This window comes from Gammaproteobacteria bacterium, from assembly GCA_029882975.1.
GTDB lineage: Bacteria > Pseudomonadota > Gammaproteobacteria > SZUA-152 > SZUA-152 > JAJDNG01.
Window position 1 is genome coordinate 1 of the sequence record JAOUJW010000025.1, and the last position, 57,671, is coordinate 57,671.

Here is a 57,671-nt window from a genome sequence, read left to right on the forward strand (position 1 = left end):
TGCTAAAGCAGGGAAAAACCAAAATGTCTGCTTTGTGTGCCGCCATGCGTAAGCTCGTTCAGATTTGCTTTGGTGTTTTAAAACACCAAGCTAACTATCAACCGCAAACCCTCTAGCGGGGGCTTGTGATTGAGTGAGGAAGACGGATACTCTGCTCGGCGGGTTACGCAAGCTAACCCGCCCTACGCCTGTGGTTGTGGTTGTGGTTGTGGTTGTGGTTATGGTTATGGGGGGGGGGAACTGGTGAGATGCGATTGGGTTTATTTGGAGATGACGCGCTTAAGTTCGTCCATGACCATCTGGAATTGTTTGTCCATTTTCAGGCCGGCTTCGTACAGTTCCAAAGCCTTGTCGGCGGCGGTTTGGGTCACGGAAAGTAAGGATTGTTCCTGCTCTTCGGTGAGTCCCAGTGTCATAAAGGAGTCTTCCAGCGAACTCATCATTTGATCCATATTGGAAACGCTTTGTTCTTTGTTTTGCTGTTGTTCGTAGCTGATGATCTCCAGCGTTTTCTGGGTTTTGTCCACCAAATCGATTATGGCGTTTTGTTGCCACCCCAAACGCTCTTCCACTTCGATGGCTCTGATTCTGGATTCTGCGCCTTCCACTAAAATAGCCATATTGTCTTTGATGCGACCGTATTTGTCCCGGTCTTCTCCTGGCATGTTTTTGATTAGCAAGCTGATATTGGGATAATTGATTACGGTACGTAAATCAAAATCAAAGATACGATCCTTACTGCGCACCATTTGCATCAGCTCCAACTCCAGCGTACTGGGGGGTTTTCCGTTGGAACACTTAGTGACTTCCCCGTTCTTGGTACTGATATACACTATGCAACTTAAACCGAAGCTGGACATGGAATCGAGCACCAAATCGGCGAGATCAATGATATTTTTGCAGGAAAAACTGGCTTCGAAAAAGTGCAGCACCACACCCAGCTCTCCGGCACTGGTCATGGCTGTCATTGCCGTGCCCATGGCTTCGGTAGCATTTTGTTTCAGTTGCTCTTTTTCCTGATTTTTATAGATTGCCACTTCTATTTTGCTGCGTAACTCCGCAGCAGAGTAAGGCTTGATTACATAGTCATCGCCGCCTACCTCATACCCTTTGAGGCGCTCCTCAACCGAATCTCTGGCAGAGACAAAAGTGACCGGGATATTCCGCGTAAGCTCGCTGTTTTTGATTAACTGACAGGTTTCATAGCCGTTCATACCCGGCATTTCCACATCGAGTAAAATAATATCGGGGATGTGAGCTGTGAGAAACTGAATACAGTCATCGCCGGAACCGGCGTAGTCGATTTGAAATTCCTCACCTAATACGGGTTTGATCAACTCGTAATTAAAGGGCTCATCATCTACCACAAGGACTTTCTGTTTTCCCATACGAAATGTCTCCTGCGCATCCTTTCCTTGTGCTCGGTACTTTAAGTCCTACATATTCTGGATAAACTGAGCAACCGTTTCCGCTTCATCCTGTAAGGGTGCACGCCAACGGTTAATTTCATCCATATTCTCCGCTTTCCCCGCTTTCTCCAACTCGATGCATATTTGCGCCAAGCGTTCCGCGCCAATGGACTTGGCCGGACCTTTGAGTTTGTGGGCCAGCGCCTTTATCTCCACCATGGATTTCGCATCGAAGGCAAGCCTCATGTCGCCGAGAATATCGTTCAGCGAAATCACAAATTTTTGTAACAGGGAGGCATGGATTGCGGGGTCGTTGCCAACCAATCCTTCCAGCACAGCAATATCCACGGGCAGTTCTGTATCCTTGCGTTTCACCGGATCCAAACCTGTACTGTACTGACCGGGATCGCCGGACAAGTATTTTTGTAACACACTGCGTAAGGTGTTCAAACTCACGGGTTTGGCGACAAACTCGCGTACACCGTTGTCGAAAAACACCTGTTTTTCATTTTCCGCCGGTATGGTTCCTGTCATCATCACCAGTGGCGTACGTTTTTCGGGCCTCTGTCGCTTATACAAGGCTTGAGCCAGCTCAAACCCATCCATGTGGGGCATTTGCAGATCGGTGATGATCAATCCGTAGTTGGTTTTTTGCAGGGCTGCCAAGGCTTCTTCACCGTTAGCCACACTGTCCGCTTCAAAATTTAAACTACTAATCATTTCCACGAACATGGTGCGGTTCATTTGTTCGTCTTCTACAACCAGAACGCGGTGCAATTGATCCACAGGTGTATGCTCAGTGTTATTGTCTGATGCCGCATCTATGCGGCCACTTTGCGGGGGTTTTGTCCCACTATCTTTTTCTAACCACTTATCCAGGGTATGCGCCAACTTAGTCAACTCCACCGGTTTCGCTAAAATGTCATCCATACCGCTATTCAAACAAGTTTGAACTTCCTCGGTCAAGGTGTTCGCCGTGAACGCGACGATAGGTGTATGCCCTTGGCTACCCCGTTCTTCCGCACGAATGGCTTCCGTTAATTGAAAACCATCCATTTCAGGCATGAAACAGTCCACTAGTAACAAATCATAGTCTGCGGACCGCCATTTTTCCAAAGCCTTTGTGCCGTTTTCCACGATATCAAAATAGCACCCGAACTTAAGCAGTTGTTGGTGGATCACATCCTGATTGACTTCCGTGTCTTCCGCCACCAATATGCGCGCCTGGGGGTATTGGTCATATTGGGTGTATTCCCGCTCGAATACCAACTCTTCAACCCCAAGGCACTTGGCCAGCGCGGATTTGAACGCGGATTGCAGCAAAGGATCACAAACCACCTCCACCACCTCATCGCCAAAATTGGCGTCAGAGCTGGATTTCAGCAGAATAACCCGGGTAGTTTCGCCAAGATTTTTCTGTTTTATACAAGACAAGTCCTGTTCTGTATAAACCGTGTCCAAAATAAGCACATCGAACTGCGACAATTCCTGCTGTGGTACCTCGGCCCCAAGGGCCGTCATGGAAACGCCCCAACTGACCAAATACTTATTGAGTTGGGATACCAATTCCGGGTCGCTGGAGAGTAAGGCAACTGTTTTACCTTTAGGCAATTCTTGTTCCACATCTTCGATTATCGTTGTCTTTACGGGTAATTTGACCGTAAACACAGAGCCTTTCCCTTCTTCGCTACACAGTTCCACTTGCCCCCCAAGCAGTTCACAGAGTTTGGCAGTGATAGACAAACCCAAACCCGTACCGCCATAGAGACGGTTGGTGTCGCTTCGGGCCTGTACGTAAGGATTAAACAGGGTTTCTTGCGCCTCCTTGGATATACCAATGCCGGTATCCTTTACCTTAAAGGCGATGTAATCAGAAGTACCGTTCTTGGCAGCGATCCATTCAGCGCTAATACTCACCCGGCCCTTACCATTCGCAGAATTGTGCGTAAATTTTATTGCGTTACCACTTAAGTTAAACAAGATTTGTCGCAAACGTACCGGATCCAATTCCACAAATGCCGGAATCTTGGGGTCTACGTAGATGAAAAACTCCAGTTGTTTCTTCAACACATTGGGGATAAGTGTTTCTGCTACACTTTCTACGACCTCTGTGACCGATAACGGCAAATATTCCACGTGCAGTTTGCCCGCTTCGATTTTGGAAAAATCCAATATATCATCAAGAATCTGCAACAAACTGAAGGCCGAAGCACGAATGGTATTCAACAAACGCCTTTGATCGGTTTGCAGTGGTGTATCATTCAATAAATCCACCATACCGACGACCCCATTCATAGGAGTACGTAACTCGTGGCTCATGACTGCTAAAAAGTTATTTTGTTTGGGGTGATCCGAACGGTTTGGCTCGTCAACCACGGTAATGTCGTGCACTAAGGATATAATGCCATAGACGCTGCTGTCCGTTTTTAGGGGATGATGAAACCATTGGCAGCGAACGGTCCGGCCAAATTCGTTTAGATGTTCGGTGATATCGCTAAATCCCACCCCACTTTGCAACTTGTCTAACCACTGTTGCTTGATGGCGGCAGATTTTTGTTTTGGCCATATCAGATCGATAAGATCCTCAGATAGGATTTGATTGTGTTCAAACCCGAAAATTCTTTCAACAGCGCTATTGCACTGCACGATGTTAAGATGCGTATTCCATTCCACGACTCCCATTGGAGAACTGTTCACAAAATCCTGCCACTTGTGGTTAAGAGATTGAACCGTTACCGATTCCTCGCTGAGGCTGCGAGTCTTTTGGCGTAGCCGTGATCGCAGCTCTGAGCTAAACACATCTTCACAAACGCAAATCAGCGGTTTGAGGCTGCGGACCATGGTTTCATTGTAACCCTGTTCACGATTAGCCAGACAGATCAGGCCCAGCACATGCCCATCCAGCAACAAGGGAATTCCCAAAAACGATTCCAGCGACGGCTGAAACACCGGTAGGACTTCCAAGCCATTGGCTATTGTCACTAATCCGGAATGTACGGTGGACATCAGCAGCGACCGCTTGTAAAAATCCAACTCGGCTCGCTGACCGGATTGCTGCCACGAAGAAGGGGGTTGATTGGGAACCAGCGCTCGTAAATTTAAATGCGGGTCTAAAGAAGCATTATTCACTTCGCTGATAAAACCGCAGTGACTGCCAGTTTCGTTGATAAGCAAAGACAAAATATCGCAAAACAATCGGGTAGCATCACCATTGCGAATATATTCTCTTTGCAAATCATAAGCGGATTCCAGCACTGACGGTTTTCCCGTCGGGGAATCCATTCTTGGTTCAAGCATTGCCATACTGTGTCCTATGCCAAGGTAATTGGCGCAGACGACCTCGCATTATTTCCGGCCACGATTCCATTCAACATATCGATCCCTTTTACACCATTCGATGCTGATCCCGCATCGACATTATCTATTCGCCAGATGTCACTGTTTTCTTTAGTGCTATGCCATAGATGTGACACACAATTAAAGTTTCATACACACAATATTTGTCCCACATTGGATTTCACATTGTTGTGAGCATCGAAACTGGTTACAATCCGGCTTTTATGCGGGAAATTCCACATGGATATCACAATTGAACACAATGTCTCACCGGCCAAACTGGATGCCATGGAAGTGGATGCCTGGCCCATCTGGACCAAAGAAATCTCTACATTTGACTGGACGTATGACCAAACTGAGGTTTGTTACATCCTTGAGGGAGAGGTTGTAGTGACTCCCGAACAAGGCGAACCGGTCACCATCCGTGAGGGCGATCTGGTCAACTTTCCGGCGGGCATGTCCTGTGTGTGGGAAGTAAAATCGCCAATACGCAAACACTATCTATTCAAATAGGTTGAACAAAAACCGCTGCCATGACGCCATCCGACCCCATACCGGTAGAAATCAAACTGCACCAAAAGCGCAAAACTCTGGAACTGGTATTTGATAACGGCGAACAGTTTGAATTGCCGTGCGAGTACTTGCGCGTATTTTCCACATCCGCTGAAGTGGAAGCCGCTCAGCAACGCGGACAAGTGATAACCGGAAAAGAGCAGGTCAATATCAACAAAATTGAACCCGTGGGAAACTATGCCGTCAATTTGCATTTTGATGATGGCCACAGCACCGGAATCTACGCTTGGACGACACTGTATTCCCTCGCCCGCAACTACGAAAGCAATTGGCAGGACTATCTCAAACGCCGTAGTCAAGCCGGGTTTGGCCTTTACAGCGTCCCCAAAGAACCGGCCTCGAACAGCAGTAACCATAAAAGCCTGACTTTGCTGTATTTTATTTCACTGGCCAAACGGGTGGGTCAGGATTCGGAGCAACTCGAGGTCCCTGCCACCATTGAGACGGTCGCACAGTTGTTGCAATGGTTACGACAACGAGGGACTATCTGGGAACAACATTTCAAAGAACAAAAGCTGAATATAACTGTTAACAAGCAGTTCGCTAAAGAGGATAGCCCCGTTGCAGACGGTGATGAAATTGCTTTTGTGCCTAAAGGGATTTGAAAAAGAAACCCTGGGGCGACATAAGGAACCACCTTACGGCCGAATGCTCAGTCAGCGCCGTCATCCAGGCCTTGTTCATGGGTTTTAATAATGAGATTCAGTAAATGCTTAAAAGGCAGCAGGCGTTCGTCAGTCTTTTTCACGATATGAGCGAAAGACAAAGGCTCACCTCCGAACTCATAGTCACCGGATTGCAAGGATTGGAGTAAACTTTTTACGCCCCGTTCCAATTCGCTCAAAAAGATTGAGGCATCACCCATGTATTCCTCATCGTACTCAATGGATGCTCTGAGATCGAAAATCTCGTCTAAGGCGGCGTTAACCAGTTCAATGTATTCTTGAATGGATCGGGCAGATTTAGGTACGTACATAGTAATTCCTGTTTTCCAAAAGGCTGTGTTTTATTTCATCGACTAAAATGTGTTCTAATCGGGTCCAGTTACGATTTCGCCGACTAGTCGTATTCTATTCTGGTGATGATGTATTCTCGATCCCCTTTGGGCGTAGCCACCATCACATCGGCATCCAGCGTTTTTCCCATTAAGGCCTTGCCCATCGGCGAATCCATACTGATCAAATTGTTCTTATAATCGAATTCGTCCGGTCCTACAAGGCGATAACGGGCTTCCTCACCCAAATCATCTTCCAGGGTAACCCAGGCACCGAAGAATACCCGGTTCAAGTCCGAAGGTTTTTGACTCACCACTGTCATGTTTTCCAACCGTTTTCGCAAAAACCGCACACGGGAATCAATTTCCCTTAGTTGCTTTTTGCGATAGATGTATTCGGCGTTTTCGGAGCGGTCGCCCTCCGCAGCCGCAGCACTCAAAGCCTGGGTTACCTCAGGGCGTTTTTTTTTCCATAAAAAGTCCAATTCATCCGAAAGACGTTTCATGCCTTCCGGGGTAATATACTTGGAACCGGGTTTTTGTGGTGGTCTATACCTACCCATGACTCTGTCTGTTTTTACGAACCCGTTTTTTGTGAACCGTTTTCTTTCCAGTAACGTTCACTCAATTTACAATCCATCAAAGCCATAGCGCACACAAGAACAATGGGGACCAATACCATTAAATGCGTAGCTTCCAAATCCCTGGCATTAAAATAAACAAAAGCGGAACACCCGGCTAACACGGCATAAATACCTAAACGCATAGGGACCAACCATTTTTCCGGTAAGGCCGGTCTTTTTGTATCGTTGCTATTGGATTGTTTCATGCATCGTTGCCTTCTGTACGCCGCCTTTTAACTCGGGTTTCTACCTTTCTGCGCTTCATGCACGATTCCCATTATTCACGGAAATATGCAGAGGCAGTATAACATTTTTTTCCTGACCCCCTTGGTTTGGCTGCATGGACGGTTTGAACCGTTTGATTGCCGCCAACAAGGCCTCGCTCTGCCAAGAGCCGGATTCTTCACTATAGATGGATTGATTCAACAAGCGAATTTGTTGCGCCACTTCACCACCTCCGCCATCGCTGCCATCACTCAATTTCGCCAGTTCACCCAGACTGGTGGGTGGATTATCCGGAAACAGGGATTTACCCAAAGATAACAAGGCATTCTTCGCTGCGAGCGCGTCATTGGCCCGACAGGCTTTGTCCAGTTCGCGCATAGCGGTATGGTTTACTTTGAAACCCGCGGCCGGAGGAATGCTCGCGCGAGTCTCGACTACCGGAGCCGGCTTTCGATACCACAATAACACTATTGTCATAATCCAACCCAGGGTACTCCCGATAGCCAACCAACGCCACCAGCCGGCATCAGCCGACGGTGCGGTAGTACTGGAAGTGGATTGAGGGGTAGGAGCCTGACCCAATTCAGCGATACCAGAGCCGGCAGCGGGTTCCATGGCGGGTGCTGGGCGCACCAAAACCGTGCGAGCCGGTACCACTGCCGTTTCCAAGCGATCTTCGCGGGTGTTCCACCAGGGAATTTCTATTGCTTCCAAACGAAACTCGCCTTCACGTGTGGGAATAAATGCGGTTTTTTCCTGACGAATACCAATGATACCCTCAGTGCTTTTATTATCTTGTAATGATGGTTTATCAGGATACAACTTCATGGTCTTTGGCATATCGGTTTGCAGCTGTGGAAGTTGCGCCGAGGTCAAACCTCCGGCCACGATGGTCAGGGTACGCGTAACCGGGGTTCCCACCGAAAACTGCGGCGGGTCGTCCGGCCACTCTTCCTTTATCTGAATTTTCTCTGCCGGAAGCCAGGGTTTGTTTTTCAAGGCCGGCAATGCGGGTTTGGGTTTGACGCTGATATTGATGGGATCAGTATTCAATACCTTAGTTCGCAACGCACGTCGATTGTCCACGTATTGTGCGGTAAATTGCGTGCCATCAATGACCAAAGTGCCGCTTTTTTGAGGAAAAATAGCATAGCGTTTTTCAAATATTTTATAACGTCTTCCTTTGATACGTTTTTCATAACTGGCGTCTGTGTCAAATTTTTCAATAATAGCTTCACCGGCGCTGATATTGGGCTCAGGCAAGGCCAGTTTCATTAGATTGATTGCTGAGTAAATGCGAACGGTATACAACAATTGTGACTGTACATAGAGATTTTTTGTATTGGTTTCTGCCTCAATATACAAAGCACTGGTTCCCTTTTCTCCATTGGATTTAACAGACTTTTTAATGGTAATACGTTTTTGGGGGCTCTTGTCACTGCCAAAACGTATACTGGGAATCACCAAGTTACCGGCGCGTTTTGCCATCAACATTAATGACCAGGTACTTTCCCGGCTGACTCGACCATTGATGATACGCATGCTGCTACTGTTGCTTTGATTGACGATGTGAAAATCTTTGTTCAAGGGGCTGAAGTCAGGATCATCATCCACATTGGAGTCGCTGGAAAATTCCAAATAAAAGGATTCATCCTGGGAAATCGTAGCGCGATCCACACTCACGGATATAGCGGCATAAGCTGTGCCGGTAACTGTAGCGGCAAAATACATTACAAAAATATAAAATACAGCCGGCCAAAGCCTCGCGAACAAACCCTGTATTGAACCTTGCATAGTTACCATGGTTTTGAGCCATCCCCCTGTGAACGACTGCGTTGGGATTGATATAAAAATTTACGACGCAATAATCCGCCCGGATCATCGGGTATCCGCCGCAACCACTGCTGTGTAGCCTGAGCGGTTTCCGTCATAGTTGCAGTAGCCGCTTGTTCTGACGTGTTCTCATTCTTGTTTTCATCGCCCTTGTCGCCCTGCTTCTCATCCGCTAACAGGGCCTGCTGATCGCCTTTTTCATCTTTCTGATGTTTGTCTTTGCCATCCCGGCTCGCCATGTTTTGTTGTTGCGATGGATCGCCGTCTTTAGCTGCGTCCCGCTGCGCCTGTTCGCGAATGTCTTGATCATCGGCGGGATTGTCCTTACTACCGGATTGAGCGTGGTCCTGCTGTTGTGAGCCCGAACCGCCTTTCTGCTCACTTTGTTGTTGCTCTCCTTGCTGCTGCCCCTGCTGCCCGTTTTGCTCGCCGGATTGCTGTTGTGATTGGTTTTGTTCTTGCTTTTGATTTTGGTTTTGTTGCTGCTTTTCTTGCTCCTGATTCTGCTGATTGGGATCTTTTTTCAGATATTGCTCCAATAACTGTTTATTGTAGTGCGCATCCTGGTGTGACGAGTTTTTCTTTAACACTTGATCGTAGGCCGCTACCGCTTCCTCATACTTCCCCAGCCTCGCCAGTGCATTACCTTTATTGTAAATCGCCTCCACGCTGTCCACACCGTCCAATAATTGTAAAGCTTTATTATAATTACCAGCCTTATAGTGAGCAGCGGCTCGCCATGGCATTGAATCAAACAACTTGGCAGCTTTTCCATATTCCTCCGCTTGATACAATTTCATGGCTTGTTGATCTTTGCTGATCCACAATTGTTGCCATTCAAACGCATGACCGGTATTCGGTAAAGGTGCAATCGCCAACACGAGTATCGCGATCCAACCGCGTCGAAATGCCAATGCCGCCAACGGCAGTAACAACAACGCAATCCACGGACCCTCTTCCTGCCAACGGTCTGCTTTGATCTGGTTTTTGTTTTGCTCTACCCTATTTGCACTGTGACGTGACTGCTCTAAGGGTTGCAATAGATAATCAATATCACGGTCGGTGGTCACAAAACGACTGTAACGCCCACCGGCTTTGACTGCCAAATCCTGCAGCGGTGCTTCATCCAGTTTTGCCACCACAATTTCTCCGTTGGCATCTTTGAGATAGGAACGACCCTTTTGGGCAATGGGGGCTCCTGTTTCTGTGCCAATGGCTAATACCGACAAACTGTGACCTTTAAAGCGAACTGCCGCTGCCATGTCGGATACATTCGCATCGCCCACACCATCCGTGATTAACAAAATCATCCCTTGTTGAGCCCCGGCCTGCTTGAGTAGTTCTATAGATTTCTCCACGGCCTTGGCAGGTTCACTGCCCTGAGTCGGCATGATTTCCGTGTTTAAACTTGTGACCAATGCGGCGATGGTTTTGCTGTCATCGGTTAAGGGACTAACCACAAAAGACTCTTGCGCATATACCACCAATGCAGTCTGGCCTTCACGGCTGCGCCCCAGCATATCCAAAATTTTAAGTTTGGCCCGCTCTATCCGACTGGGCTTGATATCGCTGGCGTCCATAGAGGCCGATAAATCCAGCGCAATGACCAAAGATGATTGAGTTCGATACAGAGGTTGTGGCAACTCCTTCCATACCGGGCCTGCCAAGGCAATGATCACCAACAAGCCGGTCAACGCCGCCAGATAAGCCGGAAATCGGGAGTGCCCGCTTGAGGCTCCTACCAAAATATACGGCAATAAACGCTGATCGCATACCGCGCTCCAACTGTGACTGAACAATTTATGTTTCCAACTGACCCAGGTCAGCAATCCCAAAGGCAATAAGGCCAATAACCACCAGGGTCTTAAAAAATGAAAGTTCTGCACCAGTTCCATCGTCAAACCTCACTGCCAACGCCGTAACACAACCAGCGTGGCTAAAGACAACGCCAAGCCCAACGGCCAGTGAAATAAGGCGGTCGTAGGCCGAAACGACTGGGTTTCCTGGATAATGGGCTCCAGTTTGTCCAAGGCATCGTATATCTGTGCCAGCTCGGTGGTATCGCGGGCTCGAAAATACCGTCCTCCCGTTTGCTGTGCAATTGTTTGCAGGGTGGTTTCATCCAGGTCCAAAGAAGGGTTAACCCGACGCCCCCCAAAGAAGGACGGTTGGATCATCTCATCCGCCCCGATGCCCACGGTGTAAATTTTCAGCCCTACCGTGGCAGCCAGCTCTGCCGCTTTTACCGGTTCAACTTCCCCGGCGGTGTTGGCGCCATCGGTAAGCAAGATCAGTACTTTATCATTGAGGTTCTGCTGCCCCAAAGTCTCACCACTGATTTTGGAAGCATCGTGCGAACTGCGCAATCGCTTCACGGCTAAACCGATAGCATCACCAATAGCGGTTTCCTTACCGGCCAATCCGATTACCGATTCATACAACAAGGTTTTTACCGTTTCCCGATCAAACGTCAGTGGTGCTTGTAAATAAGCATTGCGTCCAAACAAAATCAAGCCCAGGCGATCACCCACGCGTCGGTCGATAAACTCCCCCGCGACCGCTTTGGTAGCCACCAATCGGTTGACACTTTGGTTCTCCAGAAAAAAATCTTCGGTTTCCATGGACCCGGAAAGATCCACTGCCAGTAACAAATCACGACCACTAACGGGCAATTCCAGCGCATCACCCAACCACTGCGGTCGGGCGGCGGCACAAACAAACAGAATCCATGCCAGAGATATTAACCACAGGTTCAGACGTTGCGTTTCAAAGCCCAGGCCATGGGACTTTATCCCTTCAAACTCGTTAACAAAGGGCACTCGCAAAGCCGCCTCCTGTGAGTGCGCAGGAGATACGAACAGACGTACCAATATGGGCAATGGTAAAAAGGCTAACACCCAAAGCCACTCAAACTGAAACACGAACGCCCTCCTCGCTACTTACCTGGCTTTTTAACCGTTCCAAGTTTTTATCCAGGGCGTTAGGCATGGACAATGAGGCCACCCACTCTACTGCCAAACGATGCAGCCCATCCACGTCAATGGTTGCGTTGGTATTGGCGTTGGTAATGGTATTGGTGTTAGCGGCAGTGTGGGTAGTCACGTTATTATGTGGTGCATAAGGGACGGTAATCAGCAAGCGTCCCACGCCCTGGCTGAACTTCAGTCCGCTACGGTTATAGTGCGGCACCAGGCCTTGGTCCAAAAACGCCAGCCAGGAATCTCCGGTTAAGCCGGCCACTTTGGGGCCACCATAGCGGGAAACACTAATGCGACGCAATAATACAGACAACTCCCGCACAAAACGCGTCGCGTCCCGGTGGTGTCGATATGCCGCATAGGTATCATCCACTTCGCGCGACGCGGCCTTTTGCACATGCCTATGCTTGTGTTTATGCATATAGAACAAAAGGAGCAACAAAATAACAGCGACAAAAGCCAACAATAGCCACCAACCCATAGCCACCGGCCACCAGCCAATAGCATCGGGAACGTGTATATCACGCAAGGGCAACTCCGCCGCGTTAGGATGCATGAAGCTTCACCCCCATCTCCCGTTGCAGAGTATCCACTACCGGATCGGTAGTGGATAAAGTCATAAAGTGGATGCGATGACGTTTACACAAGTGAACCAGATATTGGGTATTGCTCTGAAATCGGTCTTTATAAGCTTGGCGCTGACTTTGTGAACGCGTATCAATAGCCATGGTATTGATATTGTCACTCACACGATAATAGCCTGAGGGCGGTAAATCGGTTTCCATAGGATCATACAACAACAACATTACCACATCATTGTGACGCGATAACTGGTACAAATGTGACTCTGACTTTTGATCCAGTTGCCGAAAGTCACCGATTAAAAACACCAAACTGCCCGGCTTGGCCAAACGGCGCATGCGCGCTAATGACTGTTGCATGCTACTGCCTTGAGTCCCACTGTTTTGCTCGTCGCCAAAATCCACAAACTCCCGCAACTCTTGCACTCGTTTGCTGTGCTGTGAGATTTTTTGTAACAAATGCAATACAGCCAGTTTTCCACGTTGGGGCCGAATCTCCGTATGTTGCCCCTCATTAAACAACAGTCCCCCGAGACGATCGCCCTGGTGCGCCGCACTCCAAGCCAACAGTGCGGCCGCTCTGGCAGCCTGCACCGATTTGAATTGGCCTTGCGTTCCAAAAAACATTGAACTGCGAAAATCCATCCACAAGAACACGGTACGCTCGCGCTCTTCGCGAAATAATTTGGTGTGGGGTTTGCCGGTCCTGGCCGTAACCCGCCAATCCATGGTGCGCACATCGTCTCCGGCTTGATACAGGCGCAACTCATCGAATTCCATGCCTCGACCTTTAAACGGAGAATAATAGGTACCGCTTTGTAAGGATCGTACCCTGGCTGTAGACAATGGTAAGGATTCAGCAGCGTGACGCAATGCAATAAGGTTTTTGGTCTCGATATAAATCAAACCGTTGGCGTTGGGATCCAACAACACGTCCGTGGTCTCGGCCACCGGCTCGGACTCGGTTAAGACGCCATGTTTAAACCACTTGTGAATCATGGCACCGCAATTCGGTCTATGAGCTCCTTGATCAACCGATCCGGCGTAATTCCTTCTGCTTCGGCCTCATAACTGAGAACTATGCGGTGACGCATAACATCATACGCCATGACTTGAATGTCCTCAGGATCCACATAATCCCGTCCTGCCAACCAGGCATGGGCCCGAGCACATCGATCCAGTGCAATACTGGCCCTGGGACTGGCACCAAACTGAACCCACTGCCCCAAATCTTCTCCATAGGGTCCGGGATTACGCGTGGTTAATACCAGTTCCAACAGGTATTGCTCCAAATTGGCGGCCATGAATACGTCAAGCACTTCCTTGCGCGCTTGAAACAAATCCGCTTGAGTGAGAAAAGGCTTGGTTTCCATGGCACTTGCCCCTGCTCCACCACCGGGTTTTGACAGGTCCTGCACGGCCTCTTTTCGCGCAATAGCCAATATGGATTTTTCCGATTCCGGATCGGGATAATCCACAGTAACGTGCATTAAAAACCTATCCAGTTGGGCTTCCGGTAAGGGGTATGTGCCTTCTTGCTCGATAGGATTTTGGGTGGCCATGACCAGAAACAGATTCTCCAGTGGATAGGTGGCTGTCCCTACGGTAATTTGACGTTCTGCCATCGCCTCCAACAAAGCCGACTGCACCTTTGCCGGCGCCCGGTTAATTTCATCTGCTAAAATCAGATTGTGAAACAAAGGCCCTTTTTGGAACGAAAATGAACCGTTTTGGGGCCGAAAAATCTCGGTGCCGGTTAAGTCGGCGGGCAGTAAATCGGGAGTAAACTGGATTCTTTGAAAATCCCCCTCCACTCCGTCACTCAACACTTTGATTGCACGGGTTTTCGCCAAACCTGGAGCACCCTCCACCAACAAATGCCCATCGCATAACAAGGCGATTAATAACCGGTCCACCAATAATTGCTGTCCGATAATTTGCTGACTGACGAACTTTTTTAATAATGATACTGACTGTTTCGTGGACATGATCACCCTTAATTGTGTTCTTAGTAGAATAATCACTGCCGGCACTGCCGGTCTCTGATTATATATGGACAGAATTTCCGAAAAAAGTTCTCCGAAATTTAGAGACTTCGGGTGCGCTGTAAAGGCGCTCGTCACTCTGCCATTTTAAACTGTTAAATATCAATAAGATACTCCGTTGACGATTTAGGATTGGGACTTAGAACCACCCAAACACGGCGGGGACATAGGTACGTGCTCATTCCTATCGTACCATTCCTGCTCAGTGAAGGTGTGTAATGCCAGAGCATGGATGCGATGCTGTAACTCATGGGCAAGTATTTGGTTAATTTTACGATGCCTATTGACCAAGTTCAGGCCATCAAAATCGGTTGCAACCAAAACCAACTTAAAATGAGATTCGGAGCCGGGAGGCACGTTGTGGTTATTGCTTTCGTTGATCACTTCAAGATGCTTCAAATCCAACGCTGCGGTCAGTTTGGTTTCAATATCAGATTGCACACTCATAATTGTTTCTCTTTACAGTATCATCACGTACGGGGACCGGTCTGGGCAGATACGCAGTTCTGGCCGCCAAAGCCCTTAGTCTCACCGAAGTTCCCCGTCGCCAAGGTTCCCACAGGTTCCCCTGTCGCTAAGGTTCGGTAGTTCCCTAGTCTTAAAATCGGGTATTTTCGGGCATTAGAGTACCATTGATTGGCGCAGCTACAAAGTCACCATCTGGTAAGAACTTTGCATAGTGTCAACCGCTGCCAAGCCGAAGCCGTTTTACAGCAGCGTGATTATGCCGAAGCGTAATTTTGCTTGAGAACTGGAATTGATTTCGCGACACGATGGACTATATATAGGTAGAGTAGCGCCGTTATCTTCAGAGCGCCTTTGACCAATGCCAGTTGTTGTTGTCCAGAGCCGTCTTTTCTAATAAAAATTCCAAACAAAGCTCACAAGCCAGCAGATTTCACCGGCATGTTTCTCACCCATATGAAAAAATCGTGTCTAAAAATAGAGAGGATATAATGGAAAACAGCGAAACCGCCCAAAAACCAACCATAACTAAAAAGCGTTCCAAAAAAACCCTGACAGAATCCGGTAAAACCGCTGTCAAAGCGGCTGCCAAAACCCCTGCAAAAACGGCGTCTAAGGCAAAAAAAGCCACTTCCATCCTGTTTACGGATGAGGCTCGTCGTGAAATGATAGCGACCGCAGCTTACTTTCGAGCTCAACAACGGGGATTTCAGGGTGGCAGTCCTGTTGATGATTGGTTGGTGGCGGAAACGGAAATCGATTCTCAAATTCGAGCCCGCCAATGAAACTATGACGACTGCTTATAAACTAAGCAGTCGTTTCGTTCCGGATTGCAGTACTAGCAGCTTGACACACTCAAGCTGCCTAACAGCGCGCCGAAGGTATTCCAAAACATGTCGCGCCAACTAAAAAGAGTTTTTCTCACATCCCGGTCGTACAATTCCTTTGCAGTACCTGCCGATAAAGTTACTACCAAACCCACAGCCAGTGGCGCACACTTACTTGAGGAATGGCGATCCGCTTCCAGCGCGGCAATCCTCGCTATGGCAGCAGATGCCAGTGCATGATAGACCTTATCCTGCCCAACCCAGGGGTCCGACATAGGGTGCGGTGCAGGTTGTGATGTTGTTTTGGCGACCGTGGCACATCCCGGCAGCCCAAGTAGCGATAGTAATATAATCAGAATTTTAAACTGCATGCATAAACCTTTAGTGACGATACCTGCCTTATAACCCCTGGATAGAGCAGGCACTCGACACGAAGCGAATCCGAGGTTCCCCAACTATAGCAGCCTGGAGCAGGCCTGCCTACAACTGCTCCTGCCTCGCCACGACAATGAACCCATTAAGCGGCTTTTTATGCATGGCTATTCATAATGGCTATTCATAATGGCTATTCATAAAAGTACCGTTCCGACCATATAGGTCACTGCACGCCCCAGCAAAGTAACCCTGTCCCCCTTTAATTCACATTGCAGATACCCACCACGCTGGGATAACTGTCTTGCGGTAAATTTCTGACGCTGCAACCGGTTTGCCCACCAAGGCGTCAAAGCACAATGCAGCGACCCCGTCACCGGGTCCTCCTCAATACCGTGGCGCGGTGCAAAAAAGCGACTGACGAAATCCACATCATCTCCAGGTGCCGTCACACCAATACCACGTACATCCAACTGCGCCAACAATGCAAAGTTGGGGCGCAACTGCAGAATCTCATCAGCCGATGCATACACCGCGATATAGTCTTCTCCCAACAAAACCTCTGCAGGCTCCGCACCCAATGCCCGCACCAGTGCTGCGGGAACCTTGCACGGTTCTAAAGCCAGGGCGGGAAAATCCATCAGTAACCCTGCTGATGTTTGTTTTACCGCCAGATCACCACTAAGTGTGTGGAATATAATTTCCGGTTTTTTATAAGCCAACTCCTGGAACAATACATGAGCAGAAGCCAGCGTCGCATGCCCGCACAACGTCACCTCAGCTTTAGGCGTAAACCAGCGCAAATGAAAACCGGATTCACCCGGCACAAAAAATGCCGTTTCAGACAAATTGTTCTCAGCAGCAATTGCCTGTAGTAGAGAATCATCTAACCACGACTCCAGGGGACAAATGGCGGCCGGATTCCCTTGAAACGGTTTGGAGCTAAACGCATCGACCTGAAAAATCTTCATATCCTTTCCCTACTCAGTAAAAACACAAACAACGATTACCGCAGTTAAGTGGTATTACCCAGCCTCATAAGCGACTAGCCAATGAACTGGATCCCATCAGCCTAACCGGCAAAGAAACTCAGTGGATCGTATATTTCTTAGATGCAATGACCGATCCACGGGCCATCAACCTGCGTGAGACAGATTGTCTCTTGCTGACCAGGCCAATCCAAAGTATGGGAACCCTTAATGGGTTCCCTTACTTTTTTAACTATCCAGGATGCAAAGCCCGGCTTCTGAGCCCGGACGCTCGATCCAAACCAAACATTATATTCATGTTCTCCACTCCTACTTGAGCCCCACCCTTACCCAGGCTGTCGAGCACGCTAAACAACACCACGCGATTTCGCCGCTCGTCCACATCCAGACCGATGTAACAGTAGTTACTGCCATTAACGGCACTGACCCAGGGGTAAGGCTTGTATTGCCAACTGACGCCGGTTTCAAAGGGGCGATCAAAGACTTTGATAAATTCATGCTCCTCAAAATATTCCCGGTACCGTTGCAGCAAAGCCGTTCGGGATACAGTTTTCAAGGGAAACACGTGACAAATATTGAGAATCCCTCGCACCAGGGGCGCATACACCGGGGTAAAATGTACGCTGACAGGATTGTTGCCGTTCAATAGAGACAGCTCCTGTTCCATCTCGTAGCTGTGGCGGTGGTCCACCACATTGTAGGGCACCAGATTGTTGCCGATTTCCGGATGGTGCGCCGCCTGAGATAATTCGGCGCCTACCCCTGCGGTGCCGGATATTCCCGTTACCAGCAATCTTTGCGTATCAACCAAACCGGCCTGTACTACTGGCGCGAGAGCCAAAATAGCGGCAGAAGCAAAACAACCGGGATTGGCCACTAAACGAGTGTTGGCAATTTCATCATGGTGCAATTCATTGATTCCATAAACCGCGTGCTGTACTAAAGGCCATTGTGCATGAGTTTGGGCATAAACCCGCTCCCACACCTTACAGTCACTTAACCTAAATGCTGCGCCTAAATCAATGACGCGACAGCCCAGACTGTTAAAGCGTGCGGCTTGCTCTATGGAAGCACCGGTAGGCAAAGCCAGAAACACCACATCACAAGCCTCGGCATCGTCAGGATGAATCAGCTTTAATCCTGACTCATATAAATTGGGGTGGTACTCCTCAATACGTTCGCCGTTTCGACTGGCGGCCCAGGCAATCTCCACTTGCGGATGGTTCAGCAAGACCCGTAATACTTCACCTCCCATGTAACCGCCGGCGCCCATCACACCGACTGAAATGCTCATTTTGATCCTCCAGTATGAACGGTCTCGTGGTAAACATGGGCCAAATACGCTTGTTGAAGTTGAAGATATACCGGCCCCGGACAATGCGCCAAAGTGCGACCGTCGATCATCCTTACCGGTAGCAACTCCGCTCCCGTGCCACACAAAAAGCACTCATCCGCGGTGTACAAGTCAAACGCTGTTAAGCCCTGTTCCAATACCGGCCACTTTCCATCGGCCAGCTCCATTAGTGTCTGTCGTGTAATTCCCTGCAAAGCGCCGTCACTGACCGGTGGCGTCAGCACGGTTCGGTTTTTTACGATAAAAACATTTTCCGAACTCGCTTCTGCCACACGCCCGGCATGATTGAGCAAAATAGCCTCATGGGCACCGGCTGCCTTCGCTTCCAGACGGGCCATTATATGATTAAGATAATTTAGGGACTTAATCCGCGAATCCAGGCTGTCATTGGGCACGCGTCGTACCGACGCTGTAATTACGGATAAGCCATCACGCAGAGCGGCATCATCCACCAGCTTGATTTTGTCGGCAATCACAAAGACGGTTGGCTTGCAACAAAGGTGCGGGTCCAAACCCAAGGGGCCTTCGCCACGAGTTACCACCAGACGAATATAACCATCCGCAAATTCACACGCTTCGGTAACCTCCAACAGAACCTGATGCAGGTGTTCCACACCATAAGGAATGGCCAGGGATATACCCGCAGCAGAATCAAACAGGCGTTGCAAATGTTCTTGTGCGCGAAAAATCCGCCCACCATAAAATCGTAAGCCTTCAAACACACCATCACCGTACAATAAGCCATGATCAAACACCGACACTCGCGCCTGTTCCGGTGCGCACATCTCACCGTTGATCCAACATATGCTCATAAAACCTTTCTCCTTACTTGACCTTTATCTCAATGATGTTCGGTGTAAGGTATATCAGCTTTACAAACCAGAACAGATACAGTTATATTGATTTTATACCAGTACAGATTAGGAGCACGCCATGCGTGAGGAGTTTTTGTATCAGCGCCTCGCTGATGACTTAATTAAAGCGATCCGCCGAGGTGTGTACGCCCCCAAGGAAAAACTGCCTTCCATCAGAAGTTTGTGCAAACAATATAAGGTGAGCATGGCGACAGTATTGGAAGCCTTGAATCGCTTGGAAGAAAGCGGTCTGGCGCAGGCCAAACCCCGTTCCGGTTATTTCGTAACGGCTGTTGCCACTGCAGAAGAGCCCGCGGTAAGTCGTCCGGCGAAAAAAGCATTACCGGTCAGTGTGGGGCAACTGGCAATGGAACTGGTACAGGAAGCTCGTTCGGATAGGTTAATTAAATTGGGAGCGGCCGTACCGGGACCCGACATGCTGCCCGGCAGACTCTTGGCGCGCAGCAGCGCTGCGGTTATCCGGCAATCGCCGGACAGTGCCATCTATTATGAAAACGCGCGGGGCAATACCGCCTTGCGTCGATACATTGCTCGATTAATGGGTCTGGCCGGGTGCAAAACCTCGCCCGATGACATCATTATTACCAATGGTTGCCTGGAAGCCTTAAACCTGGCCTTGCGTGCTGTCGCCAAGCGGGGCGACACCATTGCCATTGAATCACCGACCTACTTTGGCATCCTGCAAGTGATCGAGACCTTGGGCATGAAAGCGCTGGAAATTCCCACCCATCCCGGTACAGGAATAGAACTGGCCGCCTTGCAATTGGCACTGGAGAAACACAAAATTGCCGCCTGCGTACTCATGCCGACGTTTTCCAACCCATTGGGTTCGTGCATGCCGGAATCTCATAAACAAACGCTGGTGCGTACACTGATCCAGAATAACATTCCTTTAATTGAAGACGACATATACGGCGGACTCAGTTTTAGTTCGCCCCGCCCCAAAGCGGCCAAAGCCTTTGACCATGAGGGTCAGGTCATTTATTGCTCCTCCTTTTCAAAAACCATTGCTCCGGGATTTCGTGTCGGCTGGATGATACCCGGTCAGTTTATGGAATCCGTTGCCTATGCTAAGTTTCTGGATAATATCAGCACCTCCACCCTGCCCCAATTGACACTGGCGGAGTTTCTCAGCAAAGGCCGCTACAGCCGATATCTACAGCAAAGCGCTGCCACGTATCAGTTTCGCGTCCAGCAGTTACGTCACTGGATCAGTGAATATTTTCCGGTCCACACTCGCATCAGTAATCCCCAAGGCGGGTTTGTATTATGGATAGAGCTTCCGCAAAGCGTGGATTGTATGGAATTATACCGACGCGCTATGAATCGCAAAATCAGCATCAGCCCCGGTATTATTTTCAGCGCCCAATCCCGTTACCGACATCATATTCGAATGAGCTGCGGCTTTGTGGAAGGCGAAACAGCGCGAAAGGCGGTTAAGGTTTTGGGGCAGATTGCGCACGAGTTAGTGTGAGCGATAAACGCTTGTGCGCGACAAACGTTGGTGGTCGAACCATGCGCCACGAAGCAGACGATACTGATTCAAACAAACACAATATTGTCGTTCCCCAGCTTGCGAGTCTGTAAATTTTTTGCTTTACTGAACAAACGCAAAGAGCGCATTACAAATATAAATAATCATAATTATAGATCGGGGGTCATCATGCCAAACAATGGTGTTAACGCGCTGTATTCAAAATATGCATACCGAGCCATCTGTTTGATCTGGTTGTTTATTTTCATTGTGATTTCCGGTTGTGAGGCCGATTTGGGTTCCGACACTTCTTTCTCTGCATCAAACAAACCGTTTGCCTGGGAAATGCAAGGCCTCATAGATTGCGGAGGCATCTCTAATCGTCGCTGCTACTTCCAAGTGGTTAACGAAGCCGCAAGCCGCAATTCTACGCCCCTGCACGAGCAATCCTATGACGGTTCCGTAGTCGAAACCCATAGAATTCTTGTTCCACTGGAATCTTTCAGTTTCTGGAATCGTTTTGATGTCTTCACTTTTGTAGATGAAAACGATAATACTTCCTATGACAACGGTGAGCCGCAAACCCTGGTGTGTAACCTGCAACGAAGCAGCGGCCATTCCATTACTCTGGAATACTTTCAAGGATCAACCTTCAGCCGGGCGAATCCGGGAAACTGCAACACGCAAACGGCTGTTTCTCCCTGGTTACAAGATATCACCCTGTCCACATCGGCGGCCGCCTCCGGCACCAACATCTCAATTGTTGCGACAACGGCAACGGGTAGTAGCTCCCAAATAAATACCTTTGAGATTCGACTGTTAGCGGCAGGTTTTTCTATCCCTTCACAGACACTCAGACTCAATCGCGAGGGCAACAGCGACACCTGGACAAGCAACCTCAATGTCAATCTGACCCCCGACAATTATCTGTTACTCATTGATATTGACACTGGTTCGCGGTATTTGGAGTATGTCACATCCCGTGCCGCCAGCCGTTCCCGCTATCGATATGTCTTATCCGCGGGAGCCAATGGCAATCCAATCCAGGAAGGTGACACCGATATCAATACTTTGTACCTGAACATCCCATGACAATCCGTGGGCACAGGGTATCATATAGTTAGCTATCAATATGAGTCGCCACCGTGACACTCCACCAAGGACCGTGGGATTGCGCCAATAATGCATCCCAGTACCAGGCGGAAACATCGGTCCACTGCCTGCCCTGCGCGTCACTAATGCGCTCTCTCACCAACAAGCTGTGATCTTTGGCTTGGGCTTGAAACTGACCCCAACGTTGCCCGGTCTGGTCCACATACAGATCTTCCGGTTTAACCGTATACCCCAACCCCTTAAAACAATCCGCTGCCGAGTGAAATTTTCGAGATTCAGTCTTCACCCAACGCATAATGATTTCCCGCCTACCGTCAGTAAAACGCGCCACTTTACCGGGAAAGGAAGCGTAAAAGACTGTTTCCTTTGCGGACAATGGCAACCTTTGTAACGCCTCGCCTTCAAACTGTTGCGGCCAACCGGGAAAATCCGCTGTAGCATGCGGCTCGCCGGATTGGGATAGCGGAATCAGCGGTAGCATCGCGGCTAACAAACACATGAGCAAATAGATTCGTGTCACCATGCCATTCCCCTGTGGCGATTGTGCGCCATTTGATTAAGAAACTTATTTGCCAATAATAAACCCAAAGCAACCAGCACAAACACGGCCATGCCTATGCCCTCATGCATCCAGTCCTGCGCGGGGACCAGTCCGGACTCGGTATAGAACAAGGCGGTTGTGCGCAGCACGTTTCCGACTAACACTAAAACCAGTGAAACCGACAGCAACAGCAGGGTTCGTTTGGCGTTCAGTTCGAAAAAGCAAGCCAGGGTAAAAACCATGTACAAACTCACCCACAATAGTTTAATACCGCTACAAGGTGCATCGATAGAAATATTGTGCATCCCCCATTGCAAAACAGTACCGTCTCGCACCACCACCAAACCGTTCATGGACAACAAGGTTGAACTTATTTCCCCCACTATAACCCGCAAGGGATACCCTAAATAGAATTGCAAAGAAGCTACTGCGGGTAAAGCAAGTCCCAACAAACAGAACAAGGGTAAATGCAGTTCCTTGCCATACCAATGTCGGCTCAACAAATTGGCAATCATCAGCATCGCGAGTGCCGCTCGAAAAATGGGCGGAAAGAACAACAGGCTGACCATGTACAGCAACATCAACAGGGCCGGTATCAGCAGATCGAGTGACGCCGACGGGCAAGCACGGGACTCCGTTAAAACCGCCGGCCTCAGCCATAAAAGCGCCACCGCTGTACCCAGAGGCAACACACTCCAGGGTTCACCACCTTGGGAAAACATCCGCAACAACATCCAGTGCCAGACGGGATACAGACTCAACACGGTCACACTCAACACAATGCTGAAACGATACGGCTGAAGCCGCCCAAGCAGATCTGTCCCTGTGTTCATACGGCTGCCCCGTAAAATCCTGATTCGAAGCGGAAGCGTTTTCTGATAGCGACAACCAAGAACAACAGTGCAATAACAATCATGGCCCATTCTTCCGGCTCGGGAATGGTAGGAACACTACCCGGCGGTACCGCTTGCAGACCCGCACGGTCATATTGCTGTTGGTTTTCCAACACCACCGCACCGCTAACAGGAGTTACCAATTGATACTTCGCCGCCTGCGCCACCATCGCTTGGTGCCGGTCCTTAACATCCATCATCATTCCCATAATTTGATCTTTGGCCCACAGTCGTACAATATGTCCCGTTCGCAATGTGGGCTTCCCTTGACCCGAATACATTTCTCTGTGAAGCAAAAAGTGGGGGGTGCTGCCCGCCGCTTGGGAAAAAAAGCGCCGTAAATCCTGCCCCACGCTGGAGAAACGGGCAACCCGTCGCACCAAAGGCGTTTTCTCCAGCTTTTCCATCACCCGATTCGGTCCGGAACTGACAGCAAAGTCAAACAACACGGGCGCATTGTTAAAGCGAGCATAATGATGTAACACATAATCAGCCGAACGTAACTCTACCGGCACGGGAGCATGAATCCACAACACTGCCGCTTGGGGTAGCTGCCTGGCCAAGGTCAACCCTTGCTCCAAAGCCGGAACATTGTCCATCCCTCCTTCAAATTCCACTCGTTCCAAGTCTTCGGTCAACAAGCGTAAGCCATCTGCACTTTGGGCCATAGGTAATTCCTGTACCTGATCGCCCGCCAAAAAAGTATGCAGCTTGATGTCCCCGTCGATAGCATTAATCGCCTGCACTATAGTCTCCAAATGATCTTGCATACCCTGTGATCCATCCAGCACCAAAACCAAATTCTTAAACAGCTGATCCCGGCTCACCACGGTTTGTTGAATTCTCTTACCACGCCACTGATCAACAACAGTTCTTGGCTTGCCTCTATCCACACGGATGCTGTTTTGCGGATCCGAAAGTTCCAGATCACTGAGCTGCCAAATTGCGCGCTCTTTAGTTAAGTCTTTGGAAGGCAGGACTTTCTGCCCCAGGTGCAATGGTGTTTTGGATTCCAACCAGACATCGTGTTTATGGTCTTCACGAACACTGAAATTGGATTCAATAAAGTGAGGCAGACGTAACAATGCAGTGGTTTGATCACGGACAGACAACGGTACGCTGATTCCGATTCGGGCCTTCATTTCACCTTGTGGCGGCACGGGAAACATTTGCATCAATACCGTGTCAGGCGCACTGGTGGTCACCAGCAGCGGATCACGCCGCGTCTGCACCACATCTCGATAGGCTTTACGAACTTTGGCTTTACCGGCAAAAGCCGCTTCCCGTTCCTCTCCTTCAACCCACAAAGTGACCCGAGACACAACCGCATCGGGCGGTAACAAAATATTGCCTCGCATTTCCGCTTGTCGATAGCTTTGGTTTTTAAACACCAAAGTCCATTCCAAATATGCCACATCAGCCTCAGCGGCTATGCTTCCATCCAAAATGGAACTGTGTAAAAACAACTGTTCCACTTTACCACTGACATTTTGATTACCCTGGTTACGCCACTCATCCCGATCAATCCAACGCGTGCTGCGCGTCTGCGTTAAGGGTTGAGCGTTAAAAGCTTTACCGGTAACCCGATAGTAAATACCTTGAGCTTGCTCCGGAGGTATGTGTGGCATAAAAAAGGAGCCGATATCACTACGACGTTTACGATAGTAGCAATGGTCCAGAATCCACTGTTCATCGCCTATCACTCGCAACATAGTCAAACCCCGGTTTTGCACCGATAGCTTTTCGGACATCACCATACTCATTCCTATCTGAGTTAAAGCCGGTGGCAGGTTGATGATAGTCACGATAACCAACGCCGCCAAAATTCCCCGCCCCGGCGTTGGCAACAGTACGGAAACCTGTCGGGCTTGTTTGCGCAGGCGAACATACAAACGTACGGCAGCTATCAGGGAAAACAATGGCGCTAATAAAAATAGGCCGAAAAACACCACTATCCCCATTACCCCTAAAGGCAACAAAGGCAAATACATAAGGCTGTAGAAAGCTGCAAACCCTATGGCCAGGCCATTGACATGAACCACCCATACCGGAAAACGATGTTGATAGATACACCACAACGTCACCAGGTTGGCTAATGGGACCCAAGCCACCATAAGTACATGCAAGGGTGTGGGAATAGGATCAAAAAACATATCAGCACTGGCGTGGCTAAATAATTCATAAGCCAGAGTAGCCAGAGGCAATAACACGCCCATGAACACCATTGTGGTGATGGATACAAATCCCAGGGCTTTCGCCCGAGAACGCTTACTTAAGGGGCTGTCGTTGTCGCTTGCCGGTGTGATGGAATCACTCATAAATCATCTCCTCTAAGTCTGTAAACTCATTTTCGGACAAGCGTATGCAGACACCGTGGCGTCCATGTGACAACTTGATGGAATGTTGGTGCAGATTTTGTGCAAGCTCTGGCTTTATGCCACGATCCGGTCTAAGCTATTGTAAACATTTGTTATATAACAATTGTATATGTTGTATAACCGTCCATAACCACTATTTAGAGTCATAGTCCGATTGACCATGCAACGAATCCTAGTAGTTGATGATGATGCTCATATCCGCCAAGTGCTGCATTTCGCTCTGGAAAAAGCCGGTTATGAGGTAGTAGAAGCGGAAAACGGCCGGCAGGCGTTACAGCAATTTGAAGAAAAAGCCCCGCAGCTGTTGGTACTGGATATCATGATGCCGGAAATGGACGGTACGGATGTCTGTCGGGAAATTCGCAAATCATCCAATGTTCCCATTGTCTTTCTGTCATCCCGAGATGAAGAAATCGATCGCATATTAGGTCTGGAACTGGGTGGCGATGATTACATTACCAAACCCTTCAGCCCTCGGGAGCTGGTGGCGCGGGTGAAAGCGGTACTGCGTCGAACCACGGCAATACAACAAACCAGTGCCGGCCAACGCAATGGCACCCAAAGCCGTAGCACCCTGTCCCACGGCAAATTAAGCCTGAACGAACTGGAATTTAAAGCCTACTGGGATAAAGAGGAAATCGTACTCACCGTCACCGAATTTGGTTTATTGAAAACCCTTTTAAGCCAACCGGGCCGAGTTTTCAGCCGCGAACAACTCATGAACAGTGCTTATGACTTTAATAATGTGGTCAGTGACCGTACCATCGACAGCCATATGCGTCGGGTGCGAGCCAAACTCAGTGCACTGGGCGCCAGCCCCATAGAAACGGTGCACGGCGTGGGATACAAACTGGGTGACGCTTAAGTGCACTTAAGCCGGCCACGAGTGTATTCACGAACTGCATAAAGAAAAGCATGCGCCGTCCTCGACTACACACATTGTTATTCCTGGTGAATCTGGCCATTTTGGTGTTGCCTTTAAGCGGCATAGCACTGTTGCGTGTTTATGAAAGTGTGCTGGTACGTCAAACTGAAAGCGAACTGATTGCCCAAGGTGTGTTTGTAAAGGAGATTTTTAAAAACGCCCTGCTACGCCAGGGTTTGTCACCGCAACAAATACAGCAATACAGCCTACCAATGGAATCGCAGACACAAACCACTGAACAATCAACAATACAAGTCACTGAACCGGCCAGCCGATGGAAACCCCGGGCCGCCAAGCTGGATTTATCCAAAGACACCATATTGGGAAAGCCCAGTGACCCTTTACCCGCCACGCACACCCCACACCGGAGTATCAGCGAAGCCGGAGCGCAGACCATGGCTATTATGCGCAATGCTCAAATCACCACCTTGGCCGCAATGCGTCTGGTGGACAGTCGAGGTACTGTCATCGCCTCTACCAATCAAAGTCTGCAACAATCCTTAATGCACTGGCCGGAAGTATCCCGCGCCTTGCAAGGACAACATGTCTCCTTAATGCGCCGACGCATATCCGATGAACCGGTACCGCCGCTGCAATCTATCAGCCGTGGCGCCGGCGTACGCGTATTTGTCGCCATGCCGGTATTGCATGATGATCGCATTTACGGGGCCGTGGTATTGTCGCGCACCCCTGCCAATATCATGCAGGCCTTACACGGCAAACGCTACGAACTGGCTTATGCCGCACTGTTAATCGTGGGTGTGGTCCTGTTCATAACGTTGGTCACATCCCTCACCATCAGCAATCCGGTTAGAGCCGTTATCGCCCAAACCCAGCGAGCCGTACGCGGAGAAAAAGGCGCGGTCACACCCCTGGAGAGTCCTTATACCCATGAGGTGGCTGAGTTATCACAAGCGGTGGCTCATATGGCTTTAACCCTGGAGCAAAGAGCCGATTACATCCGAGATTTTGCCGCCCATGTTTCCCATGAATTCAAAACGCCCTTAACCGCCATTAAAGGAGCGGTGGAATTATTACAGGACCACAGCGAGGCCATGACTGCGGAGGAAAAAAACCGCTTTTTACAAAACCTCAACAACGACGCCTCACGTCTGGAAAATCTGGTGCAAAAACTGCTGGAACTGGCCAAAGCCGATACCATGGTGCTGGGACAAGAACGTACCCTGATCACCCCCGTGTTGCAATCCTTGCAGGAAACTTATCGTCATGCCGGATTGCCTGTAGAGCTACAGTTCAGCGGCGACTCCCTGGCGGTTAATATGGACGAAGCGACACTAAGCTCGGTGTTTACCAATTTGCTGGAAAATACACGCCAGCACGGTGGTCACCAGGCAAAAGTCCACATCGTCGTAAAACGAAGTCAGGAGAATGTCAGTATTGTGTACCAGGACAATGGCACAGGAATTTCCAGTGCCAATGCCAAAAAAATATTCCAACCCTTTTTTACAACTGCCAGAAACAACGGTGGCACAGGCCTGGGACTGGCTGTGGTGCAATCCATCCTCAAGGCCCACAATGGGCAGATTCGCTTAACCCCCAGCCAACAAGGGGTTCGATTTGAACTGGAGCTGGCTCCGGCCCCATCGACTTAATTGTTGTCATCAATAGCAGGATTTCCAGAACATAAACCGCTATGATAACGGCATGAGTCTGGAACTTTTTCATCCCGCGGTCGCCGCCTGGTTCAACAAAAGCTTCGCTGCTCCGACACGGGTGCAACTCCAGTCCTGGCCGACCATCGCCCAACAACACCCCACTTTGATCGCCGCACCTACGGGTTCAGGCAAAACCCTGGCGGCGTTTTTAGCCAGTATCAATGAGTTAGTGGTCCAGGGCGTGGAACGGGGTTTACCCGAGCACACCCAGATACTGTATGTGTCGCCGCTGAAAGCCTTGTCCAACGACATTCAAAAGAATTTACAACAGCCTATCAACGGCATTCGGGATTCTTTGCTGGAGCACGGTCTGGCGGATGTGGAAATCAAAGCCTGGGTTCGTACCGGCGATACACCGCAAGCGGAACGGGTTCGCATGCGTAAGAATCCGCCCCACATTTTGGTGAGCACCCCCGAATCCTTGTACATTCTGCTCAGTTCGGACTCCGGTCGGGAAATGCTCAAATCGATCAAGACTGTGATTGTCGATGAGATTCATGCCTTGGCAGGCAGCAAACGCGGTTCCCATTTGTTGCTGTCCCTGCAACGTCTGGACGCTTTGTGCCAAAACAACAACCGCCCGGCCCCGGTGCGCATTGGTTTGTCGGCAACCCAAAAACCCATAGAACGCATGGCCCAGTATCTCAACGGCTCGGATCAACCCTGCACTATTGTGGACACAGGCCACAGCCGTGCTCGCGATTTGCAAATTGAAGTAACCGCCTCACCGCTGGAAGCGGTCATGGCCAATGAAACCTGGGAGGAAATCTACAGTCGTTTGCAGGAACTGGTGCAGCAACACCGCACCACTTTGATCTTTGTAAATACACGCCGACTGGCGGAACGAGCGGCACGACACTTAGCGGAGCGCATCGGTGAGGAACATGTCACGGCCCACCACGGCAGTCTGGCGCGGGAACACCGTTTACAAGCGGAGCAACGGCTTAAAAACGGCCAACTCAAAGCTCTGGTGGCCACCGCATCCCTGGAACTGGGCATCGACATCGGTGATGTGGACCTGGTGTGCCAATTGGGCTCGCCTCGCTCCATCGCCGCCTTCTTGCAGCGCGTAGGTCGTTCCGGCCATGCAGTGGGCGCCACACCCAAAGGCCGCTTATTTCCCCTAAGCCGGGACGATTTGATTGAATGCTCGGCCATGTTGGATGCCATTGGCAAAGGGGAGCTGGACCAGATACTGATCCCGCATCAACCCTTGGACGTCCTGGCGCAACACATTGTAGCGGAAGTGGCGTGTGCAGAATGGGACGAACTACAGCTATATGATCGCTTGCGCCAAGCCTGGACATATCGCGATTTGTCACAACAGGAGTTTAGCGATGTGGTACAAATGCTGGCGGACGGCTACACCACCAAACGCGGCCGCCGAGGTGCCTACTTACACCGCGATGGCATTAACGGCAAGCTGCGCCCGCGTCGCGGCGCCCGCTTAACCGCTCTCACTAACGGCGGTGCGATTCCGGATCAGTTTGACTACGATGTCATGCTGCAACCGGAAGGTTGTTTCATTGGCAGTTTGAATGAGGACTTCGCTTTTGAAAGCCTGCCCGGCGATATTTTCCAATTGGGCAATACCTCTTATCGCATCTTGAAAATTGAATCGGGACGGGTTTATGTGGAAGATGCCCACGGCCAGCCCCCCAATATTCCTTTTTGGTTTGGCGAAGCACCGGGACGCACCGATGAATTGTCGCAAGCCGTGGCCCGACTGAACACGGAGTTTGCCCGGCAACTGGACTTAAACGGTCTGGAGGGCAGCACTCAATGGCTGCAACAACAACTGCACCTGCCCGCTTTTATAGCCGAACAAATCAGTCACTATCTGGCCACCGCCAAAGCGGCCCTGGGGGTGTTACCGTCCATGGATACCGTCATCTTCGAACGGTTTTTCGATGATGTGGGTGATATGCATTTTGTTATTCATGCGCCTTTTGGCTCGCGCATCAATCGAGCCTGGGGTTTGTCGCTGCGCAAACGGTTTTGTCGCAAGTTCAACTTTGAGCTGCAAGCCGCTGCCAACGAGAATAATATCGTTCTGTCCCTGGGTCCGACCCACAGCTTTCCCCTGGAGGAAGTGGCCAACTACCTCAATGCCAACACCGTACGGCATTTGTTAGTTCAAGCCTTATTGGATGCCCCTATGTTCGGCACCCGCTGGCGCTGGAATGCCAATATTTCTCTGGCAGTACCACGCAATCGCAACGGTAAAAAAGTACCGGCGCAGTTTCAACGCAGTGATGCCGAAGACCTGGTCGCCGTGATTTTTCCGGACCAGCTGGCTTGTTTCGAGAACATCAGCGGCGAACGGGAAGTGCCGGAACATCCGCTGGTCCAACAAACGATAGGCGATTGCCTGCATGAAACCATGGATATCGAAGGTCTGGAACAAGTGTTGCAGCGCTTGACCAGTGGCGCCATTAACGTGGTCTGCCGTGACCTGCCCACCCCTTCCCCGTTGGCGGCGGAAATTATTAACGCCAAGGCTTATGCGTTTCTGGACGACGCTCCGGCAGAAGAGCGCCGTACCCTGGCTATACGCCAACGACAACTGGATCCGCAAAGTGCGCAGGATATTGGCCGCTTAAGTCCGGAGGCCATTGCCCGCGTGCGTCAGGAAGCCTGGCCCGAAGTCTATAACGCCGATGAGTTGCACGATGCCTTGAGCATTCTGGGCTTTGTCACCGATGCGGAAATGCAAAAATCCGCCGCTTGGAACCAATATCTCGAAGCATTAACACAACAACAGCGTTGCGCCCCATTGCTAACCGGCAATGGCAAAACCCTATGGTGTGCCACCGAGCGTCTGCCAAACTTGCTGCTGTTGCACCCGCAGGGCAGCATTTCAGAGACAATCAAAAACCTGTTGGCACAGTGGCCAACGGGGATCGATGCCGACACCGCACTGGTCGACATGATCCGCAGCCGTCTGGAGGGTCTGGGCCCCGTCAGCGCAACGCAACTGGCACAAGCCATTGACTTGAACCTTAATGCGGTACAAACCGCTTTACTGGCACTGGAGCAGGAAGGCTTTGCCATTCAAGGTTATTTCGAGTCGTCCCAGGACGAATTGCAATGGTGCGACCGCGGTCTGCTGGCACGAATTCACCGCTACACCCTCAAAAGCCTGCGCCGTGAAGTACAAGCCGTCAGCCCGGCGGTGTTTATGCGCTTTCTGTTTTATTGGCACCACTTAGTGGACCCTGGTGAAGGCAAGCAGGCCCTCATAGGTATCCTGGATCAACTGGAAGGTTATGCGGTTCCGGCAGCCGCCTGGGAAAGCGAAGTGCTACCGGCTCGACTGGAATTTTATTTACCGGAATGGCTGGACTCCCTTTGCAACAGCGGCCACTTTGCCTGGTTACGCGCCGGGTGTTCAAAAAAATCCCGGAAATCTTCACCGGTAAAAATGACTCCGGTTTATTTACTGCCCAGAGAAACGGAAGAACTCTGGGGCAAAAAGGCCACGGATGAAACCGACGATCAAGCACTGAGTGAATACGGTGCTCAGGTGCTGCGACTCTTAAATCAAAATGGCGCCAGTTTTTTTGCCGACTTAGTCAAACTCAGCGGCCTGTTGCGCACTCAAGTCGAAACGGCTTTGGGAGAATTGGTAAACCGGGGCCTGGTGACCTCGGATAACTTTGCCGGACTACGGGCTCTAATAACCCCCAGCTCCCGCAAGCCGGCTTTTCGCAGCCGCAGTCGTTCCGGGCGTAACCGTCAATACGGCGTGGACGAAGCCGGTCGCTGGTCCTTAATCCAAAGACAAACACCAAGCTTGGAATCTCAAAGTCGATTACAACAGTTGGAGGACTGGCAACACATAGCCTGGACCTTGCTGATGCGCTATGGCGTGGTGTTTCGAAAACTATTGGATAATGAAACGGACTTGCCCCCGTGGCGGGATTTACTGTATATGTTCCGACGTATGGAAGCACGCGGCGAAATTCGCGGCGGTCGTTTTGTGAGTGGATTTGCCGGAGAACAATTTGCTTTGCCCGATGCGGTGCAACAACTGCGCTCACTAAACCGGGACCAACAAAGCACGAAAGACCCGGCGGCAACATCTGTGCCCAATGAACTGGTGACCCTAAGCGCCGTAGATCCCTTAAATCTCACCGGCATCATCACCCCGGGTAAACGTGTACCGGCGCAACTGAAAAACCGCATTCTCTATCGCAACGGCGTGCCGTTGGCGCTGTATGTAGGCGGTAATGTGGAATTTCTGGATGAGGTGGACACACCCAACCAATGGGACTTGCGCAATCGGCTGATTCGCAAACATAACCCGGCTTATGTAAAGCCACCGGGGGATGTTCCCAGCTAATCGTTTTTAACCTCAGTCAGCAAATTCCAGACGTTCTTCAAATTTGGCCCGGGCTTTTTTGGCGCAATCTTCGTCTATATCACCACCCGGCGCGCCACTGACGCCAATTGCGCCGATGTTGTAACCACCTGCCGAAATCGGCAAAGCACCGGCAAGCATAATAACACCGTCTACATGGTTTAACTCCGGACGGATATCTCCCCGGTTTTTCCTGAACTCGCCACTACCGATCCCCGCCATGACAGTCGCATTGGCTTTTTCTTCGGCTATCTGCAGGGTAAAACGTGGCGCAAGATCATCGCGCAATGCCGCCCGCACCAAACCATTTCGATCCACGACCACAGCGCTGACTTGATAGCCTTTCTTACGGCAAATCATAACGGCTTCATTGGCGATATCACGCGCCAGTTCCATTCCAATAGTTTTAACGGCCACGACATCACCGGCAAACGCATTGCCTGCCAGCAGGGGTATAAACATCGACACCCCGATTGATACTTTGAAAAGTACACGTTTCATTGCTCGACTCCTTCCACTTTCTCCACTTTCTCCACTCGCAACGGGCTCGTTTTACGCAACGAATCCGGCGCTACGTTCGGGAACGGAAAAGGGACAGAAAAACCAGGCCCACAGGCTATTTCACGCTTTTAACACCCTGTTTATATCCCGTCTCGTAAGCTTTGTTGAGTAACACGCAATAATGTTCGGCGTTATTACGGTCCATACACTGGATTATAGCCTGTTGCTTAGCGTCCACAACGGTAGCGCGACCGTTTCCCCCCACCTCAACGCGATAGAATTTTTCGTCCAAGAAATGACTCCTGTCATCAACAATCATTTTTCCGGATTCCTGTTTACTGGCGGGACCGGCGTTCGTTCTGGTCGCCTTCCTTAACAACCGGTAACGGTAACCTGACATTAAACACGCTACCTTGGCCTTTTACACTGGAAACGTTGATTTCCCCATGCATGCTTTCACACAGCTTCTTGCACACGGCCAAACCCAACCCCGTGCCTTCGTATTTTCGCGTCAGAGAAGAATCCATTTGGCTAAACGGCAAGAATAGGTTTTTCAGGTATTCCTGGTCAATGCCAATACCGTCATCACCTACACTCACAGTCACCCAGTGTTGATCCTCATCTGTTTCATCGAAAATATCAATAGTGATTTTTCCATTGTGGGTAAATTTATTGGCATTGTTCAGTAGATGCACCAGCATTTGTTTGAATCGGGATATATCCACCTGCACGTAATCATGCGTATGATGAAATTGCACCAGCAGTTTATTACTATTTTTGTACACTTCCACTTCAAATCCCAGCCTCAACTCTTCTATTAAGGCCATCAATGAATAGGGTACACGGTTGTCGGATTCATTGCTGGAGGACAGGCTGAGGATATTATTGACGATTTCCAACAGACGGCGCCCGGAGGCCTCAATTTTATTCAAATCTTCCAGTAGCTGATCGTTGACTTGGTTATTGAGATCCTCACGGGCCAATTCGCTATAGCCAATAATTGCATGCAATGGTGTTTTCAACTCGTGAGTCATATTGGACAAGAACTCATCCTTCATTTTGTCTAAACTTTTAAGCTGATCGTTTTTGCGGCGCACCATCGTATAGGAATCAAACAGATTAGTCCGCATGGTTTCCAGATTCTTCGCCAAACGTCCCACTTCGTCTTCCTGGTCCATCGTGATGGGGTTAGCCAGTACGCCTTTGCCTAAGGCTTCTGCCACATCCCCTAGTTTTTTCAAAGGATCGGTAACCACTGTTTTTACCAAAAAAACAATCATCACGGAAAAAACAATGAATAGGACAACAAAACCCATGGCAATGTCATAAATGCGTTCTGAGACGGCCAAATCCATTTGCCGGGGTGATAAACCCAAAACCACGGAACCCAGCTTTCTCACACGAGTAGGCTCTTTGAGAATGTCGCGTTCATAGACAAAGGGTACCACGTCAGTTTTGTCTTCCAGAGCCGAAGAAGACACCAAGTTGTTGTCTGCATCTAACACGTACACGAAGATAATGTCCTCATTACCTCTGATTAGATTATCCGTGTAGGTTTTTATGGTGACGTAGTCTTGAACCACCATGGGAGCAGCACAAAAACTGGCGGTTGCCTGGCTTAAACCGGCCCCCAAAGTATCCAACTGACGTCGTAAAATTTTTCGATCATCCTGTACATAGTAACTCCCCAGCAGTACGACAATAATCGCCATGGCCGGGAATGCGGTGAGTATAAACTTAATGCCAATATTGGCTTTTTTCCAAACTTTCATGCAATTTAATTGGAAACTTTGTCCGAAACCTGCCCGAACTAAGAGAATCTCTATCCCTATGTTTTGCGAAATATTTTCAAAAATTCTTGTAGAAAACTATAGACTATTAGCGGCTAATACTGGCAAAGTATTAGTTAATCTTTTATTGTAAAACAAGAACATACATACCTACGTGATGATAAGAGCAATATAGCTATGGCCAAATGGATTCGTTCACCCTGGAACCCCCGTTTTATGGAACAATCACCCCTGCTGTTCCATCCCCTGTCCGTCGCTGCTACCAATTTTGTCCGCCATGACCAATGGCCGGACCTGGACGACTACAATGCATTAATAAATCTATGCGATCCGGTAGTACGATCTGAAATAGGGGTTCCCATTAGCTTTGTTGAGCAGGACGGACCTCCTGCCAGCTGGCAAAAAGAGTACGAGCCCCGGATCTTTCTCGATGGAGAAGTGCAAACGCGATGCGAAAACTGGCATGATTTCTTTCAGGTTCTGGTGTGGTACAGCATGCCAAAAACCAAATCCACCTTAAACGCGTTACATTTTGAATCCATTGAACGACGCAAAGCCGATGACCCAAATAACAAAACCCGCAGTAGCATTGAAAATGCACTGACTCAGTTCGATGAGTGCGGCGCTATAGTCACCAGTTCCGATCCCTCGTTGCTGGACATGATAGAAAACTTTGACTGGAAAACCCTGTTTTGGGAGCACCGAGAATCAACCCAACAACGATTACGTTGTTTCTGCTTTGGTCATGCCATTTACGAGAAAGCCCTTAACCCCTATCCCGGTTTGACCGCGCACAGTATTTTATTGCCTACTGCAGAGTCCTTTAACCGTAAACCACTACAGCAACAATTGAAGTACCTGGACGCAGCTATCAGTAAAAAACTGGCAACCCTGGAAATTCAAACTCCCCGAGATTTTGCTCCGTTTCCTTTACTGGGTATGCCTGGCTGGGTTTCGGAAAATCAACAGGAAAGTTATTACGACAATACGGATTACTTCAGACCGGGGCGGCGTTCCTGATGCCAAGCTCAGAGGTCCGACACCGTACCTTTATAGGCATCCCGGTGAACCGAGCCCTTTGTGAGTTTTTTCAGCAATTCCAACAGCAACAACAGCAAAGCCCCTGGTATCCCCAGGCCCGTTGGGTAGCGTTGCCCAAGCTGCATGTGACCCTGCGCTTCCTCGGCAATATCACGGAATCGCAACTGCAGCAAATAAAAAACGGTATTTCCTGCTTATCAACCGCCCCCTTTAAAATACAGTGCTCCACACCCAAACCCTTCCCCAATGTAAAACGGCCTCGTATGCTGGCCTCTTTTGTCCACAAAAATGCGGAACTGGAACAACTGGCACTCTGGGCGGAAACCCTGGCGCTGGAGACCGGGCTGGCAGGGGAAAAACGCCCCTATTTGGGGCACATTACGGTGGCGCGATTGCGTCACCCGGTTTCGGATCTTCAAGCATTGATCCGAAACACGGACAGCTGTCCTTTGCCCGTAGAGCGCGTTGTACTGTACCAGAGTCACCATGGCAATAATCCGGATATCGGCAAAAGCCTTCACACGGGGTATGAGGCCTTGGCAGAGCAACAATTAAACGCTTAACATTTTGCTCGGGTAAGCTTGAATTGTTTGATTTTTAAACTATTCTTTTATGAAGGCGTTGTTCCATAGACATACCAGGGGTGTTTGTGGGGCGTTGTGTTAACACCCTGATAAAGGAGGTGATCACATGTCTAATGACAGTATGTGTGCTGCTTCCGGAGCTACTTGTTAACGCCCAGGTTCGCCTGGAAGCTCCACTACGTCTCGGGTACTGCTATAGAACCCGTAAGATGTCGCGAAAGAAAAGCGGATGGTGTCACCACCATCCGCTTTTTCTTTACGCATTTTGAAAGATGCGTTGCGACTATGTTCGCAGTTTATTCTCTAACATTTTGATTTTCTTACCCATATCCTCTGAGATGCGAACCATTTGCTGACGTATGAATACGTTTTCCACATGCATTTGGATGTGAAAAGCCACCTTGCGCAGTGTTTCCTTGTCCTCGTCGCTGTAATGACCGGCATCGATTTTGTTCAATACTTGGATTGCCCCTGTCACTTTGTCCTTGGTCACGCCTTTGATGGGTACGCAAAGTGAATCCCGACTCACAAAGCCGGTCGTGACATCCACCGTATCATGGGCACCCACCGTATTTTCCAGATCGTACTCTTCCGCCATATTACCGCTGGATACCACCTGCCCCACAATGGAGTTCCACTTGGGTACGGTTATCTGTCGTTGTTTCACGCCGGTACCGCATTGTAGCCAGAGATTATCCTCTACCGGATCTAATACAAAAATACTGCACCGTTCCACGTTGAGAACTTTGGGTACCAGTTCCACAAAAAATTCAATCAGTTTCTGATTGCTGACTTTCTCCCAAGCGCTATCTATAACTTGTTGTTTTTTCTTTAATTCATGCAGTTTTTGTTGAAGAACCTGTTTTTCCATTACCGTCGAATTCCTTACACATCGTGGGATTCCAGAAGCTCTGACAGTACCGCACACCACGCGGCTGCCAAATTGTCGCGGTTGTAGCCTCCCCCACCCATAGCCAATATACGACCGCTGGCGTATACATCGGCAATTTTGCATAAACGTTTAGCCGCATAGTTGTGGGCTTGTTCTGATAACTGCAAATGAGTGATAGGATCACCACCCAAGCTGTCGGCACCACACTGTAACAATATGAACTCAGGCCGAGCCCGCTCCAAAAAGGCTTCCGCTTGCGGCCAACGCGCCAAAAATTGCTCATCCGTGGCTCCGGGTGCCAGGCAGATATTCAACTTACTTCCCTGCGCAAGGCCTTCACCGGTTTCATACTCAAATCCGGTCCCCGGATACAAGTAATTACCATCCTCGTGAAAATCCACAAAACACAGATCCGGATCTTCAACAAAACTGTAAAACACGCCATCGCCATGGTGGGCATCTATATCCACATAAGCCACACGTTTTACACCGTAACATTGACGCAGTACTTCAATGGCAATGCCACAATCATTGAATACACAAAAGCCGGATGCACTGTTTCTACGCGCATGGTGTAATCCCGCAATGGGAACAAAACCTCGGTTAAACTCACCCGTCATAATGCGGTTCACCGCGTCAACCACACAACCCACGACTGTCATAGCCGATTCGTAAATTCCTCGTCGTGCCGGGGTATCACCCTGGTCCAGATATCCCACGCCCAGCTTGGACATCGACCGGACTTTTTGCACATACTCCTTGGTATGAAATAATTCTACGGTTGACTCATCGCCGCTCAGGGGTTCCAAAAGTGAAATCTCCGGATGTTGAAGCAGTCCCTGTTGTTGTGCCTTTTGCATAAAGGCATCATGCCGATCCGGGCCGAATGGATGCCCCTCTCCGAATCCGTAGTCCGCCAAAGCTTTGCCTTGATATAAACAAGTATGCGCCACCGATTTCTCCCGATTAGCTGGAATCGCATTCATTTTAGTATACAACATTGAAAACGGGTTAGGCTGAGCCGGAACGGTTTATGTATTCAACCAAGCAGACATAAATCGCGATGCCATGGGCAAGTGGTGGTTTGCTATGGAATTTTTTTGTAGGTGGAATAGTTACCTGTTCTGGATGAAAAGGCATAAAGCGCTGACTTGTTGTTTTTGTATGTCAGGGTAATGGGAATGGCTTGGCCATACAACTCGTAGACAATACGTACTTCCCCCGGCTCCACCTGATAGGTGCCACGTACCCGGTTTTGTTTGTCGTTGGTGAAGGAAACCACAGAGCCGGTTTCGGTAAACTCTATCCAGTCTTTATCGCTACCGTCCGGATCGTGAAACAGCTCCCAAGTTCCCACAATCCATTTTTCAGCTGCATGAGCTTGTGATACATAAGTTTGGAAACCCAGTAACATCAAAATTAAAAACCATCTGCAAGAAGAAGCCGGTTTCATGATTATCCTCCCGTAATGAGTTAATCAATTTGCAATCACATTGCACGATCAGTACCAGCTACTTCCATTTTGCACCCAACGGTTCGGGCAAAAGCTCTCTTACTTAAATACGGGTTTTTCTACCCGAATCACTCCCTCTGCATCGCTCACAACCACAGAACGCGGCTCATCATAAGCCACTCCCGTCTGCAGTACCTCCCTAAACACTATTTTTCCACCGTTTTTCTCCGGGGTTTCAAAGCTATTAAACGAAAAATATGCGCGATCATACAGGTTTTTATGAATCCAAACGAAACTTCCTGTTTCCAGATCCAACTTTGCCACCAACCCAATTGCGGTTTGGTACAAAAATCCAGCATCAATCAAACCACTGGCAGTGTTAAAACCTTCCAGATGCGTCTCCCACTTGGGACTCAGTGATTGACCGTCAAGACGTACGACATAGCTGGCCGAACTTTCCCCGTCTTCAGTTTCATAAACCAAGATAATGTCATCACCGTAACTGCCATAGTACAACACGGATATGACATCCCGACCGGGAACGTTGAGTGAAAACCGGGTGGTTTGACCATCTGACCTTACACCTTTGCCGTTGGTTTGGATACGAAAGGATTTCCCCTTTAACGTAAATACACAAGGTTCGGATTCAGATTCTTGCAACGAACCGCACTTGGCGGATGTCGTAGTGTTTGGCTTGGCCCATACGGGTAAGGCCAACAAGCACAAACATAGAGCTAAATTCAGTCGAATAAACATATGACCCACCATTTCCACAGCGTAGCTGTAGTACCTTTTATAATAAATTCAGTAGGGTATGGAAACTCATACAGACAAAACCATAAACACTATATCGTCTCAGCCCCAGCTTGTTTAAGCGATTTCACAGAATAGATTCTCATTTTGGGATACTTGCATCGACTGACCAATCCCCGCATACTGGAACCGGGTATCAAAACCGAGACAAGGTTGTATCCTGTTAATTTCATTATCTATTTTTGTAGCTGTTGGTCCTGTCATGTTGCGGTATTTGTGCCAAGAATTTTTCAAACAATGCAAGCGGTTGGATAAAACTCCAAGCAAAATTGTAGAAAAATATGACTGTAATGCAAACCTTTTTTTATTTTTGATGGTTTTGCTACTCAGTGCCTGCAGTGCCCAACCGCTGCTACCAAGCCCAGATCTGAATATCACCCAACCCGACTATCAAGCTCAATTACTGTTGCGGGAATCCCATATGCGTGCCAGCTACAACCGCTTGCTGTATGGTCTGGATGAACCCTCCGAACACGGCCTGCATCCGGAGTTTTTACTGCAAATCGTTGCCCGTCAACTTTCGGGACTGCAACATACACAGGCCAATCTGAGCAAAAGTGTAGCGGATTTTAACACCTTTATTGCAACTCGCTTGCAAGCCACGCAACAGTTGAAGGTAGCTCCGAAACTGAAGCACGCCATTACGGTCCATCTGCAACGGGCGGATATCAACCAAGTGATACGGCTATTGGAAACCAACACCAAGTTCGTTCCCGCAGCAAGTAGAGCTGCTATAGACCATGAATTGGGTTGGTATTATTTGAATACGTTCGAATATATCACTTCATTCTCCTATTTTCAGTCTGCCTTGGAAAAGCTGCCACACTCGCAACAACCCTCCCCCTTGGAAACTCCTCACCGTTACCAACAAGCCTTACAGCATGCAGCGACGCGATTTATTGAGCCTATTAAAAACAGTGAAATCTATATGGGAGATTTATCCAACACCCACACCAACGAAGAAATCCAATTTATAACATCCGTATTAACACAGATAGGACACCACTATTTTGAAAAAGCAGATTATGCTAACGCTTTAAACTATTTTACCCGATCCCTGAATATTAAAATCAAAACCGTGGGACTGAACAATCCAAGTTATATAGACACTTGGCTGGACAAAGGTATAGCATTACTCAGGCAACAACAACTACAGCAAGCGAGCGACATAGCCGAGCACGCCGTATCCGGCATTGATGAACACCCGGTTACATTGAAACTAAAAACGGCGCGGTTCATTGCAGACCTGGGTAGAAAATGGTTAGAACAAAACTGTCCGGAAAAATCCCACTATTTCAGCACACAGGCACTGACTTTACTGAAACCGTTGACCAAATACCAACACGAACTGAACTTTCTGGAACACTTGGGAAGCACCTATTTTGCTACGGGACAATATGTTAAGGCCTTACGAGTCTATGATGCAGCACTCGGCCTTGTTCCTGGAACCGGCCACAACCTCTACTAAACACGTCATAATTTCTAAAGACAATCTCATTCTTGCTATTAAACAACTTTCTACATTACTCTGCCATTTCGAAAAGCGCCTATTTTTCCTAGGGTAGTTTCCAGCGCTCCTTTGCAGTACCATCAATATTTTAATCAGGGAGATACTCAGTGAAAATCTGGATTCCCATTGGACTGGTGGTGATTTTGGCTTTTAGTTTGCTCGCCATGCAAACTATGCAGGCTCCTAACTATGGTGCCAAATACAACAGCGATGTCATTTTATACTCTACCAGTTGGTGTCCCAACTGCGCCCAAACGAGAGCCTTTCTCAGTGCCAGTGGAATACCCTACAAAGATTTTGATATAGAACAATCCTCAACGGCCTATCAGGAGCACAAGTCACTGGGCGGTAGAGGCGTACCGGTATTATTGGTAAAAGGCGTGGTGATTCAGGGTTACAACCCCAAAGCAATTCAGCGCGCTTACTCCGGCTCCTAATGCGAATCAACCGTTTTAATACACCAGGCCAACTATCAACAACATAGCGCTCCAGCGAGACGGTTGTGGTTAGAGATAGTTTCAGTTAGAGATAGTTTCCGTTAGAGATAAATAACGTAGGCTATTTTGCATAGGACATGCAGAACCTGGTCCAGGTGGAAATTAATCTTTCTTTCGCATTTTAAAAAGTCTATGGAGGCATGAAGAGCAGTTTCTGCCAGACCAAAATACAGGTTATATGTTACCAGGTACACCAAAGCACCGTGTATCAGTGCATGCGCTCCCAACCAGTAATACCAAGGAGGAAAATGTCCGCCGGATTCCTCATGCCGTTTACTGTGGCGATTTTTTCCCGACACCATAGTTTCATTTTGAAGCACAAAATCGGCAAGGCAATGGGAAGCAAGTAATAAAAACAATATTACGGGTAATTCTGCCAATGTAAATCACCGACTCCGGATTAAAGAAAACCTATCAAACAACATTCAACTCCGTCCGGTGCAATCCGCTATCCGGGATAGCTTCGACTTCTTGTACCGGTAGCAAAATCCGCACTGCGCACCCCTTACCCTGTTCTGTCTCCATAACAATGTGTCCACTAAAATCGTGGACAATACTATGGGTGATAGCCAACCCCAGGCCGGTGCCTTCTCCTTGTTTTTTGGTAGTGTAAAAAGGTTCAAAAATACGTTGTAGCTCATCCGCTTCAATACCCGGTCCGGCGTCCTGAATGACAATTTCGGCAAATTCGCCATGCAGTTCATTTAAACAGGAAGTACACAACGCTTGGGTAACCAAGGTCTTTCGAGTGGTCAATGTAATATCTCCCCTGCCGTTCATGGCATCCTTGGCATTGATGCATATATTCATAATCACCTGGTCCAGTTGAACTGAATTTATATTAACCCACAACGAACCTTCACTGACGTTAATATCCATAGCCACAGTTGCCGGTATGGCAGGTTTCAACAAGGTTACCAGGTCCCGGATCGCTTTGTTTACATCTACCAAAGAAGCATTCTCACCCGATTTTCGACTAAACGACAACAACTGTGCCACGAGCCCTGCGCCCCGCTGACCTGCGGCTTGAATCTCCACCAGGTTTTTTTCCAGAGCAGGATTCATTGAATCTTGTATTTGCAACAAAGCCAAACTGGAAAAACCGTTTATAATCCCTAATATATTGTTAAAATCGTGGGCAATACCTCCGGTTAACTGACCGATCAATTCCAACTTTTGCCCCTGGCGTAACCGTTGTTCGAACCTCTCCCGTTCCAAGTCCGCCTGATGTTTTTCTGTAAGATCTGCAACAATCGTATAAATCCCTTGTACCATTCCTTTTTTGTCTATATTAGGAATATACTGTGCCTGAATATAGCGGGTTAATCCATCGGGATACCGGAGTTCCTTTTCACAAAACACTTTTTCACCGGCCAACGCTCTACTTAAATGAGGTCTAATTTTCTCGTAGACATCGTCACCCACCAAGTCCCAAACTCTACGGCCAACAATGCGCTCTTTAGATATCTTGTGCCATTTTTCATAAGCGTCATTCACATAAATATAACGCAAGTCTTTATCCAACTCGGAGATCAATATCGGCAAGGCATTGTTAATGGCCTCAATCTGATTGTGCAAATTTTCGGTGGAAATTTTTTCGTTGTTCAGGGCTTCTATTTTTTTATCCAGTTTTCGGGTAAGCACTTCAACGTGCTCTTTGGTATAGTTCCCCCCTTCCAGCCTGCTGTGCGAATCTGCGCTGGACCTTAAGACTGCTTTGATTTCTGCCAACAACGCTTCGGGCTCGAAGGGCTTCACCAAAAACCGCGAAGCCCCCAAGGACATAGCTAAGCTCCTGTCTTGCTCTTCGGTATAGGTGGCGGTATAAAACATCACAGGGATATGGGCAGTCGACAAATTGCTTTTAACTCTGCGACACAAACCAAACCCATCCAGTTCCGGCATTAAAATATCGGTAATAATAAGACTTAATGGCATTTCTACAGCTATATCGTAGGCTTGCTCACCATTTTCAACACCAACGACATCAAAACCCATACCAGTAAGGTAATCCTCTAAGAATATCCTAGAGTCTTCTGTATCTTCGGCTATGAGTATTCGCATTTTAACTCTCTTAGAATTTTGTGAATCTGACCGACGACGCGGTCTGGGTCTATAGGTTTTTCAATGTATCCGCTGCAGCCTATTTGAAGCAAGCTCTCTCTGTCACCGGCCATAGCATAGGACGTCATTGCGATAACCGGTAAACTTTTTCCATCGCGAAACTGTCGAATGGATTTCAAAACTTCGGCTCCATCAATATCCGGTAACTGGATATCCAGTATTACCAAATCGGGTCCTGCAGTACGCGCAAGCTCAATACCTTCCTTACCGGTCAGAGCACGTAAAGTTTCATAGCCGCTTGCCTCCAAAATGAAGGTTATGAGCTCCATATTATTATCGTTGTCTTCAATTATCAGTACTTTTTCCATTGAGTATCCTGACTGACTTTCCGGCTATACCTGACTACACACCTATGCTACGCAATTCTCTACAATTCGGTTAATTTCGCCAATCACGCTGGCAGGGTCTATTGGTTTTTCAATGTAACCGGCACATCCCGAAGCGATTAAACGCACACTGTCTCCCGTCAAGGCGTAAGAGCTAACCGCTATAATCGGAATTGACAAGCCTTTTTCCATATTTCGAATCCTCCTTAGCACCTCAATTCCGTCCATATCCGGCAGTTGAATATCCAACAATATAAAGTCCGGGTCGGCTGTTTTAAATATCTCGATACCTTCAGCACCTAAAGTCGCGGGAATGACAGAGAACCCGTTTGCTTTTAGCAAAAAAGTGATTAACTCCATATTGTTTGAATTATCTTCGATGACCAGCGCGGTTTTCATAGGCTACTCTATACCCCATTATTGTTTTGAAAAATACACTTTTGGAAGAAGCAAACGAAAAGTGCTGCCATGCCCGGGTACACTTTCAACTTCGATACTTCCTTTTAATAAATCAATCACGAGTTTTTTGGTTAGATATAGCCCAAGACCTGCTCCGCCCGCTTTAACTTTCAAGTGCGATGAAAGCCGTTCAAATGCTTGAAAGCAGTTTTTCATCTGATCGTTTTCAATACCTATTCCGGTATCGATAATCTGAACTTCCACGGCTTCTTCAGACTCCTGCACTTCGATCGTTATACCACCCGCCTCTGTATACTTAACCGCGTTTGAGACCAAGTGCCGCAAACACTGTGTTACTCGCTTACGATCCGTGTGCATTTCTATTTTTGTTACACCCTTGACCGCCAAGGTCAATCCTTTTTTATTCACAAGGCCGGTAAACTCATCTTTAACTTCGTCAATTGCCGAGCTCAGAGAAAAACTACTGGGAAAAACATCCAGTCGATGACCTTCAATTTTTGCGATATCAATCACGTTTACGATGAGTTCCAGCAGGTGCTTCGCTGAACCGTATACCCGCTTGAGTTGATCGCTTTGTTTTTCGTTTAATTCGCCCGACATCCCCTGCAATACAATTCCGGTAAATCCGATAATGGAGTTCAATGGTGTACGAAGCTCATGAGACATAGAGGCGATAAACAGGGACTTCAATTTGTCCAAGTCTTTGAGTTTTTCATTAGCCTCGCGTAATGTTTTGGTCCTGTTTTCAATTTTCTTTTCCAGCTCATTATTGATGCTTTTCATTTCCAGAAACATGTAATCGCGCTCGGACCGGGAACGTAATGCGTCAAGTCCATAGGCCAAATCGGCTGCAACGCTCCGCAACAACTCCAACTCATCGTGTTCAATGGACATACCGAGATTGGCGCTTATATTTAAAGCTCCAACCACTTTATCACCGACATTCAGGGGCAAGGATACCGTCGCATTGAAGCCACCCACTTCCGCATCCTCCCAACACGGCAGGCATGACGCTTTGTTTGGAATATTCCCGTTAACCACAGGGGCGCTGGATTCGAGAGCATTGTTGATCGTCGAGCAACCGTAAGGTGTATCCATACAGTTCAAACCCACCGACTCGGAACGATCAGAAAGACCTGCCTGGCCTAGTACTTTGAGTTTTTTTGTATCGCCTTGTTCAATGACACCAACCCAAACTCTGGAATAGCGTTTATAGGTAACCAACACATCACACATGGCTTGCGCCAACTCAGCTTCCGACTTGGCAGATAGTAAAGCTTCATTTCCAGCGTTAATAGTCATTAAGGAACGGTTGATAATGAAATGTACCTGTTCAAGTTCCTTTCTTTTTAGTTTTTCAAACTTCAAACTGGCATTGAGCTTTTCCAAGTAGTTATTGTTATCTTTGAGAATTTTATGCAGCTTTTGCGTGCGACTGCGTAAATGAGTTATTTCCCGGTTGTCACTTATGCAGGAGTTGCGAAAAGTTTTCAGTCGAATAATTTTTTGTCGAAAAATGGACTTGGGCGTACCGGCATCAAAACAATCAATAAAACCACCACGAAACAGAGCGGTTTGCTTCTCTTCATCCAGGGTCTCTACAAGTGCAATGGCGGGAATTTGATCGATGTTGCAACAACCTGCCAAATATTGCAGACATTCGATATTTTTGTCTGTCCCGGTTTCGTTGATCGCAATCACATCCACGGTATCCCGGTCCAATATACGTTGCGCAGATTCTACATCTTGAGCATAAACCACCAACAGTTCATGATGTTGCTCAATCTTCGTAATGGGACTCAATTGCGAAATTTGCCGACCTATACACAACACCAACGGAATGTTTTCCAACCCGCTTTCCCGGTTCTTTTCTGATGCTGATTGAGCGTTTTCCGCAAAATCTATTACGTCAGTCTGTTCAACCATTACCAGAACGTCCTTGCTGCCGCGACAGTTTAAACAAATTTCAAAATAGACCTGTTGCGATTGGAGCTAACCAATGCAACGTGCTTAGACTACCTAGCTGATAATACAGCGCGTACAACAAACCCGCACAGCTCCTTGGCTCCCCGAAAGCCACTGCTGCGATGCGCACTAATTGAGCAAATTTCCCCTTAATTATAGTCTACTATTCATACCCTGGCATCTATGAATAAGCATCACCACCCTATGTTCAAGAATTACTCAGTCAAACTGGGGTACTTGTTTCTCTAAACGCTGACGGATTTTGGTGTGTAAATAGAACAACAACTTTTGAGTCGCTGTTATCGCTGCCATATGTCTTCGCGACGAAAATTCATCATATTGAGATTTGGTTACTTTGCATTCGGTTTCTTTACAAAATTGTAAAATCGGTGACGGTCCATCATCCGGGTCACAACGGTCTTTCATTTGAGTCAAACCAAAACGATTCCCAAACAGCCCATAGTCCTTAAACTTCTCCTTTTCCCGTTGATGGCACTGATGGTGTTCACTCCAAAACAATGACCAGGTGAACACTTGCTGAGTTTTACCCACAATCACACTTAAACTTTCCTTTTCAGCCGCCACCAAGGTCTGCCGGGCCGTTTCCGCCAGTAGCGTTTCCAATTGAGCTCCCTCCTGCAACACCGCTTTGCAAATGCTGTCTCTGTTCTGTTCAAATACACCAGAGGCCGTTGCCGGTTTAAATGAATAGGATTGGAATCGATCACGTTGCCCGGACCAGTGATAGATGGGAATTACATTAGCGGGGACAGTAACATCCTGGACATAATGACTTAATCGCCCCATGGTTTCGTACAGTTTCTTAAACTCAAACTCCTGTAGGAAGGGATTTTTTAACATACGGTCCGCGGCATCCAGTAACTCGTAGAACCGGGTGTTTAACGAAATTTGCGCGCCAGACTCGCTCAAGCCCAGATCACCCTTGGGGCTGTAGAAATGCCATTGCCGACCTCGATTGGGATTATGCAGAATACTGTCTTCCAATTTGGAATATTGGACAAATAGATCCCGGTACTTCACCGACCAGGCGTCGCTGGGGTTGCATTGTTGGTACTGCCGCAGCGCTTCTGCACTAAGTTGAGAATGTAGATTGGGTTCGTAGGCCAACGCCTTGCCGGTGGACAGCCAACAGACAGCGAACGTGACCACAATGACGAGAACAGAAGACCGTCTAACGCTGAACGATCCTATTCTGAACAATCCTATTGAGAACGACTCGATACGAAGAGTACGACCGGTTTGGAATATACCGACACTCTGTAAAAATAAGTTAACCAAAACGAACCCATTCCGCTACTAAATACGGAATTATGCACGGGCATCTGCCCACAATCAAATCTACCAAGCCGTAAAAACCGGAAAACTAGGTGTGCAAATCAATCACCAAACCATCCGCAATCCAGGATTTTAGACAAGACGCCGCCCGCAGGGCCACGGTATCTGCTTCACCTCCGGGTTGGGTCATCAAAAATTCACACAGCTGTGAAAAATCTTTTCCTTTCAGAGCCATAGGTAACAACAGAGCTTCATCTGCTTCCAAGGTACGAAATCCGGTGCGTAAGTCCCGGCGCCAGACCAGACACTGCTGTTTTGCTCCTGTATGTGCCGTTTCAGGTAGCAGTTGCTCAGCGCGCATGGCTTGCCAAATCGGAAGTATGTTCCACTCGTACTCACAGAGCGTAACCGAGGAATGAAATTGCAGCACCAATCCCGGCCATTTCTCCGGCGCTAAACCGGCCATGTGCTCCAGATTGATTGGCTCGGCGGCGGCGGCGTTAAATGCATCCACCAACGCCCATTCAAATGCCGCTATTTCATACAGGTAAGGTTGCTGGCAATAGGGGTTGGTCCTCTTTAAGAAGGACGCCATCTTTTTGCCAAACCAACGCAGAAAGGTGTTGATGGAAGGATGGGCCTGAATATAGTCCCGGCCCAACTCGTAAAACTGTTGCTCACCTAACAGGGCTGATAAGGCTTCGAAATCCGCCGCCAAGGCCTCCACCAGACGCGCAACATAAGCATGAGCGTAAATATTTAAACGAAATCCTTGAGTCAGTACACCCTGCTTACTGATGTGCTCTCTAATACCGGGGTTTCCTTGCATTAAATATTGCTTAAAAACCTGTTGGAGCTGCTCCAGGGAAATCGATTGCGATTGACTCATGCCGCTTGCCCCAAAACTAAAGCGCCTACTCGACGAGCCTGCTCTAATTCCTGCATCAATTCCTCGAACGGAGGCATACGATCATCGCGTTCGATCATGGTGGATACTGCCCCAAACCGCTGCAAAGCCTGCTCGTACAAATGCCAGACCGGGTCAGACACTTTGTGATCATGAGTATCAATAACATAGTCACCGTAGTCGCTGTGGCCTGCCAAATGTATTTGTCTCACCCGTTCCACCGGCATGTGATTGATATAATCCATCGGATTGAAGCTGTGATTACGGGCGCTCACATACACATTATTGATGTCCAATAACATCAAGCAATCCGCACGTTCAACCACAGCGCAATAAAACTCCCATTCCGACATGTGCGAATGCTCATAGCTGACATAGCTGGACACATTTTCCAGTAAAATACGACACCCCAAATAATCCTGTACCTGCAGCACCCGCTGCGCCACGTGATCAATCGCTTCCTCTGTATACGGGAGTGGCATTAAGTCATGCAGATTGTGACCACCATAGCCGGTCCAGCACAAATGGTCTGATATCCACTTCGGTTGCGCGCGCTGTGCCAGTGTTTTTAACTGTTGGAGATAATCCCAATTTAACGGATCCACGCTGCCAATGGACAAAGAGACCCCGTGCATAACCACAGGATAATCGCGGCGTACGGCATCCAGATAGTGTAGTGGTTTACCACCATCGACCATGTAGTTTTCACTCAATATCTCAAACCAATCAACCTGCGGACGCTCCTGCAAAATCGTATCGTAATACTCGGACCGCAAGCCCAAACCGTAGCCTAAATAGTCTGTCTCATTGTTCATGACTGCTTACTCTCCAACACCCGCTTCTCTTGCTTAACTATTGAACTGATTAACCAAAGGGGCGAATTCTATTAAGGAAAACGCCCATTTAGTCTAGGCTTTGGGTTTTCTATTTTCCGACTTTACCGCCTACTTTGTCGCAAGCTTCCTTGGAAATACTGACAAAACCCTGTCCTTTGCAGGCAGACTGACCTTTACAGGCATTGGTTGCACTCTTGCAATCATTATTGCCTTTGCACTTATTTACACCATAGCAATGTACCTTGGCATCAGATTCTCCTGCCATGGACGCCATGGGCGCCACGCTAAACAAACCCGCTGCTGCAACGGCTAAAGCCACGCCTGTGTTTTTATGTACACTCATAATTTCCTCCGGTTTTGGATTACACACCAGGACCGGACCACCCGGCTGGTGCAAAAGTTTTATTTAACAAGCCATTTATCGCAGAATTATCACACCAGACAATTTGAGGGGGATTATCGACAACTGCTGTGATCTGCGAATTCAGCGCTCGCACAACTCAGACGCAGCAAGAGGAACTTTGTTACGAAGGAAATGAGATATGGAGTATTATGCGGAGAATTTAAGCTCGGTCCGCTCCAGACGGTGGGGCTCGTCAACGCTAACCCCTTGAGCGTAATCTACCCCAATATCCTTTAATTTCAACAAGGTGGAATCGGTGTCCACCGTTTTCGCGATGGTACGCAAACCTGCAATATGCCCGATTTCATTAATGGCTTCCACTATGGCGCAATCCATAGGATCTTCCACCATATGACCGACAAAAGAACCATCGATTTTAATAAAATCCACAGGAACGGATTTTAAATAGGAAAACGAACTTAGGCCGGAACCAAAATCATTCAGTGCCACCTGACAACCGCATTTTCTGATTTCACGAATAAATTCCGATGCAAATCCATACTGCGCCAAGGCCGCTGTCTCATTGATTTCAAAGCAAATCGTTTCATAAGGTACCGCGTAGCGTTGTAACTGATCTTTTACGTATTGTAAAAAACTATCACTCAATGACGATCCGGAGACACTGAGAAAATAAACTCCCAATTGATCTCGACTTTGTACTGACTTCATGCGCTCGTTTAGGTATTCCGCTGCAGCGCGAACAAACCAGCGATCAATTTTGGGCATGAGATTATAGTGCTCTGCCGCCGGAATATATGTATCCGCATCCAGGATGTTACCGTCGTCGTCTTCCAGTCGAATCAAGAATTCTTTGTGCGGTTTACCACCGCTGACGTTGTTAACCGGTACAATAGCCTGCTCATAGAGGCGAAACCGGTTTTCATCCAGGGCCTGATTGAGACGCGTCACCCAAAGCATCTCTCCCTCGCGACGGTTCAAATCATCATCTTGATGGGAATAAACTCGAATGCGATTGCCTCCAGACTCCTTAGCGGCGTAACAAGCCAGATCCACACCCCGCATAATTTCATCTATGCCGGTGCTTTCGGCACTAACTTCCATAAACCCAATACTGGCACTAATCCGATATGGCTTTTCCTGCCATTGAAACCGAAATTCATCGATGGCATCCAAGACGCTTTCAGCAATTCGTAACGCCGGCTCACTATTACAATTTTCCAGTAAAATGCCAAATTCATCTCCACCCAAGCGCGCCAAGGTGTCGCTGTCACGAACCTGTTCTCTGAGTGTCCTGGAAATCTGTTTCAGAAAAATATCCCCGGCCACGTGACCGCAGGTATCGTTGATAACGCGAAACTGATCCAGATCCAGATAGAGTAAACCGTTGGACTGACCGCTGTGCCAACTGGTTTCCAACACTTGTTGCAACCTCTTTTCAAACTGATGTCGATTGTTAAGACCGGTCAAGGCGTCATGATACGCCATGTGGGTAATGGTGTTCTCAGCTTTTTTCTTGGCAAAACGGACGCTGGCATCCTGCAACTCACGCTCTATGGCCGGGGCCAAGCGAGCCAGGTTGGCCTTCATAATATAATCCTGAGCACCGGCTTTCATCGTTGCAATCGCCATTTCCTCGGGAATAATGCCGGAAACAATGATGACAGGAATATCCAGATTCAATTCACTAAGACAATCCAGTACCGTTTTTGAATTGAGACAAGGCATGCTGTGATCGGTGATAATTAGGTCCCACGCATATTGCTCCAGCATGGATTTCAAGTTTTCCGGGGTATCCACCCGTTCAAAATACGGCGAATATCCGTCTTTTCTAAGCTGACGAATAATCAGCAGCGCGTCGCTTTCCGAATCTTCCACTAACAGTATTCGCAGAGCCATCACTTGCCCCTCAGGTTTGGATCGCTGTTTTTGTCCACTTACTCGACTGACGCTACGCTATTACCGGCAACGAGCTATTGCTGAAAGTATAGACAGTTCTTTGATAATAATAGAGCTACGGCGTAAAAAATTTGTTTCCCGTCCTTGGCGTAGCACGTCTCAGCGAGTTTGCACTTTGGCCAAAAAATATCCACCGACAATAAACAAAATCACAATGGACACCATACCCCAACGATGATCTCCGCTGGCGAGACTGATGAACCCAAGTAACAATGGTCCAATAATTGTGGCTGACTTACCCATCATATTGTAAAAACCAAAATACTCTCCCACCTGAGATGGGGGGATCAGCGAGGCATACATGGAACGGCTCAAGGACTGCATTCCTCCCTGAACCAAGCCCACAGCCACCGCTAAGGTATAGAACTCCCAGGCCTGTGTCATAAAAAAGGCCCAAACGCAGACCAACGAATAACACACCAAACCCAGATACAACCCGTTTTTAGTCCCTATTTGCATCGCCAGATAACCATAAGCGATGGTCGCCGGAAAACCCACAAATTGGGCAACCAACAAAGCCTTGATTAAGTCGTTTTGATGTAGATTGATAGACAATCCAAAATCCACGGCCATGCGTACCACCGTGTCCACACCGTCAATGTAAAACCAGTAAGCGAGTAAAAACAAAAACACGTTGCGCCTTTGTCCAATCTGTTTCATAGTGCCCAGCAACTGGCTCCAACCCTGACGAATCGCATTGGCCGCCCCTGGATGCACCGTTTTGGGTTCTTTTACCCACAACAGTAATGGCAGCGCAAATACAGCCCACCAAAGTGCCACACTCAAAAAGGAAAATCGCACCGCTTCGCTCGCATCTTTCAAACCGAATGCAGCCGGATCCAAGGTCATGGCCACATTGAGCGCGAATAAAACACCACCACCCAAATAGCCCATAGCATATCCCAGCGCGGAAACCAGATCGCGTCGCTCTGCATCCGCCACAAAAATAATCAAGGAATCATAAAAGATGTTGGCACCCATAAAACCGATAGTGGCACCGCAATAACAAGCAATGGCAAAAGCCCACTGGCCCTGCCCCACCCAAAACAGCAACCCCGTCAACACAATACCTGCAGCGGCAAATAACAATAAAAACCGTTTGCGATTACACATCTGATCGGCAATCGCCCCCAAAATCGGGGCTGCAAATACAATCAAAATGCCGGCCACGGCGTTGCCTACACCTAAATGAAAAGTACTGGTGGCGGCATCAGCAGAGGAATCCCAGAATTTTTTGAAGAAAATGGGGAAAAAGCCTGCCATGACGGTGGTAGCAAAAGCAGAATTGGCCCAATCGTACAATGCCCAAGCCCAGGTTTGGCGTGATTGTTTTATCCACCTCATATTACTTCATAACACCTCGAACACTATGGTTTATCCATTTTCCAGGCTCGCTTTTTACAGGTCCGCCGCGATCACATAAAATAGCATAGCTTGTTACTACATACTCTGAAAACAACCAACCACCGGTGCATAATGGAAAAGCTTCGCCAACGGCTACATCAACTGGATGGAAAAAGTTATAAAGCCTTCAAAGATATCCAAGGCCAATATGAATATGACCGATTTTCACTCAGCATCGATCATGTTCAGGGAGATCCCTTTGCCGCTCCGTCACGCGTTAGCGTTCAGGTGCCCATGGAGATAGCGGCATTTCCAAAAAATCTCTGGAATAACCCTATCCGCAAAACCGCACTGGAAGACTTTCTGGGTCGCCGCTTTAGTTCAATCATTCGCAAAGTAGTCAAAGGCCATCGAGGTAGCGGTGGTAGCGGTGAAGTGAATGTATCCACCAGCGGTCAACAAATTCTGCAGCGCAATGCCGTGCTTGTAACCGAGTCCTGGGTTGAGGCGCGTATTACAATGGGGCTGCCGGCCAATGGACGCCGTGCCGCCGGTCAACAGGCCATTGCCATGTTTATGGATGAACTGCCGCAGCTGGTGCACCAAGCGCTGGTATATGCCCAATTACCATCGCAACAAGCACTGACCCATATAAATTGCGCTGAAGACCAGGAGTTTTTACGTCACTGGCTGGAACAACAACAATTGGTGGCCTTTGTGGCCGACGGGGCCATACTGCCACGGCGCAGTGGCGTGGACGATAGTCCCTTAAAAAAGGCTGCTCTGGCCTTTCAAGCACCGCCATCTCTCAGTGTAACGGCACAACTTCCCAATGGCGGAACCCTTTCGGGCATGGGTATTCCCAAAGGAATCAGTCTCATTGTCGGTGGCGGATTTCATGGTAAATCTACCTTGTTACACGCCCTGGAACGCGGCGTTTATAACCACATCCCCGGCGACGGTCGGGAACAAGTGGTATGCGATGCGGCAGCGGTGAAAGTTCGAGCCGAGGACGGCCGGGCCGTCTCCTTGGTTAACATCAGTCCGTTTATCGATCGCTTGCCTTTTGATCGGGATACACACCGGTTCAGCACCGAAAACGCCAGTGGCAGCACCTCTCAAGCGGCAAACATTATCGAAGCATTTCAATGCGGCACCCGAGTTCTGCTCATTGACGAGGATACCTCCGCCACCAACTTTATGATTCGCGACGACCGTATGCAAGCCTTGGTGGCCCAAGACAAAGAACCCATCACTCCACTGTTGTACCGAGTGCGGGAACTGTATGATCAACATGGTGTATCGTCAGTGATTGTAATGGGGGGTTCCGGAGATTATTTTGATGTCGCCGATACGGTTATTATGATGGATACCTATGCACCCAAAGACGTAACCCAAGCCGCAAAGTCGCTGGCCAGGCCACCCCGGAGCTCAGATTCCACACTACCTCCATTCCAACGGATATCGCAACGGCGCCCGGGAAAAGCCGTATTGGACCCGTCCCGACGCAACCGTGATGTTAAAATTGATGCCCGCGGGCTCAGCAACATCAACTACGGTGAACACAACATTGACCTATCCCTGGTAGAACAACTGATTGATCAGGGCCAAACCCGCTGTATAGGCTTGTTGATACACTATTATGCCCGCCACTATGCCCAAACAGGAGATCTTATCCAGGGTCTGCAGCAATGCATGGAGGATGTACAATCTAAAGGCCTGGATACAGTCAGCCCTTATAAAGTGGGCAATCTGGCCTTGCCACGCCTGCACGAAGTCGCCGCTGCCATTAATCGAATTCGGGAAGGGAACTGGCACAGCTCTTGAACTTTTATGACAAAGTAACGTCTTAAGCAACAGAGCAATGGTATACCGACACCCCATGAAACCAAAACGATACGTACCCATATTAGCGGCTTTGGCCATCACCGGCATCGGGATGGAACTGTGGTTACAGCGCCCTGCCCCTTCGATAGCCGACCAACCCCCGGCTCCCAGTATCATCCAAACTGCGCCTATTAACGCAAACTCCGCCGACTTGACGCAGCTACGCGCTTTGCTGGACGAAGAAATAAAAACCCGTCAATTGTTGCAACAACGTATCGATTCCTTGGAACGTCGTGTGTCAGACCTGGAACAACGCGGCATTGCAAAACCAGGTAAGGATGACAGTAACGAACCGCAATCCAAGACCTACCGCACCCATGACCTACCCAAAGACTTTGTTCGTGGCCCCGGGTTCAATGCCGACGCTATGTTGGCTGCAGGCATAGCACCGGATCAAGTCAAACGAATTCAACAGATTTACGATGAAGTGGAAATGCAAAAACTGTACTTGCGAGATCAGGCCGTGCGTGAAGGCTGGATTGGTCAAAGCCGCTACAGTGAGGCACGCAAGGAATTGGATCAACGACTGGATACATTACGTGGCGAAATGAGCGATAAGGATTATGCCGCCTATCTTTATGCGACCGGCCAAAGCAACCAAGTCGTTGTCGAAAGCACCATGAGTACGTCACCCGCCCAGGATGCAGGCATTCAGGCGGGTGATACCATTATCCGTTATAACAGTAAACCCATTTACTCCTGGTCTGATTTGCGCAGCGCCAGCACTCAGTGCGCCGCTGACACCAGCATTGCTGTAGAAGTTAAAAGGGCTGAAACTATACAACACCTTTATATTCCGTGCGGCCCTTTGGGCGTTCGCATTGTCACTCGAAGTGAAAGACCATGATCTTCTCTTCACAATCTGACCTTATTCTTAACAGCAGCAACAATGGCCACACCCACCGCCGCTGCTTAACTACCCACTGGGCGGATAATGGGGAACACCGCATAAGCCCACCTCTTGATTTATTGCCGGCACTTCCATCACAGCGCCTGCAGGTTTAACACACATAAGCGTTTTTTCGGTTTTTATGCTTAGGAACCTCTGATTAACTCCGTGAATGGCATATATGAGGCCTAAATTGTCAATTGCTTCGTTGAAAAACTTGAAAATATTCCCGATATTCCCTGCGTTTTTCGCCTCGCACTTACCAATTTATTCCTCATCTCTGCTCATTCAGCAATTAATCAGAGGTTCCCTTAATAAGTTACCGCGGGCAATACAGATAGGTCAATGATCTATACTGTTAAAGACTCAGATGTGGATTCTATCATGAACCAAAACGTCAAACCGCTTCACGCCGTACTGATTGTCTTTTCAGCCCTAGCCATGATCTCCCTTATTTTTTTTACCCGTAGCGAAATGCTCCAGTTGGGCGGCCCCGATCAAATGCAGTTTGATGCCCAAGGCAATCTGTATATTCATATAAGCGGCGACCTGTATAAGCTGGACCCGGAGATGAAACTTCTGGCCCGGTTTAATTTGTCACAATTTGACGTTTATGATCTGGTGGGTGATTTTGCCTTTTTCAGCAATGGCGATTTGCTCATTCGTCGAGGTGAATATAAACCGAAATTCGCAGAAAGCCTGCGACGTTTTATGCGCCAAGCTGATGCAAACCCACCGTTAAATCATTCTCAAACCACCGGCTTAGTCCGATGCAAACTGGAAAGCAGTAAGTGCAAATTGTTTTCTACTGACGAAGAAAATTCACATTTGGATTTCCATAGTGCTTTTCACATTGCCATGGATTGGAGCACCGACACTGTCTATATCAGCGATACCGATCGCCACACTCTGCGCAAATATAGCAGTGATGGTACACCACTGGCAATTAAAGAACATGGGGTGCGTTATCCCAACCAGATTACACTGCACAAAAACAAATTACTGCTTGCGGACACCAATCACCATGCCATACAAGAGGTGGAAACTGTCAACGAAACCTTCGGTTCTATTCTCGTAAGTCACAAAGTCAATCACGAAAGTCTGAAACAAGCCCGCTGGCCCTTTGCATTTGCCCAAGTAGGCAATCAATGGTGGGTTAATAATATGCAGGGAAATATGCAAAACGGAAGCATCGTCGTATTCAGTGACACCTGGGATTTTGTTAAAGCACTTTCGTTACCTGAGAAAGCCGACCCCATTGACATAGCGGTTCTGGAACAACAGGTTCTGATCAGCGATCTGGCCAACATTCGCATTCATGTCTTGAATCACGCCGGTGAAGTTTTGCCAAATCAATTACCGCAAACTATTGCCAACAAACTAAGCGCCTTACAGGGGAAGCAAGCGAATCTCCGTATGATGGGCTATGCCACC

Annotated in this window: 52 protein-coding genes (1 of these 52 running past the window's edge); 16 read left to right on the forward strand and 36 right to left on the reverse strand. The window is 48.5% G+C overall.

What is annotated here, in order from left to right:
* On the forward strand, positions 1-116 hold a 116-nt coding region (locus tag OEY58_16345; protein ID MDH5327027.1), incomplete at its 5' end, for an IS110 family transposase.
* A gap of 144 nt (positions 117-260) precedes the next feature.
* Here the strand turns inward: OEY58_16345 and OEY58_16350 are convergent.
* The gene (locus OEY58_16350; GenBank protein MDH5327028.1) at positions 261-1,388 is read right to left on the reverse strand and encodes a response regulator; all 1,128 of its coding nucleotides are present in this window, start codon (positions 1,386-1,388) and stop codon (positions 261-263) included.
* 48 nt (positions 1,389-1,436) lie between these two features.
* Positions 1,437-4,712, reverse strand: coding sequence for a response regulator (locus tag OEY58_16355; GenBank protein MDH5327029.1), 3,276 nt, complete (start codon positions 4,710-4,712; stop codon positions 1,437-1,439).
* A gap of 273 nt (positions 4,713-4,985) precedes the next feature.
* Here OEY58_16355 and OEY58_16360 point away from each other — a divergent pair, with 273 nt between their 5' ends.
* Both OEY58_16360 and OEY58_16365 read left to right on the forward strand, forming a co-directional pair.
* The gene (locus tag OEY58_16360) at positions 4,986-5,258 is read left to right on the forward strand and encodes a cupin domain-containing protein (GenBank protein ID MDH5327030.1); all 273 of its coding nucleotides are present in this window, start codon (positions 4,986-4,988) and stop codon (positions 5,256-5,258) included.
* 20 nt (positions 5,259-5,278) lie between these two features.
* Positions 5,279-5,923 carry a gamma-butyrobetaine hydroxylase-like domain-containing protein gene (locus OEY58_16365; protein ID MDH5327031.1) on the forward strand — a complete coding sequence of 215 codons (645 nt, stop codon included), beginning with the start codon at positions 5,279-5,281 and terminating at the stop codon, positions 5,921-5,923.
* 47 nt (positions 5,924-5,970) lie between these two features.
* On the opposite strand, the gene OEY58_16370 is transcribed toward OEY58_16365, so the two are convergent.
* From OEY58_16370 to OEY58_16415, 10 genes are all read right to left on the reverse strand, one after another.
* Entirely contained in the window at positions 5,971-6,294 is a 324-nt protein-coding gene (locus OEY58_16370; GenBank protein MDH5327032.1) for a general secretion pathway protein GspF, read from the reverse strand.
* A gap of 83 nt (positions 6,295-6,377) precedes the next feature.
* The gene (gene greB, locus OEY58_16375; protein ID MDH5327033.1) at positions 6,378-6,875 is read right to left on the reverse strand and encodes a transcription elongation factor GreB; all 498 of its coding nucleotides are present in this window, start codon (positions 6,873-6,875) and stop codon (positions 6,378-6,380) included.
* A gap of 14 nt (positions 6,876-6,889) precedes the next feature.
* Positions 6,890-7,141 (reverse strand): hypothetical protein, encoded by a 252-nt coding sequence (locus tag OEY58_16380; GenBank protein MDH5327034.1) that lies wholly within the window; start codon positions 7,139-7,141, stop codon positions 6,890-6,892.
* Between the two features lie 55 nt (positions 7,142-7,196).
* The gene (locus OEY58_16385) at positions 7,197-8,954 is read right to left on the reverse strand and encodes a BatD family protein (protein ID MDH5327035.1); all 1,758 of its coding nucleotides are present in this window, start codon (positions 8,952-8,954) and stop codon (positions 7,197-7,199) included.
* 2 nt (positions 8,955-8,956) lie between these two features.
* Positions 8,957-10,888: a VWA domain-containing protein gene (locus tag OEY58_16390; GenBank protein MDH5327036.1), complete on the reverse strand. Its 1,932-nt coding sequence runs from the start codon at positions 10,886-10,888 to the stop codon at positions 8,957-8,959.
* Between the two features lie 9 nt (positions 10,889-10,897).
* On the reverse strand, positions 10,898-11,914 hold the full coding sequence (locus OEY58_16395) for a VWA domain-containing protein (protein MDH5327037.1): 1,017 nt from the start codon (positions 11,912-11,914) through the stop codon (positions 10,898-10,900).
* Positions 11,901-12,527: a DUF4381 domain-containing protein gene (locus tag OEY58_16400; GenBank protein ID MDH5327038.1), complete on the reverse strand. Its 627-nt coding sequence runs from the start codon at positions 12,525-12,527 to the stop codon at positions 11,901-11,903. The genes OEY58_16395 and OEY58_16400 overlap by 14 nt, the downstream gene beginning before the upstream one ends.
* On the reverse strand, positions 12,517-13,551 hold the full coding sequence (locus OEY58_16405) for a DUF58 domain-containing protein (protein MDH5327039.1): 1,035 nt from the start codon (positions 13,549-13,551) through the stop codon (positions 12,517-12,519). Before OEY58_16405 ends, OEY58_16400 begins: the two co-directional genes overlap by 11 nt.
* A complete protein-coding gene (locus OEY58_16410) occupies positions 13,548-14,540 on the reverse strand; it encodes a MoxR family ATPase (GenBank protein MDH5327040.1) in 993 nt (330 codons plus the stop codon). Before OEY58_16410 ends, OEY58_16405 begins: the two co-directional genes overlap by 4 nt.
* A gap of 183 nt (positions 14,541-14,723) precedes the next feature.
* Positions 14,724-15,044 carry a BolA/IbaG family iron-sulfur metabolism protein gene (locus tag OEY58_16415; protein ID MDH5327041.1) on the reverse strand — a complete coding sequence of 107 codons (321 nt, stop codon included), beginning with the start codon at positions 15,042-15,044 and terminating at the stop codon, positions 14,724-14,726.
* Between the two features lie 485 nt (positions 15,045-15,529).
* Here OEY58_16415 and OEY58_16420 point away from each other — a divergent pair, with 485 nt between their 5' ends.
* Positions 15,530-15,847: a DUF2934 domain-containing protein gene (locus OEY58_16420; protein MDH5327042.1), complete on the forward strand. Its 318-nt coding sequence runs from the start codon at positions 15,530-15,532 to the stop codon at positions 15,845-15,847.
* Between the two features lie 53 nt (positions 15,848-15,900).
* On the opposite strand, the gene OEY58_16425 is transcribed toward OEY58_16420, so the two are convergent.
* The 4 genes from OEY58_16425 to ilvE form a co-directional block, all read right to left on the reverse strand.
* Entirely contained in the window at positions 15,901-16,260 is a 360-nt protein-coding gene (locus OEY58_16425; GenBank protein MDH5327043.1) for a hypothetical protein, read from the reverse strand.
* A 198-nt stretch (positions 16,261-16,458) separates the two neighbouring features.
* On the reverse strand, positions 16,459-17,232 hold the full coding sequence (locus tag OEY58_16430; GenBank protein MDH5327044.1) for a PhzF family phenazine biosynthesis protein: 774 nt from the start codon (positions 17,230-17,232) through the stop codon (positions 16,459-16,461).
* 250 nt (positions 17,233-17,482) lie between these two features.
* Positions 17,483-18,544 carry an N-acetyl-gamma-glutamyl-phosphate reductase gene (gene argC, locus OEY58_16435; protein MDH5327045.1) on the reverse strand — a complete coding sequence of 354 codons (1,062 nt, stop codon included), beginning with the start codon at positions 18,542-18,544 and terminating at the stop codon, positions 17,483-17,485.
* The gene (gene ilvE / locus OEY58_16440) at positions 18,541-19,416 is read right to left on the reverse strand and encodes a branched-chain-amino-acid transaminase (GenBank protein MDH5327046.1); all 876 of its coding nucleotides are present in this window, start codon (positions 19,414-19,416) and stop codon (positions 18,541-18,543) included. Before ilvE ends, argC begins: the two co-directional genes overlap by 4 nt.
* 121 nt (positions 19,417-19,537) lie before the next feature.
* Between ilvE and OEY58_16445 the strand changes: the two genes are divergently transcribed.
* Both OEY58_16445 and OEY58_16450 read left to right on the forward strand, forming a co-directional pair.
* Positions 19,538-20,953 (forward strand): PLP-dependent aminotransferase family protein, encoded by a 1,416-nt coding sequence (locus OEY58_16445; GenBank protein MDH5327047.1) that lies wholly within the window; start codon positions 19,538-19,540, stop codon positions 20,951-20,953.
* A gap of 189 nt (positions 20,954-21,142) precedes the next feature.
* Positions 21,143-22,045, forward strand: a complete 903-nt coding sequence (locus OEY58_16450; GenBank protein MDH5327048.1) for a hypothetical protein — start codon at positions 21,143-21,145, stop codon at positions 22,043-22,045.
* 28 nt (positions 22,046-22,073) lie between these two features.
* Here the strand turns inward: OEY58_16450 and OEY58_16455 are convergent, their stop codons facing one another.
* From OEY58_16455 to OEY58_16465, 3 genes are read right to left on the reverse strand one after another with little or no spacing between them, the layout of a single operon-like run.
* Complete coding sequence (locus tag OEY58_16455) at positions 22,074-22,589, reverse strand: hypothetical protein (GenBank protein ID MDH5327049.1); 516 nt, start codon at positions 22,587-22,589, stop codon at positions 22,074-22,076.
* Positions 22,583-23,440: an exosortase/archaeosortase family protein gene (locus OEY58_16460; protein MDH5327050.1), complete on the reverse strand. Its 858-nt coding sequence runs from the start codon at positions 23,438-23,440 to the stop codon at positions 22,583-22,585. The genes OEY58_16455 and OEY58_16460 overlap by 7 nt, the downstream gene beginning before the upstream one ends.
* Positions 23,437-25,818 (reverse strand): VIT domain-containing protein, encoded by a 2,382-nt coding sequence (locus tag OEY58_16465; GenBank protein ID MDH5327051.1) that lies wholly within the window; start codon positions 25,816-25,818, stop codon positions 23,437-23,439. The genes OEY58_16460 and OEY58_16465 overlap by 4 nt, the downstream gene beginning before the upstream one ends.
* Positions 25,819-26,038: 220 nt before the next feature.
* Between OEY58_16465 and OEY58_16470 the strand changes: the two genes are divergently transcribed.
* Genes OEY58_16470 through OEY58_16480 form a run of 3 tightly spaced genes read left to right on the forward strand, consistent with a single transcriptional unit; the run spans position 26,039 to position 32,824 of the window.
* Positions 26,039-26,743: a response regulator transcription factor gene (locus tag OEY58_16470; protein ID MDH5327052.1), complete on the forward strand. Its 705-nt coding sequence runs from the start codon at positions 26,039-26,041 to the stop codon at positions 26,741-26,743.
* Between the two features lie 50 nt (positions 26,744-26,793).
* A complete protein-coding gene (locus OEY58_16475) occupies positions 26,794-28,416 on the forward strand; it encodes an ATP-binding protein (GenBank protein ID MDH5327053.1) in 1,623 nt (540 codons plus the stop codon).
* Positions 28,417-28,468: 52 nt separating this feature from the next.
* Positions 28,469-32,824 (forward strand): DEAD/DEAH box helicase, encoded by a 4,356-nt coding sequence (locus tag OEY58_16480; protein ID MDH5327054.1) that lies wholly within the window; start codon positions 28,469-28,471, stop codon positions 32,822-32,824.
* Between the two features lie 12 nt (positions 32,825-32,836).
* Here OEY58_16480 and OEY58_16485 read toward each other — a convergent pair whose 3' ends face one another.
* The 3 genes from OEY58_16485 to OEY58_16495 all read right to left on the reverse strand — a co-directional run bounded on the left by OEY58_16485 (position 32,837) and on the right by OEY58_16495 (position 35,115).
* Positions 32,837-33,304 (reverse strand): heme-binding protein, encoded by a 468-nt coding sequence (locus OEY58_16485; protein ID MDH5327055.1) that lies wholly within the window; start codon positions 33,302-33,304, stop codon positions 32,837-32,839.
* Between the two features lie 154 nt (positions 33,305-33,458).
* Entirely contained in the window at positions 33,459-33,662 is a 204-nt protein-coding gene (locus OEY58_16490; GenBank protein ID MDH5327056.1) for a hypothetical protein, read from the reverse strand.
* Positions 33,663-33,678: 16 nt separating this feature from the next.
* Positions 33,679-35,115 carry a HAMP domain-containing histidine kinase gene (locus OEY58_16495; GenBank protein ID MDH5327057.1) on the reverse strand — a complete coding sequence of 479 codons (1,437 nt, stop codon included), beginning with the start codon at positions 35,113-35,115 and terminating at the stop codon, positions 33,679-33,681.
* A gap of 195 nt (positions 35,116-35,310) precedes the next feature.
* Here OEY58_16495 and OEY58_16500 point away from each other — a divergent pair, with 195 nt between their 5' ends.
* Both OEY58_16500 and thpR read left to right on the forward strand, forming a co-directional pair.
* A complete protein-coding gene (locus OEY58_16500; GenBank protein MDH5327058.1) occupies positions 35,311-36,153 on the forward strand; it encodes a DUF3025 domain-containing protein in 843 nt (280 codons plus the stop codon).
* The gene (thpR, locus tag OEY58_16505) at positions 36,153-36,737 is read left to right on the forward strand and encodes an RNA 2',3'-cyclic phosphodiesterase (protein ID MDH5327059.1); all 585 of its coding nucleotides are present in this window, start codon (positions 36,153-36,155) and stop codon (positions 36,735-36,737) included. Before OEY58_16500 ends, thpR begins: the two co-directional genes overlap by 1 nt.
* Positions 36,738-37,041: 304 nt before the next feature.
* Here the strand turns inward: thpR and OEY58_16510 are convergent, their stop codons facing one another.
* The 4 genes from OEY58_16510 to OEY58_16525 all read right to left on the reverse strand — a co-directional run bounded on the left by OEY58_16510 (position 37,042) and on the right by OEY58_16525 (position 39,859).
* Entirely contained in the window at positions 37,042-37,629 is a 588-nt protein-coding gene (locus OEY58_16510) for a GAF domain-containing protein (GenBank protein MDH5327060.1), read from the reverse strand.
* 14 nt (positions 37,630-37,643) lie between these two features.
* On the reverse strand, positions 37,644-38,636 hold the full coding sequence (locus tag OEY58_16515; GenBank protein MDH5327061.1) for an acetoin utilization protein AcuC: 993 nt from the start codon (positions 38,634-38,636) through the stop codon (positions 37,644-37,646).
* A 101-nt stretch (positions 38,637-38,737) separates the two neighbouring features.
* Positions 38,738-39,103 (reverse strand): hypothetical protein, encoded by a 366-nt coding sequence (locus OEY58_16520; GenBank protein ID MDH5327062.1) that lies wholly within the window; start codon positions 39,101-39,103, stop codon positions 38,738-38,740.
* A gap of 99 nt (positions 39,104-39,202) precedes the next feature.
* Positions 39,203-39,859 carry a hypothetical protein gene (locus OEY58_16525; GenBank protein ID MDH5327063.1) on the reverse strand — a complete coding sequence of 219 codons (657 nt, stop codon included), beginning with the start codon at positions 39,857-39,859 and terminating at the stop codon, positions 39,203-39,205.
* A gap of 478 nt (positions 39,860-40,337) precedes the next feature.
* On the opposite strand from OEY58_16525, the gene OEY58_16530 reads away from it, so the two are divergent.
* Both OEY58_16530 and OEY58_16535 read left to right on the forward strand, forming a co-directional pair.
* Entirely contained in the window at positions 40,338-41,384 is a 1,047-nt protein-coding gene (locus OEY58_16530; protein MDH5327064.1) for a tetratricopeptide repeat protein, read from the forward strand.
* A gap of 149 nt (positions 41,385-41,533) precedes the next feature.
* Complete coding sequence (locus tag OEY58_16535; protein MDH5327065.1) at positions 41,534-41,863, forward strand: glutaredoxin family protein; 330 nt, start codon at positions 41,534-41,536, stop codon at positions 41,861-41,863.
* A 474-nt stretch (positions 41,864-42,337) separates the two neighbouring features.
* Here the strand turns inward: OEY58_16535 and OEY58_16540 are convergent, their stop codons facing one another.
* The 10 genes from OEY58_16540 to OEY58_16585 all read right to left on the reverse strand — a co-directional run bounded on the left by OEY58_16540 (position 42,338) and on the right by OEY58_16585 (position 53,461).
* Positions 42,338-43,987 carry a response regulator gene (locus OEY58_16540; GenBank protein ID MDH5327066.1) on the reverse strand — a complete coding sequence of 550 codons (1,650 nt, stop codon included), beginning with the start codon at positions 43,985-43,987 and terminating at the stop codon, positions 42,338-42,340.
* Positions 43,972-44,355 (reverse strand): response regulator, encoded by a 384-nt coding sequence (locus OEY58_16545; GenBank protein MDH5327067.1) that lies wholly within the window; start codon positions 44,353-44,355, stop codon positions 43,972-43,974. The genes OEY58_16540 and OEY58_16545 overlap by 16 nt, the downstream gene beginning before the upstream one ends.
* A 42-nt stretch (positions 44,356-44,397) precedes the next feature.
* Positions 44,398-44,772 (reverse strand): response regulator, encoded by a 375-nt coding sequence (locus OEY58_16550; GenBank protein MDH5327068.1) that lies wholly within the window; start codon positions 44,770-44,772, stop codon positions 44,398-44,400.
* An 18-nt stretch (positions 44,773-44,790) separates the two neighbouring features.
* Positions 44,791-46,719, reverse strand: coding sequence for a GAF domain-containing sensor histidine kinase (locus tag OEY58_16555; GenBank protein ID MDH5327069.1), 1,929 nt, complete (start codon positions 46,717-46,719; stop codon positions 44,791-44,793).
* 258 nt (positions 46,720-46,977) lie between these two features.
* A complete protein-coding gene (locus tag OEY58_16560) occupies positions 46,978-47,928 on the reverse strand; it encodes a hypothetical protein (protein ID MDH5327070.1) in 951 nt (316 codons plus the stop codon).
* Between the two features lie 214 nt (positions 47,929-48,142).
* Positions 48,143-48,943 carry a DNA-binding domain-containing protein gene (locus OEY58_16565; protein MDH5327071.1) on the reverse strand — a complete coding sequence of 267 codons (801 nt, stop codon included), beginning with the start codon at positions 48,941-48,943 and terminating at the stop codon, positions 48,143-48,145.
* On the reverse strand, positions 48,940-49,776 hold the full coding sequence (locus OEY58_16570; GenBank protein MDH5327072.1) for a DUF692 domain-containing protein: 837 nt from the start codon (positions 49,774-49,776) through the stop codon (positions 48,940-48,942). Before OEY58_16570 ends, OEY58_16565 begins: the two co-directional genes overlap by 4 nt.
* Positions 49,777-49,885: 109 nt before the next feature.
* On the reverse strand, positions 49,886-50,140 hold the full coding sequence (locus tag OEY58_16575; GenBank protein ID MDH5327073.1) for a hypothetical protein: 255 nt from the start codon (positions 50,138-50,140) through the stop codon (positions 49,886-49,888).
* Positions 50,141-50,347: 207 nt separating this feature from the next.
* Positions 50,348-52,057, reverse strand: coding sequence for an EAL domain-containing protein (locus OEY58_16580; protein ID MDH5327074.1), 1,710 nt, complete (start codon positions 52,055-52,057; stop codon positions 50,348-50,350).
* A gap of 159 nt (positions 52,058-52,216) precedes the next feature.
* Positions 52,217-53,461, reverse strand: coding sequence for an MFS transporter (locus OEY58_16585; GenBank protein MDH5327075.1), 1,245 nt, complete (start codon positions 53,459-53,461; stop codon positions 52,217-52,219).
* Between the two features lie 132 nt (positions 53,462-53,593).
* Between OEY58_16585 and OEY58_16590 the strand changes: the two genes are divergently transcribed.
* The 3 genes from OEY58_16590 to OEY58_16600 form a co-directional block, all read left to right on the forward strand.
* Entirely contained in the window at positions 53,594-55,288 is a 1,695-nt protein-coding gene (locus OEY58_16590; GenBank protein MDH5327076.1) for an ABC-ATPase domain-containing protein, read from the forward strand.
* Positions 55,289-55,343: 55 nt separating this feature from the next.
* On the forward strand, positions 55,344-56,195 hold the full coding sequence (locus OEY58_16595; GenBank protein ID MDH5327077.1) for a PDZ domain-containing protein: 852 nt from the start codon (positions 55,344-55,346) through the stop codon (positions 56,193-56,195).
* Between the two features lie 387 nt (positions 56,196-56,582).
* A protein-coding gene (locus tag OEY58_16600; GenBank protein ID MDH5327078.1) for a hypothetical protein crosses the window boundary here: on the forward strand, positions 56,583-57,671 show its 5' portion. It continues 630 nt past the right edge of the window; 1,089 of the gene's 1,719 nt are visible here — the first part of the coding sequence; its start codon is at positions 56,583-56,585; its stop codon lies off the right edge, out of view.

Coding starts and splice junctions, on each gene's coding strand:
- OEY58_16350 (MDH5327028.1), bottom strand. CDS start 1,388: ATGGGAAAACAGAAAGTCCTTGTGGTAGATGATGAGCCCTTTAATTAC.
- OEY58_16355 (MDH5327029.1), bottom strand. CDS start 4,712: ATGGCAATGCTTGAACCAAGAATGGATTCCCCGACGGGAAAACCGTCA.
- OEY58_16360 (MDH5327030.1), top strand. CDS start 4,986: ATGGATATCACAATTGAACACAATGTCTCACCGGCCAAACTGGATGCC.
- OEY58_16365 (MDH5327031.1), top strand. CDS start 5,279: ATGACGCCATCCGACCCCATACCGGTAGAAATCAAACTGCACCAAAAG.
- OEY58_16370 (MDH5327032.1), bottom strand. CDS start 6,294: ATGTACGTACCTAAATCTGCCCGATCCATTCAAGAATACATTGAACTG.
- greB (MDH5327033.1), bottom strand. CDS start 6,875: ATGGGTAGGTATAGACCACCACAAAAACCCGGTTCCAAGTATATTACC.
- OEY58_16380 (MDH5327034.1), bottom strand. CDS start 7,141: ATGAAACAATCCAATAGCAACGATACAAAAAGACCGGCCTTACCGGAA.
- OEY58_16385 (MDH5327035.1), bottom strand. CDS start 8,954: ATGCAAGGTTCAATACAGGGTTTGTTCGCGAGGCTTTGGCCGGCTGTA.
- OEY58_16390 (MDH5327036.1), bottom strand. CDS start 10,888: ATGGAACTGGTGCAGAACTTTCATTTTTTAAGACCCTGGTGGTTATTG.
- OEY58_16400 (MDH5327038.1), bottom strand. CDS start 12,527: ATGCATCCTAACGCGGCGGAGTTGCCCTTGCGTGATATACACGTTCCC.
- OEY58_16405 (MDH5327039.1), bottom strand. CDS start 13,551: ATGATTCACAAGTGGTTTAAACATGGCGTCTTAACCGAGTCCGAGCCG.
- OEY58_16410 (MDH5327040.1), bottom strand. CDS start 14,540: ATGTCCACGAAACAGTCAGTATCATTATTAAAAAAGTTCGTCAGTCAG.
- OEY58_16415 (MDH5327041.1), bottom strand. CDS start 15,044: ATGAGTGTGCAATCTGATATTGAAACCAAACTGACCGCAGCGTTGGAT.
- OEY58_16425 (MDH5327043.1), bottom strand. CDS start 16,260: ATGCAGTTTAAAATTCTGATTATATTACTATCGCTACTTGGGCTGCCG.
- OEY58_16430 (MDH5327044.1), bottom strand. CDS start 17,232: ATGAAGATTTTTCAGGTCGATGCGTTTAGCTCCAAACCGTTTCAAGGG.
- argC (MDH5327045.1), bottom strand. CDS start 18,544: ATGAGCATTTCAGTCGGTGTGATGGGCGCCGGCGGTTACATGGGAGGT.
- ilvE (MDH5327046.1), bottom strand. CDS start 19,416: ATGAGCATATGTTGGATCAACGGTGAGATGTGCGCACCGGAACAGGCG.
- OEY58_16445 (MDH5327047.1), top strand. CDS start 19,538: ATGCGTGAGGAGTTTTTGTATCAGCGCCTCGCTGATGACTTAATTAAA.
- OEY58_16450 (MDH5327048.1), top strand. CDS start 21,143: ATGCCAAACAATGGTGTTAACGCGCTGTATTCAAAATATGCATACCGA.
- OEY58_16455 (MDH5327049.1), bottom strand. CDS start 22,589: ATGGTGACACGAATCTATTTGCTCATGTGTTTGTTAGCCGCGATGCTA.
- OEY58_16460 (MDH5327050.1), bottom strand. CDS start 23,440: ATGAACACAGGGACAGATCTGCTTGGGCGGCTTCAGCCGTATCGTTTC.
- OEY58_16465 (MDH5327051.1), bottom strand. CDS start 25,818: ATGAGTGATTCCATCACACCGGCAAGCGACAACGACAGCCCCTTAAGT.
- OEY58_16470 (MDH5327052.1), top strand. CDS start 26,039: ATGCAACGAATCCTAGTAGTTGATGATGATGCTCATATCCGCCAAGTG.
- OEY58_16475 (MDH5327053.1), top strand. CDS start 26,794: ATGCGCCGTCCTCGACTACACACATTGTTATTCCTGGTGAATCTGGCC.
- OEY58_16480 (MDH5327054.1), top strand. CDS start 28,469: ATGAGTCTGGAACTTTTTCATCCCGCGGTCGCCGCCTGGTTCAACAAA.
- OEY58_16485 (MDH5327055.1), bottom strand. CDS start 33,304: ATGTTTATACCCCTGCTGGCAGGCAATGCGTTTGCCGGTGATGTCGTG.
- OEY58_16490 (MDH5327056.1), bottom strand. CDS start 33,662: ATGATTGTTGATGACAGGAGTCATTTCTTGGACGAAAAATTCTATCGC.
- OEY58_16495 (MDH5327057.1), bottom strand. CDS start 35,115: ATGAAAGTTTGGAAAAAAGCCAATATTGGCATTAAGTTTATACTCACC.
- OEY58_16500 (MDH5327058.1), top strand. CDS start 35,311: ATGGCCAAATGGATTCGTTCACCCTGGAACCCCCGTTTTATGGAACAA.
- thpR (MDH5327059.1), top strand. CDS start 36,153: ATGCCAAGCTCAGAGGTCCGACACCGTACCTTTATAGGCATCCCGGTG.
- OEY58_16510 (MDH5327060.1), bottom strand. CDS start 37,629: ATGGAAAAACAGGTTCTTCAACAAAAACTGCATGAATTAAAGAAAAAA.
- OEY58_16515 (MDH5327061.1), bottom strand. CDS start 38,636: ATGAATGCGATTCCAGCTAATCGGGAGAAATCGGTGGCGCATACTTGT.
- OEY58_16520 (MDH5327062.1), bottom strand. CDS start 39,103: ATGAAACCGGCTTCTTCTTGCAGATGGTTTTTAATTTTGATGTTACTG.
- OEY58_16525 (MDH5327063.1), bottom strand. CDS start 39,859: ATGTTTATTCGACTGAATTTAGCTCTATGTTTGTGCTTGTTGGCCTTA.
- OEY58_16530 (MDH5327064.1), top strand. CDS start 40,338: ATGCGTGCCAGCTACAACCGCTTGCTGTATGGTCTGGATGAACCCTCC.
- OEY58_16540 (MDH5327066.1), bottom strand. CDS start 43,987: ATGCGAATACTCATAGCCGAAGATACAGAAGACTCTAGGATATTCTTA.
- OEY58_16545 (MDH5327067.1), bottom strand. CDS start 44,355: ATGGAAAAAGTACTGATAATTGAAGACAACGATAATAATATGGAGCTC.
- OEY58_16550 (MDH5327068.1), bottom strand. CDS start 44,772: ATGAAAACCGCGCTGGTCATCGAAGATAATTCAAACAATATGGAGTTA.
- OEY58_16555 (MDH5327069.1), bottom strand. CDS start 46,719: ATGGTTGAACAGACTGACGTAATAGATTTTGCGGAAAACGCTCAATCA.
- OEY58_16565 (MDH5327071.1), bottom strand. CDS start 48,943: ATGAGTCAATCGCAATCGATTTCCCTGGAGCAGCTCCAACAGGTTTTT.
- OEY58_16570 (MDH5327072.1), bottom strand. CDS start 49,776: ATGAACAATGAGACAGACTATTTAGGCTACGGTTTGGGCTTGCGGTCC.
- OEY58_16575 (MDH5327073.1), bottom strand. CDS start 50,140: ATGAGTGTACATAAAAACACAGGCGTGGCTTTAGCCGTTGCAGCAGCG.
- OEY58_16580 (MDH5327074.1), bottom strand. CDS start 52,057: ATGGCTCTGCGAATACTGTTAGTGGAAGATTCGGAAAGCGACGCGCTG.
- OEY58_16585 (MDH5327075.1), bottom strand. CDS start 53,461: ATGAGGTGGATAAAACAATCACGCCAAACCTGGGCTTGGGCATTGTAC.
- OEY58_16590 (MDH5327076.1), top strand. CDS start 53,594: ATGGAAAAGCTTCGCCAACGGCTACATCAACTGGATGGAAAAAGTTAT.
- OEY58_16595 (MDH5327077.1), top strand. CDS start 55,344: ATGAAACCAAAACGATACGTACCCATATTAGCGGCTTTGGCCATCACC.